Below are 56,952 nucleotides of genomic sequence, written 5' to 3' on the forward strand. Positions count from 1 at the left end.
GCCCGGCATGCAGGCGGCATTCGTCGATATCGGCATGGACAAGGCAGCCTTTTTGCACGCCTCCGATATCGTCCCTCACACCGAGTGTGTGGCGGTGAAGGAGAAGGAGCAGTTCCAGGTCGGTAACATCGCCGAGCTGGTGCGTCAGGGGCAGGACATCATGGTGCAGGTGGTGAAAGATCCGCTGGGTACCAAGGGTGCCCGTCTTACTACCGATATCACCTTGCCATCCCGCTATCTGGTCTTTATGCCGGGCAGCGCCCATGTCGGTGTCTCCCAGCGTATCGAGTCCGAAGCAGAGCGGGAGCGCCTCAAGCGCACTGTGGCCGGTTATGTGGACGAGCTGGGTGGCTACATCATCCGCACCGCTGCCGAAGGGGTTGGGGAGCAGGAGCTGGAGCAGGATGCCGCCTTCCTCAAACGGCTGTGGCGCAAGATCCTCGAGCGCAAACAGAAGTATCCACCCTGCAAGATCCTCTACGAGGATCCCAGTTTGGCATTTCGGGTAGTGCGTGACTTTGTCGGTGCCGAGCTCGACAAGATCCGAGTTGATTCCCGCCAGAGCTTCGATCAGCTCAAGCGCTTCACCGAAGAGTACGTGCCGGAGCTGGCCAGCAAGCTGGAGTACTACCCCGGCGAGTCGCCGATCTTCGATCTTTACGACGTGGAGAACGAGATCCAGCGGGCGCTGGAGCGCAAAGTGGAGCTGAAATCCGGCGGCTACCTCATCATCGACCAGACCGAAGCCATGACTACGGTGGATATCAACACCGGCGCCTTTGTCGGCCATCGCAATCTGGAAGAGACCATCTTCAATACCAACGTCGAGGCGACGGCGGCCATCGCCCGTCACCTGCGCCTGCGCAACCTTGGCGGCATCATCATCATCGACTTCATCGATATGCAGTCGGAAGATCACCGCCGTCGGGTGCTGCACAGTCTGGAGCAGGCGCTGTCAAAGGATCGTGCCAAGACCAACGTCAACGGCTTCTCCCAGCTCGGTCTGGTGGAGATGACCCGCAAGCGCACCCGCGAGAGTCTGGAGCATGTGCTCTGCTCCGAGTGCCCCGAGTGCAAAGGGCGCGGCCGGGTCAAGACGGTGGAGTCGGTCTGCTTCGAGATCCTGCGGGAGATCATCCGGGTCAATCGTGCCTACGATGCGGATCAGTTCACCGTCTACGCGGCCCCGGCCGTGGCCGACTACCTCCATGGCGAGGAGTCCCACAGTCTGGCGGAGCTGGAAGTGTTTATCGGCAAGCAGGTGCGGGTAGTGAGCGAACCCCTCTGTGGTCAGGAGCAGTTCGACGTGGTGATGATGTAATTGGTCTATCGCTGGCTGAGTCGGGGCTGGTTGGCCCTGGGGGTCCTGTTCGTACTGATGGCAATGCTGGTCACCCTGGTACGGGTCGGGGGCCCTTTGCTGAATCAGTATCGAGAGAGCCTTATCCACACTCTGCTCGGCGATTCGCAAATCAAGGTCAGCGTCGATCAAATTGGACTGAGCTGGACACAGTCAGGCCCGGCCCTCGAACTGCAACAGCTCGCCGTTGCCCCCGACTCCAAACGCTATACCGTCAAGCTCGGCAAGGCCTGGGTGCACCTCGACTTCTGGCGCACCATTAACGAGCTCAAGCCGGTGTTTGGCGAGCTGATTCTGAGCGATGGCGATATCACCATCGACTTGCGCCAACCGGCTGACGACAGCCCCTCCGGCGATCCCCAGCAGGGCGCCCTGCTGCGCTTTCTGCTGACCCAGCTCTCCACCTTCGATGTGCACAACACCCGCCTCAGCGTCACCACCTCCCTCGGTGATCTGCGCGCCCTCGACATCGCCCAACTGCGCTGGCAGAACCGTGGCAAGCGCCATCAGGGGGTCGGCAAGGCCTATCTCATCAACGGGGTGGGCGAGAGCACCCTCGATCTGATACTCGATGTAGATACGCCGCAAGATCGACTCGATCGCCTCAAGGGGCAGCTCTATCTGGGGGCCCGCCAGCTCGATATCACCCCGACCCTGGCCAGGATCCATGCTGGTGAACCCAGGGTTACCGGTCAGCTCGACTTCCAGCTCTGGAGCGAGTTTGACAGCGGCAAGCTGGGCAATACCCTGCTGGCGTTTGGCAACAACTACCTGATCTGGAAGGATCCCAAGAAAGGGGAGATGCACCGCTTTGGCCTCGATGGCGGCAAGATCCAGCTGCGTCGGGATGGCACCGACTGGCAACTGGCCAGCCACAACGTCACCTTCAAGCTGGACGGCAAACCCTGGTTGCAGAGCCGCTTGCAGCTGGAGCGGATCGGGGATCGGGTGCAGGGCTATGTGCCGCAGATCGATCTCGACCAGTTTGCTCAGCTGAGCCAGCTGGTCTCCGCGATTTATCCTGCCCAGAGCGAGCTGCTCAAGCAGACCAAACCCAATGGCAAGCTGACTGATTTGACCCTGCAGGCCGATGCCGGGTGGCAGGATCTCTCCCTCAGTGGCCGCTTCAGCAAGGTGCGCCTCAAGGCCTGGCAGGATATACCCGGGATGCAGGATCTCAACGGCGAGTTCTGGCTTACCCCGACCGGTGGTAGCGCCAGACTGGCGCTGGCGAACGACAAGGTGGATCCCGCCCGTCACTTCAAGATGCCGATCCCGGTCGACAACTTCTCGGCCCGCCTCGACTGGTGGCGCGAGGAACAGGGCTGGGTGCTCTACGGTCAGGATATCGCGCTGGATAACCCGGATCTGACCCTGGCCAGCCGTTTCCGCCTCGATCTGTTCGAGCACCCTTTCCTCGCCCTGACCGGTCGCATCGATGTGAAGAATGCGGGCCATGCGGATCGCTACTTCCCGCTGCAGGCGATGGACAAGGGGCTGGTGGATTACCTGAGCGGCGCCATCAAGGGGGGCAAGGCCAAGGGGGCCGACCTGCTCTGGTATGGGGAGTTTCGGGATTTCCCCTACGACAACGGCAAGGGCATCTTCCAGGTGGCGGTGCCGCTGGAGCAGGCCACCTACGAGTTCTTCCCCGGTTGGCAACCGCTTACCGACCTGCAGATCGATCTCTTGTTCCAGAATGCCGGTCTCGATATGCGCAGCCGATCCACCAAACTCGGCAAGGCGAGCTCCGACTCGGTGCATGCCTGGATCCCGGATCTCTCCCCCGGCGCCCACCTCTATGTGGATGCCAAGGTGCAGGGGGAGGGCAAGGCCATCAGCGACTACCTGCAGGACTCCCCGCTGGGCAGTTCGGTAGGTCAGGCGCTGCGAGAGATCGAGATCCGCGGCCCGATGGCCGGTTCGGTCAAGCTCGATATTCCTCTCGATGGCGAGAGCGAGGTCAAGGCGAGCGGCGATGCCACCTTCAGCAACAACAAGGTGCGGGTCGCCAGTCTGGACCTGCCGCTGGAGAAGGTGCAGGGGCGCCTCGAATATGACAACGAACAGACCCGTTTCAACAACCTCAAGGCGAGCCTGTGGAACCAGCCGCTGACCCTCGACTATCAGGGGCGCCAGCATCCGGATCACTATCAGGTCGACCTCGATTTCAAGGGGCAGTGGGATAGCCGCCGCCAGCCCGCCGCCATCTCTTCATTCGGCATTCTCAACGGCCGCAGTAACTGGGGCGGCAAGCTCGGGTTGACCCTGCCCGACAGCAAGCCATTTAGTTTCCAGCTGGCGCTCGACTCCAACCTGCAGGGGATGGGGCTGGATCTGCCGCTGCCGCTGGCCAAGAGCAGTGCCAGCCGGCTACCGCTCAAGGTGATCGCCCGTGGCCGGGATGGCAGCGCCGACATTCGTGCCGTACTGGGGGCTGATGTGGATATGCAGACCCGACTGGTCTACGGCGAAGGGGTACCTTATCTCAGCCGGGTGCGAGTTGATGTGGGCCAGCCGGGCGCCCGGGTAATGCGCGATGCCCCCATGCTGCTCGCCATCAACCAGCAGGAGGCCGATGTGGGCGGCTGGCTGGCGCGACTCAAGCAGTGGTTGCCAGCGCAGAACCAGACCGGCAATGCGGTGGTCGGCCCCGCCTTCCTGCCGCAGGAGTGGTGGGTGGATGGACAGCTGGCTCGCGCCTATATCGGCAGTGCCACCCTCAAGGCGGCGCGTTTCACCTTGGGGCCGACCAATCAGGCGACCGAAGTGATGATCGACAGCCCCGACGTGATGGGGGTGATCCGCCTGCCTGCAGTAGCCAATCGCCCGGTGGATGCCAAGTTTGCCCGCATATACTGGTCCGGCAAGAGTTCGGATCTCAGCCCGGATCCCGATGCGCAGCAGGACAACGCCATAATGGCCTCCATCCCCTGGTTGAAGGTGAGCTGTGTCGATTGCCGCTTTGGTGAGCTGCCGCTCGGCGAAGTGAAAGGGGAGCTGGTGCCCGGCGCCAACAAGGTGACACTCAAGGGGCTGGATATGCGGCTGGCGGGGAGTCAGCTCACCGGCAGCGTCGACTGGCTGGCCGATGGCAACCGGATGCAGACCCGTGCCCGTGGCAAGCTGACCAGCAACAACAGCGAGCTGCTGCTCAAGCGGCTCGGCTACACCTCGCCCATCGGCGATGCCCCCGGCTCCCTCGCTTTTGATCTGAACTGGCAGGATGTGCCCTATCGCCCGAGCCTGTCGACCTTGGGGGGAAGTGCCAACTATCAGCTGGAGGGCGGTACCCTGCGCGAGGTCAACGACAAGGGGGCGCGGCTGCTCTCCCTGCTCAGTCTCGACTCCCTGCTGCGCAAACTGCGGCTCGATTTTCGCGATGTGTTCGACAAGGGCTTCTACTTCGAATCCATGTCCGCCTCTGCCACCATCAAGCAGGGGCAAGTCAGCAACGATGATTTCTATATGAAGGGGGCGGCAGGCAACCTGCGCGGTGAGGGGATCGCCGATCTGGTGCACTGGCGGCTCGACTACGAGCTGAGCTTCTCTCCCAATCTGGGGGGCACCCTGCCGGTGGTAGCGGCCTTCTCCATCACGCCGGTCACGGGTCTCTATGTGCTGGCCCTCTCCAAACTGTTGGAGCCGGTAGTGGATGTGGTGACCCGTATCGATTTTCGCATCTCGGGCCCGCTCGACGCACCCAAGCTGATCGAGGCGGGACGAGATCGCGCGCGCATCAAGCTCAACCAGCAGCAGAAAGAGGCGGTAGATGCCGTTGCCCCCGGCCTGCCGACCCAAGAGGTGACCCCTTTCCTGCTGAGCCCCAAACACGCGGGGCCCGCTCAGCGCTAAACGAGCGGCCCGGCATCATCACAAGGAGTGAGCCATGATCCGACATATCCTGCTGATCGCCTTCAAGCCGGGCACCCAGCCTGCCCAGATAGATGCGGTCCGTACCGCCTTTCTCGCCATTCCCCATCAGGTCAGCGGCGTGACCGCCGTGGAGTGGGGTCGTGATGACAGCCCGGAGGGGCGAGCCGAGGGGTTTACCCACAGCGTGCTGATGACCTTCGCCGACGAAGCGGCCCGCCAGCGCTATCTGCCCCACCCGGATCACGATGCCCTCAAGGCCATCTTCCGTCCGGTGCTGGAGCGCATCATAGTGCTGGATTACACCCTGCAGGCAGGGGATCGGGTTGTGTCAGAGGGGCCGTTATGATGGTGGATGAGCACTGGGCTGCCATCCCGCCACTGCAGCGCGCACTGCTGGAATCGGTGATGCAACATGGCGCAGCCCATCCTGCGATTGATGCCGGGGTAGTGGTTGGGTCGCTCGCCAAGGGCAAGGCAGACCGGGTATCCGATGTCGATCTCTTGTTGCTGGCCGAGCCTGGCTTCCATAAGCAGGGAGACGAACTGGTGCGCACCATTGTGGGGGATCGGCCCATCTTTCACTGCTGGCAAGGAAGACATGAAGAGGTCTGTTCATACTGGCGCTTCATATTCCTCGACATGACCAGCATCGAGATCCACATCCTTGATCGGGGGGCTGAGTTCCCCCTTGCCAAACCTTATTTGCCACTGTTCGATAAAACTTCCTCCCTTGGTGCGCTTGAGGTTTCTGGCCCTGCCCCAAGCCATTGGGACTTTCCTGCCTATATGGCCGAAGGGGATGGCCTGGTTTGGGAGTTGTTCGATTGCCTCAAATGGGCGGAGCGTGGCCAGCGGGGATTGGTCAGGCATCATCTTCGCAAGCTGCTGGGCGAGATGGATAAAGACCCGAATATTGTGGATCGCGATTAATGCGGACAAGGAGAGCGTCATGTGGTTAGCCGCAATACAGCTGGTATCTGGCCGTCACTGGCAGGATAACCGGGAGCAGATCGCCGCCGAACTGGCGGCCTTGCCCAAAGAGCGGCCGCTGCTGGTGCTGCTGCCGGAGAACTTCGCCCTGTTTGGCGAACGGCAGGGTTATCTGGATGGGGCCGAGGCCATAGGTGAGGGCCCGATCCAGCAGCAACTGGCTGAATGGGCCCGCGATTATGGCATCTGGCTGGTGGCCGGGGCTATGCCGACAAAAATGCCGACCACCATCGCAGGTTCCGACCATATCCACACCAGCTCGCTGGTGTTTGACCCAAGCGGTGAGCTCAGGGGCCACTACCACAAGATCCACCTGTTCGACGTGGATGTGGCGGACAAGCACGGTCGCTACCGTGAGTCGGAGACCTTCAGCCCGGGGGAGGCGCCTGTGTTGGTGGACTCTCCCTTTGGTCCCCTCGGCCTCTCGATCTGTTATGATCTGCGCTTTCCCGAGCTCTACCGCCAGTTGGCCCGTGCTGGTGCCCGCGTGCTGCTGGTGCCTGCCGCCTTTACCGCCGTGACCGGCGAGGCGCACTGGGAGCCGTTGCTGCGGGCCCGCGCCATCGAAAACCAGTGCTACGTAGTCGCTGCCAATCAGGGCGGCACTCACGAGACGGGGCGCCAGACCTGGGGCCACAGCATGGTGGTCGACCCTTGGGGTCGGGTGCTGGCGAGCAAAGAGTCCAGGCGCGGCACAGTGCTGGCAAAGATGGAGCCCGGGCTTATCGATGAATTGAAACGCACCATGCCAGTGCTGAGGCATGCCCGGTTGCTGTGATCCCGGGGTGTTGATCGACGTAGGGTGCAACAAGCGAAGCGCATTGCACCTGTGCCGATCTTGGGGTTGGCGGCGCCATTCACGGCGCCCATTGCACCCTGCGAATACGAACTGAACACCGGGCCACACCGGATGAATTAACCGTTACGACATCTCACGTCGAGATTGGAGAAGAAGATTGAGTCTATTGAGCCAGGTTAGTGCCTCCCTGTTGGCCCCGAACGACCTCGACGAAGGGCGCCTGCAGCAGCTGCTCGGCAGCCTGATGAGCCATCAGGTGGAGTTCGGCGATCTCTATTTCCAGCGCAGCTGGCACGAGTCCTGGATGCTGGAAGATGGCATCGTCAAGGATGGCAGCTACAACATCGATCAGGGGGTCGGGGTGCGCGCCGTTAGCGGCGAGAAGACTGGCTTCGCCTACTCGGACGAGCTGAGCCTGCTGGCGCTGCAACAGTCGGTGACTGCCGCTCGCGGCATCGCCGCCGCAGGTGCTCACGGCAAGGTGAAGGCATGGGCCCGCACCGAAACGAACCTGCTCTATCCGGCCATGGATCCGCTGCAGACCCTCGACAAGCAGCAGAAGATCGCCCTGTTGGAGCAGATGGACAAGTTCGCCAGAAGTCTGGATCCCGCCATCAATCAGGTGATGGCCTCCATCAGCGGCGTCTATGAAGAGGTGTTGGTAGCTGCGACCGACGGTACCCTGGCTGCCGATATTCGCCCGCTGGTGCGGCTGTCAGTGACCGTCATCGCCGAGAAGGGCGATCGTCGCGAGCGCGGCAGTGCCGGTGGTGGTGGCCGTTTTGGTTACGACTGGTTCCTCGAACTGGACGGACTGGAAAGTCGGGCGTTTGGCTATGTGCGCGAAGCGGTGCGTCAGGCGCTGGTCAATCTCGACGCCATCGATGCGCCGGCCGGTACCATGCCGGTGGTGCTCGGCGCCGGCTGGCCCGGCGTGCTGCTGCACGAGGCGGTAGGTCATGGTCTGGAGGGGGATTTCAATCGCAAGGGATCTTCCGCATTTGCTGGTCGCATCGGCGAGCAGGTGGCCTCCAAGCACTGCACCATCGTCGATGATGGCACCCTGCCGGGTCGGCGCGGCTCCGTCTCCATTGATGACGAGGGGACACCGGGTGGCTACAACGTGCTGATCGAGAACGGTATCCTCAAGGGCTATCTGCAAGACAAGCAGAACGCCCGTCTGATGGGGGTACCACTCACCGGCAACGGCCGCCGCGAATCCTACGCCGCCATGCCGATGCCGCGCATGACCAACACCTATATGCTGGCGGGTCAGTACGATCCGGCCGAGATCATCGCCTCGGTGAAGAAGGGGATCTATGCCCCCAACTTCGGCGGCGGTCAGGTGGACATCACCTCCGGCAAGTTCGTCTTCTCCGCCTCCGAGGCCTACCTCATCGAGGATGGCAAGATCACCGCACCCATCAAGGGCGCAACCCTGATCGGCAACGGCCCCGAAGCGATGAGCCAGGTCTCCATGGTGGGCAGCGATCTTGCGCTGGATCGCGGGGTTGGCATCTGCGGCAAGGAGGGGCAGAGCGTGCCGGTCGGTGTCGGCCAGCCCACCCTCAAACTGGACCAGCTCACCGTGGGTGGTACTTCGTAGGTTTGGGTTAGCCGCGCAGCGGCGTAACCCGACGCATTCAAACCCCGGCTCTTGCCGGGGTTTTGCTATTCAGGGGATCGCAGACAACAAAAAGCCCCGGTCGTTGGACCGGGGCTGGCGGGCTATTCGGTATCAGTTGACGGATATGGCGCGGGCGTCGATGAAATAGCGAGCGTTACCCTGTTTGTCGATCTGGATTTTGGCAACCAGCTGCTCTTGATCTTTATATTCCCAGCGTTGCTCGATCTTGGCGAGGGATGGGCTCGCAATCCCAACCACGTTCAGGTACTCGTGAAACAGGCTATGGCTCCCTATTTCGGTCAGCATCTTGTCCATCTGCATACTCTCCTGAAGTTGAGTGGGTATTCATCAACAAACCTATCAGCGTCCATCTGAATAAAGTCTGTATGAAAAACAAACTAACTCATTTGTGTGTCAATAACATGATCAGGAACAAGATCAGTGCAGATCGTCAGGGACTTTTTGATACCGTTTTCAATCAGAGCCGGTGGGCTTTTGCGGCAACTGATCAAACGTGCCGGAAGCCTGCGGTAGCGCCGGTGCGGTTTGCACAGCCTGGCCGCCGTGGAAGACTGGATCCTGTGCCACTTCCTTGATGCCGTTGATGCAAAACTGCATACCCATGCAGACCAGCAGGAAGCCCATGATGCGGGTCATGGCATCGATGCCGGTGGCGCCCAGGATCTTGCAGACCGGATCCGCCAGCTTCAATACTCCCCAGCTGATCAGGCTCATCAGGGCAAACGCCGTTACCACACCGGCGTAGATGGTGAGGCGGTTGTACTCGTCAGGCAGCTCGGCAATCTGGGCTGCCCCGCTTATTACCAGCGCCATGGTACCTGGCCCACACATGCTGGGCATGGTGAGCGGTACGAAGGCAATGCTCTGGTTTATATCGACCCCGCTCTGCTGGCTGGGGGCGGGGAACAGCATGCGAAAGCCGATAAAGCCGATGATGAGGCCACCGGCCAGGCGCAAGCCCGGAATGGAGATCCCGAACAGATCCAGGATCGAGGATCCGATAAAGAAGGTGATGCAGAGGGTGCAGAACAGATAGATGGCGGCCAGATTGACCTGACGGCGCACGTGTTCGCGCGACATCCCCTTGCTCAGCCCCAGCAGCAGGGTGGCCGTGGTGGGCGGGTTGACCATGGGCAGCAGCGCCAGCAAGGTGAGTAATACGACCTGAAAGAGCATCTTGAGCCTCGGATAAAGAGTTGGACGTCATGGGGCGATGCGGGTGGCAGGCCCCAGAGGGAGGCATATCTTATGCTGGCGAAACTGAACATAAGCAGTACAAAAAAGCCCCGGCAGATACCGGGGCTTGTTGTTCGGGTCAGGCCGCTTGCGGCGCTTGCTGCTGCCGGATGGCCCGTTGCTGGAACCAGAGCCAGAGACCGATGGCGAAACCCAGCACCGACAGGCTCACCACATAGTGGGAGGGGGCCAGCATGTCGCTCTTCATCCAGAGGGTCACCGCCATCGGGGTGAGGCCACCGAAGATGGCGTAGGCCACATTGTAGGAGAACGACAGACCGGAGAAGCGCACCACCGGCGGGAAGGCGTTGACCATCACGTAAGGCACGGCGCCGACAATCCCGACCGCAAAGCCTGCCAGCATGTAGAGCGGTACCAGCTGGCTCGTACCGGCCGCCAGACCGTGATAGAAGGCGTAGCTGGAGCCCGCCAGCAGCAGGGAGCCGAACATGAAGGTGAGACCGCTGCCCAGCAGGTCGATCAGTCGGCCATAGACGATGCAGCCGAGGGTCAGGGCCACGATGGCCAGCGAGTTGGCGGTCAGGGCGTCAGCCGGGCTGATGCCATAGACCTTCTGCAGATAGGTGGGGGTCATCAGGATCACCACCACGATACCGGCGGAGAGCAGCCAGGTGAGCAGCATGGAGACCACCACGCTGCTCTTGTGGCTGCGCAGTACCGTCTTGAGGGGCAACTCGTCGGCCAGCGCCTTGTTGGCCTGCATTTCGGCGAAGACCGGGGTCTCGTGCAACCAGCGACGCAGGTACATGGCGACGATGCCGAAGATACCACCCAGCAGGAAGGGCACTCGCCAGCCCCACTCGCTCACTTCGGCCGGGGTCAGGCTCTTGTTGACCGCAGTGGCGATGAGGGAGCCAAGCAGGATGCCGGCCGTCAACCCCGCCGTGAGCGTGCCACAGGCGACCCCGACCCGACGGGCAGGGACGTGCTCGGCGACAAACACCCAGGCGCCGGGCACTTCACCGCCGATGGCGGCGCCTTGCAGGATCCGCAGTCCCAGCAGAGCGATGGGGGCGCCGATGCCGAGCACTGCATAGGTGGGCAACAGGCCGATCAACAGGGTCGGCAGCGCCATCATGATGATGCTGAGGGTGAACATCCGCTTGCGACCGATGAGATCGCCAAAGTGGGCCATGATGATGCCGCCAAGCGGGCGGGCCAGATAACCGGCGGCGAAGATGCCGAAGGTCTGGAACTGGCGCAGCCACTCGGGAATGTCGGCCGGGAAGAACAGCTCGCCGATGACCACGGCGAAGAAGACGAAGATGATGAAGTCGTAAAACTCCAGCGCGCCGCCGAGGGCAGCCAGACTCAGGGTTTTGTAATCCTGTCGATTGAGGGGGCGGGCGTGATCGTGCTGTTGTGTGGTCGTGGTCATATCCGTATGTTTCCCATCGGTTTTTTTAGTTATTGTCACCCCGTGCAAGGGGCATATACAGGTGATCGAGAGTATGCTGCCTGCCTCTTGTGTGTAAATCGCGCAATTCGCAACACTGTCTTGCATCTTTTTGGGGCAATCCGAATGCCCCGCTGGCGGAGGAATGATGGAAAAGAAACGGGTACTGCTCTCCTGGAGCAGCGGCAAGGATTGCGCATGGGCACTGCATCAGTTGCGGCAAGATCCCGCCATTGAAGTGGTGGGGCTGTTTACCACCCTCAATCAGGCATTCGAGCGGGTGGCGATGCACGGGGTGCGCAAGCAGCTGTTAACCGAGCAGGCCGCCTGCGTCGGGCTGCCTCTTATCACCATCGATCTGCCCTGGCCCTGCAGCAACGAGGATTACGCCCGCATCATGACCGGCTTTATCGCCGATGTGGTGGCACAGGGGATCCGCCATATGGCCTTTGGCGACTTGTTCCTAGAGGATGTGCGAGCCTACCGTGAAAAGCAGCTGGCAGGCACAGGCATCGAACCACTGTTCCCGCTCTGGGGCAGCAATACCCGTGAACTGGCGCCGCAGATGGTAGCCGCTGGGTTGAAGGCGCGGATCAGTGCTCTCGACCCGAACAAGCTGGATGCCAGCCTGGGTGGCCACGACTTTGACGAGGTGCTGCTGGCGGCGTTGCCGGCGGGGGTCGATCCGTGCGGCGAGAACGGCGAGTTTCACACCCTGGCCTATGATGGCCCCATGTTCTCTCGCCCGCTCGGCATTCGGGTCGGCGAGACAGTGCTGCGCGACGGCTTTGTCTTTACCGATCTGCTGCCAATCGAAGATTAATTATCGGGGGTCAAATGCTCCCTTTTGCAGGAGCATTCACAGATTTGAGAGGCGGGATGGGGGCACTATTGGCCCCCTCTTTTGATTCAAGATGACAACCTGCCTTATGAAACACATCTCTCGTCCGGCGCTGCTTGCCTCCTTGCTGGCTGCCGCCCTCTCTCTGCCTGCTGTGGCGGGTCAAGCCGCTACCGTTCAGCCGATCCCTGCCGGTGTCACCACCGTCACTCTGGCCCAGCAGGCGCCGATCCACTGGGTGTCGGTGGAGCAGATTGCCAAGAGTCTGGATGGATTGCCCCCGATGGCGGTCGGGTTTGATATCGACGATACCCTGCTCTTCTCCAGCCCGGGTTTTTATCGCGGCAAGCAGGAGTTCTCGCCCAACGACGATAGCTATCTGAAGAACCCCGCCTTCTGGGAGAAGATGAATAACGGCTGGGATGCGTTCAGCATGCCGAAAAAGGTGGGCAAGGCGCTCATCGCCATGCATCTCAAGCGCGGAGACCACATCTATTTCGTCACCGGCCGCTCGGCCACCAAGACCGAAACCGTGAGCCAGACCTTGCAGCAGACCATGAATATTCCGGCCGACCAGCTCAATCCGGTGATCTTCGCCGGTGATCAGCCGGGCCAGAACACCAAGGTGCAGTGGCTCAAGGATAAGCAGATGAAGCTGTTCTACGGCGACGCCGATGGGGATATCAAGGCGGCGCAGGAGGTCGGCATTCGCGGCATTCGTCTGCTGCGGGCCGCCAACTCCAGCTATCGGCCACTGCCGTTGGCAGGGGCGCTGGGGGAAGAGGTGACCATCAACTCCCAGTTCTGATCCGGAGCGGATCCATGCAACAAGGGCGGGGCCATTGGCACCCGCCCTTTTTGCATCCGGCATCCAGATCGGGTCACTCGTCTGCCCACGGCATTTCGGGCAGGCTGTCGAGGAACTCGCCGTAACGGGTCAGATTGAAGGGGCCCTGATCGGCCTCCATCGCCATCAGTTCGGCCCCGAGGGCGCAGGCGATATATTGCAGCGCCTCTTCTCGCGGGGTGCCCTTCATTACCAGCCGCATCAGGGTCGCCTTCACATGGGGCGGGTGACCGTCGTTGAGCTGGTTCTCCACCATCTCCAGCAGCGCGTCTTCATCAAAAAATTCCTGAGTGTCGTTCATGGGATATCCGCAACAGTGAATGTGGCGGCCAGTATAGCCTGAATGGGGCTAACACCTTGAACAGCCTGCGAATAAACAATCCGATGGGGAGGCCATTTGTTACCCATAATTAGGAGGAGTTTGCCAAGGCAAACAGGTTGGAACACAGATAACATGGATGGACACGCCTATGCCCACGATAGATTCCCTGCTGGCCGAGCCCAAGCTACTGCCCCAGATCCCGGAAGTGATGCGCGATTTGATCCAGACCTTCAATGAAAAGGATCCGGATCTGCTCAAGATCAGCAAGTTGATCAACAAGGACCCTGTCATCTCCGCCAAGTTGCTGCGCCTGGCCAACTCGGCCAAATTCGGCAGCAGTCGCCAGATCGGCACCGTCAATGAAGCCGCGGTGCGGCTTGGACTGGCGATGGTGCGCAACATGGTGCTGGCCTGCGGGCTCACCGAATCGGTCACTGCGGTGCCCGGCATTGACCTCAAACATTTCTGGGGCTGCGTCTTCAACGTGGCGGAGCTGGCGCGTCGTCTGGCGGTGAAGAAGGGGACGAAGGGAGATGAGGTCTTTACCTGCGCCCTGCTCTATGACCTTGGCCGACTGGTGATGCATGTGGGCCTGCCGGAAAACACCGTCCATCACATCCACGATCTGGAGTTGCACAAGGGGCGGGCCAAGGCGGAAGAGCTGGTGGTCGGCTTCAACTATGCCCAGGTCGGGGCGGCCATGGCACGCTACTGGAAGTTCCCCGAGACCATCAGCAATGCGGTGGAGTATCACTACAACCCCATGCTGGCCAAGGAGTTCTCCGCCGAGGCCGGGTTGATCCATCTGGCGATCGTACTGGCAGCACAATCCGATGTGGGGGAAGAGGCGCCACCCGAGTGGCCCCACAAGGTGGCAGACGCGCTGGAGCTGAGCTGGGCCGATTGCGCCGCCCAGTTCACTGCACTGCGCGAGCAGGGTAATGGCTATGCCGGGTTGCTGGCTGCCTGAGCCCGTTTATCCCATCTCATCAGGGGCCAACATGGCCCCTTTTTCATGGCCGATGGCGCCACAGGCTTGCCAGCCCGGGAGTGACGGGGCACTCTTTGCCCTTCACTTTCCGTTTGAGAGCCCTTGCCATGATTGCCTCCTCCCGCCTGATCCTGCGCGAAATGATCGCCACCGACGCCCCCTTCATCCTTGAGCTGCTCAATGACGGCGACTTTTATCGCTACATCGGCGATCGGGGCATTCGCACCCTCGAACAGGCGCAGGAGTATATCCAGCAGGGGCCGGCAGTCAGCTATGCCCGCTATGGTCACGGACTCTATCTGGTGGAGCGCAAGGAGGACGGTGCCAGCCTCGGTATCTGCGGTTTGATCAAGCGCGATACCCTGGAGCAGGTCGATATCGGTTACGCCTTCCTGCCGCAATATCGCGGTCAGGGCTACGCCATTGAAGCGGCGCAGGCCGCCCTTGCCGATGGCAAAAGCCGGTTGGGGATCGGGCAGGTAGTTGCCATCGTCACTCCGGGCAACGAGCGATCCATCGGCCTGCTGGCCAAGCTGGGGCTGGTGCGCAGTCGACTGGTCAAGTTGAGCGAAGATGCCGATGAGTGCCTGCTGCTGGAGCAGTGATCAAGGTCAGAGAGCTGAAAAGCGAATGGCGAGGTAGCTGTCAGGTTGAGTGACAAGCAAGAGCCCGGGTCTGGCGAAAGGCGTGAGAGAAGCAAAGAGGCCGCCGTGAGTTGCGGCCTGTCTGCATCGGGCGCTGCCGGAGGGCAGGCAGGATCAGTTGAGGTCTTCGATGGAGAACTCGCCAGCGATACCATCACAGGAGATGGCGAAACCGCCGCTGAAGCGGGTGCTGAACTGGATCAGAAACGCATCATTGTCGTGCTCTTGCACAGGCAGGTTGATGGGCTTGCTGCGACGCAGGGGCTTGTGTGTTTGTACTGCTTTCATCATGGTATTTCTCTATATAAATTAGGTGTTTGCTCCTTGTATTGGCAAATGTCAGGTCAATGGGCGCGGTCGATTGGGTGAACGACAAGCGCGCAGGAATACCCAGCCCGGTTAAGGGGCGTCTGCACTTTCAAGGAATATGCTGATGCATAAATCAAATTGGGTGGGCAGATCGGGTCTGCACCGTGAGAGCCGGGCAACGCAGGCAGACAGCCTGACGGTTCTCAAGGCGAGTAAATCAGAAGAAGGTTATGCGGGTACTGGCAGGATTCATCGTGAGGTGAAACATTGCAGGGTAAACATAAACAGGGCTGATTAACTAGCCGACGCGCATTCTCTCCTCGAAATGAATAAAAAGCAAACAATAATTTGCCGATGTTGAAGTCAGTACGCTTTTCCTCTGTGTAATCAAGGTGCTATCAGCAGCAAATATCCGCAGCTATCCGCCATAAAAAGAGGGCTCCCGACGGGAGCCCTCTCTCATTCTGCAATCAGCACAGTGGGCCGACTCAGTAGTCGCCACAGGCCTTCTTGGCAGCCGTGATCATCGGGGTGATGGTCATGCCTTGCACCACGATGGAGAACATCACCACCGAGTAGGTCATCACCAGGATGACCTGACGCAGGTCGACGCCATGTTCCGGGATCATCATGACGCCGGAGGGGAGTGCCAGTGCCATCGCCATCGCCAGACCACCGCGCAGGCCACCCCAGGTGAGGATCCGCACCGAGAAGGTGTTGTAATTGCGGAATCGGCGGAAAGCCACATAGGGCAGCGACACGCTGATAAAGCGGGCACCCAGGCAGAGCGGGACCGCAATGACCAGCAGGATCCAGTCACGCCAGGCGAGATCCAGCAGTACCAGCGCCAGACCGATCAGCAGGAACAGCAGAGCGTTGAGGAACTGGTCCATCAACTCCCAGAAGTGATCCAGGTGATGGCTGCTCTGCTCGGAGAAGCCGGAGTGACGGGTCCAGTTGCCGATCATGATGCCGGTGACCACCATGGCCAGTGCGCCGGAGACGCCGATCATGTTGGCAAAGGCGAAGCCGGCGGTCGGGATGCAGAGGGTCAGCAGCAGCTCCAATGAACCGTCGTCGGTGGCGCTGATCATCACGTGGGCGATGAGGCCCAGCACGGCGCCGAACAGGATGCCGCCGAGGGCTTCGTGCAGGAACAGACCGGCCACGCTACCGAAGGTGGGCTCGACACCGCCAAAGGCGACGGCAAACACGGTGGCGAAGATGACGAGGCCAACACCGTCGTTGAACAGGGATTCCCCTTCGATCTGGATGGCGATCTGGGGTGGCGCTTTCATCTTCTTGACGATGGCCAGTACGGCAATCGGGTCAGTGGGGGAGATCAGCGCGCCGAACAGCATGCAGTAGACCAGCGGCAACTCCCAGCCCAGCAGCTTGGCGATAAACCAGAAGCCGTAGCCGATGAGGAAGGTGGAGAGCAGGGTGGCAATGATGGCCAGAATGGTGATCTCCCACTTCTGGCTACGCAGCGCCTTGAGGTTGATGCCAAGGCCACCGGCGAACAGCAGGAAGCCCAGAATCCCCTTCAGCAGGAAGTTCTGGAAGTCGATGCTCTCCATGGTCTTGACGGCAAGAGGTTCCAGGTTGAACCAGCCCAGTTTGCCAAACAGCACCAGCAGTGCGGAGATCAGCATGGAGCCCGCAGTAATGGCGATGGTGGTCTGGATCTTCACAACATACTGGTTGGCAAAGGCGATAAAAATCGCCAACGCTGCCAGAAAACAGAGTGTGTAGTAGACGCTCATAGTTATTTTTTTCTCGTTGGTAGACAGCAAGCACGTATCCCTATGCAGGACGGGCATAGGTTACTCTCGGGCCCTATGTTACTCATTACCCATAAATGAGTATATGGTGGCGCATTTGGACTGATAGACGGCTAGATTTCCATTTTATTTGTTTGCTGTTAGGATGCTGTTTACGCAGTTGCATGGATGTAAGAGGAACACGCGGTGTCGAACGTAATGTCGAGCAGAGAGCCGAGCAAGCAGTCGGACGTAACAAAGAAGCTGGAAGCCTGCCTCAGGGAGCGGATCCTGATCATCGACGGGGCCATGGGCACCATGATCCAGGGCTACAAGCTGGGGGAAGCGGATTATCGGGGTGAGCGGTTTGCCGACTGGCATACCGACATCAAGGGCAACAACGATCTGCTGGTGCTGACCCGTCCGGCGGTGATCCGCGAGATCCACGAGCAGTATTGCGCTGCCGGGGCCGACATTCTCGAGACCAACACCTTCAACGCCACTCGCATCGCCATGGCCGATTACGAGATGGAAGAGTTTTCCGCCGAGATCAACCGTGAAGCCGCCCGTCTGGCCCGTGCCGTGGCCGACGAGTGGACGGCAAAAGATCCCGCCAAGCCGCGCTTCGTGGCTGGGGTGTTGGGCCCCACCAACCGCACCGCCTCCATCTCGCCGGATGTGAACGATCCCGGCAAGCGCAACGTCACCTATGACCAGCTGGTGGCCGCCTACACCGAATCGACCCACGCCCTGATCGAGGGCGGCGCTGACATCATTCTGATCGAGACCATCTTCGATACCCTCAACGCCAAGGCTGCCGCCTTCGCGGTGGAAGGGGTGTTCGAGGCGCTGGGCTACAGCCTGCCGGTGATGATCTCCGGCACCATTACCGATGCCTCAGGCCGAACCCTCTCCGGCCAGACCACCGAAGCCTTCTACCACTCGCTGCGCCACGTAAAACCGGTGTCGTTCGGCCTCAACTGTGCATTGGGGCCCGATGAGCTGCGCCAGTATGTGGAGGAGTTGTCTCGCATCAGCGAATCCTGCGTCAGCGCCCACCCCAACGCCGGTCTGCCCAATGCGTTCGGCGAGTACGACCTCGATGCCGTCGAGATGGCAGAGCATATCCGCGAGTGGGCCCAGAGCGGCTTCCTCAACCTGGTCGGCGGTTGCTGCGGCACCACCCCGACCCATATTCGCGCCATGGCGGACGCCGTGGCGGGTATCAAGCCGCGCGTGCTGCCCGAGCTGCCTGTGGCCTGCCGCCTGTCGGGCCTCGAGCCGCTGATCATCACCCCTGAATCCATGTTCGTGAACGTGGGGGAGCGCACCAACGTTACCGGTTCGGCCAAGTTCAAGCGGCTGATCAAGGAGGGGCTCTACGACGAGGCGCTCGATGTTGCCAAGCAGCAGGTGGAGAACGGCGCCCAGATCATCGATATCAACATGGACGAGGGGATGCTGGACGCCGAAGCGGCCATGGTGCGCTTCCTCAACCTCATCGCCGGTGAGCCGGATATCGCCCGGGTGCCTGTGATGATCGACTCCTCCAAGTGGGAGGTGCTGGAGGCGGGCCTCAAGTGCGTGCAGGGCAAGCCGGTGGTCAATTCCATCTCCATGAAAGAGGGGGAGGAGAAGTTTATCCAGCAGGCCAGATTGCTGCGCCGCTACGGTGCCGCCGTCATCGTGATGGCGTTCGATGAGGTGGGGCAGGCCGACACCCGCGCCCGCAAGTTCGAGATCTGCCAGCGTGCCTACCGGATCCTGGTGGATCAGGTCGGTTTTCCGCCGGAAGACATCATCTTCGACCCCAATATCTTCGCGGTGGCGACCGGCATCGACGAGCACAACAACTACGCGGTGGACTTCATCGAGGCGGTGAAGGACATCAAGACGCACCTGCCCCACGCCATGATCTCCGGCGGCGTCTCCAACGTCTCGTTTTCGTTTCGCGGCAACGAGCCGGTGCGCGAAGCCATTCACGCCGTCTTCCTCTACCACGCCATCAGGAACGGTATGGACATGGGGATCGTCAACGCCGGCCAGCTCGCCATCTATGAAGACATTCCGGCGGAGCTGAAAGAGAAGGTCGAGGCGGTGGTGCTCAACCTAAATGACAACGCTACCGAAGAGCTGCTGGCCATCGCTGAGAAGTATCGCGGTGCCGGTGCCCAGGCTGAGGATCCGCGGGATCAGGAGTGGCGCAGCTGGCCGGTGGGCAAGCGGCTGGAGCACGCGCTGGTCAAGGGGATCACCGACTTTATCGAAGAGGATACCGAAGAGGCACGCGCTGGTGCCGAGAAGCCGCTGCACGTCATCGAAGGGCCGCTGATGGATGGCATGAACGTGGTGGGCGACCTGTTCGGAGCGGGCAAGATGTTCCTGCCGCAGGTGGTGAAATCGGCGCGGGTGATGAAGCGGGCAGTGGCCTATCTGCAGCCCTATATCGAGGCGGAAAAGTCGGGCGGCTCCAGCAACGGCAAAATCGTGCTGGCCACCGTGAAGGGGGACGTGCACGACATCGGCAAGAACATCGTCGGGGTGGTGCTGCAGTGCAACAACTTCGAGATTGTCGACCTCGGGGTCATGGTCTCCTGCGAGACCATTCTCAAGACTGCGCGGGAGGTCGGCGCTGATATCATCGGGTTGTCGGGTCTCATCACCCCGTCGCTGGACGAGATGGTGCACGTGGCCAAGGAGATGGAGCGTCAGGGCTTCAAGCTGCCGCTGCTGATCGGCGGTGCCACCACCTCCAAGGCCCACACTGCGGTGAAGATCGAGCAGAACTACTCGGAGCCTGTGGTCTATGTCTCCAATGCCTCCCGCGCGGTGGGGGTGGCCCAGAGCCTGCTCAGCCCGGATCTGAAGGAGGCATTTGTCGCCCGTATCGACAAGGAGTACGAGATCGCCCGGGATCAGCATGCCCGCAAGCAGCCGCGCTCCCGCCCGGTCAGTCTGGCCCATGCTCGCGCCAACCGACACCAGCTGGATTGGGTTGGCTACCAGCCCCCCAAGCCCCGCGAGCTCGGGGTGCAGAAGTTCGAAGATGTGGCCATTTCGGTGCTGCGCCCCTACATCGACTGGACGCCGTTCTTCCTCAGCTGGGAGCTGGCGGGCAAGTATCCGCGCATCCTCGAGGACGAGATCATTGGCGAGGAGGCGACCAAGCTGTTTGCCGACGCCAACGCCATGCTGGATCAACTGGAAAAGGATCAGAGTGTGCGCTGCGCCGGGGTGATCGGCCTGTTCCCAGCCAACGCGGTAGGGGACAGCATCGAGGTCTACAGCGACGAGTCGCGCACCGAGGTCATCAAGGTGCTGCATCACCTGCGCCAGCAGAGCGAGAAGCAGGGCTTCCCCAACTACTGTCTGGCGGACTATGTGGCGCCGAAAGAGAGCGGCAAGCCCGACTGGATCGGCGCCTTCGCGGTGACCGGCGGTATCGGTGAGGAGGCCATCGCCAAGGCCTACAAGGCGCAGCACGATGACTACAACGCCATCCTTATTCAGGCGGTGTGCGACCGTCTGGCCGAAGCCTTTGCCGAGTATCTGCACGAGCAGGTGCGCAAGGTTCATTGGGGTTATGCTCCCGACGAGGCCCTCAGCAACGAGGAGCTGATCCGCGAAAACTATCAGGGCATCCGCCCGGCCCCCGGTTATCCGGCCTGCCCGGAGCACACCGAGAAGGGGAGCATCTGGGAGCTGCTGCAGGTGGAGCAGGCCATCGGCATGCAGCTCACCGAATCCTACGCCATGTGGCCGGGGGCGGCGGTGTCGGGCTGGTACTTCTCCCATCCCGAGAGCAAATACTTCGCGGTGGCGCAGATCCAGCAAGATCAGGTGGAAGATTACGCCGTTCGCAAGGGGATGACGCTGGCCGAGGCCGAGCGCTGGTTGGGGCCAAACTTGAACTGATTTCCGCGTGACATCGGTTGATCTTTAACGAGAAACGGCGGCATCCTTGCTCGGGTTGAACAACCTGCACAGAGCCGCCGTTTAACCTGTTGGCCACAGTGATGTGGTAGCGTGCGGTTTGGTGTGGTTTGTCTTGTTGTCAGGATAAACAATTGGCGTTGTCTTGGCGCTGTGGCACCTTATACTCTCCCGCCCCATCCTGCCCAGGCACAGCCTTCTAGCGGAATTGTCATGAAGATCGCCATTTTATCCCGTGAGCCGAAAAACTACTCCACCCGCCGTCTGGTCGAGGTGGCACAGGCGCGCGGTCATCAGGTAGAGGTGCTCGACACCCTGCGCTGCTATATGAACATCGCTTCCCACAACCCCTCCATTCACTACGAGGGTGGGGAGCTGGGAAGCTATGACGCCGTGATCCCCCGGATCGGGGCCAGCATTACCGCCTACGGCACCGCCGTGCTGCGCCAGTTCGAGATGATGAACACCATGGCCCTCAACAGCTCGGTGGCCATCAGCCGTTCCCGCGACAAGCTGCGGGCGATGCAGCTGCTCTCCCGCCACGGCATCGGCCTGCCCATCACCGGCTATGCCCACAGCACCCACGACGTACCCGACCTCATCACCATGGTGGGCGGGGCGCCGCTGGTGGTGAAGCTGCTGGAGGGAACCCAGGGGATAGGCGTGGTGCTCTGCGAGACTCAGAAGGCCGCCGAGAGCGTGATCGAGGCTTTCATCCAGACCAACAACAACATTCTGGTGCAGGAGTATATCCGCGAGGCCAACGGCGCCGACATCCGCTGTCTGGTGGTCAACGGCAAGGTGGTGGCGGCGATGCGCCGTCAGGCCCAGCCCGGCGAGTTTCGCTCCAACCTGCATCGTGGCGGCACCGCCGAGGCGATCAGGATCACTCCGGAAGAGCGCGCAACCGCCGTACAGGCCGCCAAGATCATGGGGCTGGATGTGGCGGGGGTGGATATCCTGCGTAGCGCCCGTGGCCCGCTGGTGCTGGAGGTCAACTCCTCCCCCGGCCTGCAAGGGGTGGAAGCCGCCTCCGGCAAGGATGTCGCCGGCAAGATCATCGAGTTCCTCGAACTCAAGGCGAGCCGCAAGAACAAACCGGCGGAGTGAGCCTCAGGCTTGCATCTGTCAGATAGCAACAGGGCGCCCTCGGGCGCCTTGTTGCTATCTGGCTGGTGGGTTGGCGGTAGCACTGCGCCCTCACCCTAACCCTCTCCCAAAGGGAGAGGGAACTGTTCGGCAGTGATCATCGCCAGCCGGGCGCTAAATACGCCATCCTCGAGCCGGGTGTCGATCTGCCAACCGAGTTTCTCGCAGATGCGCTGGATGATGGTGAGGCCACAGCCGTAGCCGAGGATCTGATCCGGCGCCGCCGCCGTCGGGTTGCTGATGGTGAGCACCGGGCCACACAGCTCGATGTCGATGTGTCCCTCGGCATAGCTCAGGGCATTTTTCAGCAGGTTGCCGAGGGCGATGGCGAGCAGGGAGAGAGGGGCGTTTACTTCGCTGCTCTCGTCCAGATTAAGCCGGATATCGAGCGCCTCCCGCTGCAACAGTGGGGCTAGGCGGGCCAGCTCCTGACGGATCAGCGGGGTGACCTGTTGCAGCGGTCGCTCCACAGCCTCCTTGCGGCCCAGTAGCAGGAATGTCTCGGTGAGCAGCGCCATCTCGTCGGCGGCGGCGCGGATGCGGGGGGTGGCGCGGGCCGCTGGCGCGGGCAGATCCGTCACCTTGCCAAGCAGGGCGGCCGAGCCCTGGATCACCATGTTGGGGGTGCGTAGCTCGTGGCTGGCGAAGCGGCTGAACTCCTGCTCGCGGGCGAACACTGCGCTCACCTCCTGCTTGCCAGCCAGCAGCGCCAGCTCGATATCCCGCAGCTCCTGCCAGGGGGCGTCGGGTTCGAAATCCGCCTGATCCGGGGTGAGGTGGGCGACCCTCTGTTGCAGCCGTTGCAGCGGCCCCGTGATATGGCGCACCAGCCAGATGCCGAAGCCGAGGCAGCCCAGCAGCAGGGTCACCCCGATCAGCCGGGTCGCCAGATGCAGCTTGTCTTCGTAGGGGTCGAGGTAGTCGTCAGCGTCGTCGTTGAACACCAGATAGAGCAGTCCCTCGCCGGAGGGGTGACGGGCCACCAGAAAGTGTTTGTCCTCCTTGCCCAGCTGGTGCTCGAAAAAGCCGGGGGTCTGGTAGGGCTTCAGCCATTTCGGCAGGCGGCCCGCCTCGGTCCAGTAGCTGGAGAACTGTCTGGGGCTCGGAGCCGCCGCAGCCGGGCCGAGTCGCAGCCAGTCATCGCTGTAGCGGGTTACTTCGGCTTCCAGCCAGTGGCGCAGGCTCAGCTCCTCCATCTTGTCCTCGGCCACCAGCATCAAGCCGGAGAGCAGGATCAGCAGCACCACCCCGGCGCCGCCGAGAGCCATGATCAGGCGGCGGCGCAGGCTCGGCAGGCTCATGCGCTCACCAGTCGATAGCCCTGACCGTGCAGGGTCTCCAGCATGGGAGTGGGGAAGGGCTTGTCCAGCGCGTTGCGCAGGGCGTAGATATGGCTGCGCAAGGCATCGGAGTCGGGCTCCTCATCCCCCCAGACGGTGTCGAGCACCTCCTGACGGCTGACGATGGCGGGGGCGCGGCGGGCCAGCAGGGCGAGGATCCGGAACGGGATCTTGCCGAGCTTGAGGGGCTCACCGGCACGGGTGGCGCGGCCGCTGGCGACATCGACCGTCAGATCGCCAAAGCTGATGGCCCCCACATCGCCGCGCGGGCCACGCAGGCTGAGGGCTTGCAGTCGCACCTCCAGCTCCTCCATGGCGAACGGCTTGACCAGATAGTCATCCCCTCCAGCCTTGAAGCCCGCCAGCTTGTCTTCCAGGCTGTCGCGGGCGGTGAGAAACAGCACGGGAGTGGCAATCCCCTGCTCGCGCAGGCGCGCCACCGTGCTGAGGCCATCGAGGCGCGGCATCATCACATCCATGATGATGACGTCAAAACGCTGCTCCTCCAGCAGTTGCAGCGCCGCCTGACCGTGATAGGCACAATCAAGGCGGTGACCGGCCAGCTCCAGATAATCCATGATGGTTTCCGCCACCTGAGGATTGTCTTCCACTACCAAAATCTTCATGCTTTGCTCTCCTGGTTGGCGAGCGTTTCACGCTCTTTTCACACCGGATTCGGCATCCTGTTTGCCAGTGTAACCCCGAGGATCCCTGATGAAGAAGTCTCTCTGCGCCCTCCTGCTGCTGATTTTGTTGCCACTTGGCACCGCACAGGCGACCGAATTCAAACTGACCGGCCGCACCACCTGGCAGCTTGGCCAGTTGATGGTCAACGGCATGCCGTTCGTGATCGACGACCAGACCCGCTTCAAGGATTGGCTCAACGAGGATGATCTCGGCGGTACCTGGGTCGAGATGAAGGGGGTGGTGGAGAACGGCGTGCGCTATGTGCGCAAGGTCGAAGCCCTCGACGAAGATGACAAGGACGAGATGGATCTGGAGGGGCCAGTCGAAGGGGGGCGGATCTGGGGCTACACCACTTCGGATAACAGTCTGGCGCCGTTTGAAGGGCGCTGGCTGGAACTGGAGTGCAAGTTTGACGGCATGCGCCTGAGCCGCTGCCGCGAGGATGACTGATCCGATCTCTGCGTTCCGATTAGAAATGCTCCCGAATGAAGCCCATGCTTGTCCAGCATGGGCTTTTTGTTCAGGGACGAACGAAGATGGAACAATCGAGAAAGTGGTGTGCATGGATGCTGGGAATGCCGCTCTGGGCGGCGCAGGCGGGAGCCGACGAATTGTGGCTGGTGGAGCTGGAGCACAGCGACGGCATCCGCCTGCAATTTCAGGGGGCCGAGGTGGAACAGGGCAGTGCCGCCATCTGGCGGCAGGGGGAGATTTGGCCGCAGCCACTCAAGCCCGGCGACCAGCTCGCCCTGCTGGTGGCCGATGGCGTTGCCACCCGGATTGAGCTGCTGGCCGCCAGAGCCCCGCTGGCCAATCTGCCCTGGCAGCGGGCGCAAGATCGCCTGCAATCCTTCGATGATCGGCAGCTCACGCTGGCAACCCTGGGCACTGTGCCACTCAATCCGCAGGTGCGCTGGGTCAACGGTTCGGCCGCCGATCTGCATGCCGGGAGCGAGCTGGTATTGATCCGTTCGGCGGATGGAATATTGCAGGGAATTGAAGTGATCAATCCGGAAGAGTAATTCAGCATCTTCTTATTTAATATAGCTTCACCATATTGTGGCAGCCATTAAATAATGGCTGCCACAATATTTATGATTTACTCCTCAATAAAGTCATCGCTCTAATTATTTTCCTGTATCACTATTATTTTGTTTGTCATGGATGTTTTTTGGTGGTTTATTTTATTTGTGTCAGGTTTTGTCGGAGTCCATACCTGTCAAATGAAAAAGGATATTTCTACACAATAACAATTATCGTATGTCTGAAAGAGGGATAAATGATGAATAGAATAATTACCGCCAATCTGGCGTTTTTTGCGTCTTCATTGATGCTCGCTCAGGTGCAGGCGGCTGAACCTGTCTACCCTGATCAGGTCAAGTGGGCGGGCCTTGGCACGGGCGTCTGTGCCAGTGGTTACCGTCCTCTGACCCGTGATGAAGCCATGAGTATCAAGGGTAATCTGGTCAGCCGCATGGGGCAGTGGCAGATCACCGGGCTGGCTGATCGCTGGGTGATTATGGGGCCAGGATATAATGGCGAAATCAAACAGGGCACTGCCGGAGAAACCTGGTGCTATCCCAATTCACCGGTTTCCGGAGAAATACCAACACTCTCTGACTGGAATATTCCGGCGGGTGATGAGGTCGATGTGCAATGGCGGCTTGTCCACGACAATGATTATTTTATCAAGCCAGTCAGTTATCTCGCCCATTATTTGGGATACGCCTGGGTGGGTGGAAATCATAGCCCCTATGTCGGGGAAGATATGGATGTTACCCGGGTTGGCGATGGCTGGCTGATAAAGGGAAATAATGACGGCGGCTGCTCCGGATATCGTTGCGGGGAGAAGAGCTCTATCAAGGTAAGCAACTTCTCATATACCCTGGAACCCGACTCCTTCAGCCATGGTCAGGTCACCGAGAGCGGCAAGCAGCTGGTCAAGACCATCACGGCCAATGCGACCAACTACACGGATCTGCCCCAGCAGGTGGTGGTGACCCTGAAGTACGACAAGGCCACCAACTGGTCGAAAACCGATACCTACAGCCTGAGCGAGAAGGTGACCACCAAGAACAAGTTTCAGTGGCCGTTGGTAGGTGAAACCGAACTGGCCATCGAGATCGCGGCGAGCCAGAGCTGGGCTTCCCAACACGGGGGCTCGACCACCGAGACTGTCTCGGTTGAAGCGCGCCCCACGGTACCGCCTCACTCCAGCCTGCCGGTGCGGGTTGCCCTCTACAAGTCCAACATCTCCTACCCCTACGAGTTCAAAGCCGAGGTCAATTATGACCTGACCATGAAGGGCTTCCTGCGTTGGGGCGGCAATGCCTGGTATACCCATCCTGAGAATCGCCCCACCTGGGAGCACACCTTTGCCGTCGGCCCGTTCCGCGACAAGGCCAGCAGCATCCGTTACCAGTGGGACAAGCGCTATATCCCGGGTGAAGTGAAGTGGTGGGACTGGAACTGGACCATCAGCGAGTATGGCTTGTCGACCATGCAGAGCAATCTTGGTCGCGTGCTGCGCCCGATCCGCTCGGCAGTGACCGGTGATTTCTATGCCGAGAGCCAGTTTGCCGGTGACATCGAGATTGGTCAGCCCCAGACCCGTTCAGCGGCCTCTGCCCAGTTGCGTAACGCCTCTGCTGAAGGTGTGGCTCTGACCGGTGTGGATCTGGACAGCGAGGCCCTTGCCAACGAAGGGTTTGGCAATGTATCCCTGACCATAGTTCCGGTTCAATAACCTCCCTCGCAGGCCCCTTTCATAGGGGCCTGTTTCTGCTCTGCGCAAGACGATGCACTTGCCCAGCGCCCCTCGATTTTCCCTCTTTTTCTCCTCTTGTCCCTGCATGATTACAACAGGAAGCTATGGCTTGCCAAGGTGATGCCAACGCAGGTTTGACCTGTACTTGGGGTGGCCCCGTGAGCGAGGCATCGTTCACTCATTTGTTGAAAGAGGCGTGTTGGCCAGATTGTTAACGGCTTGTGCTTTAAATTTTCCCCCTTATACTGGCGCCATCTTGTCGGAGTGCTGACCGTCGAACGACGCGAAGCTGAGACCGTTAATTCGGGATCCGTGGAACCTGATCAGGTTAAAACCTGCGAAGGGAACAAGGGTAACTTGCGGGTTACCGCGCCGGAGGAGGAACAAGCCTCTTCCGCTCATCGAAGGGATCACCCTTGATGGGTCAGGGCGCACAGGAGGGAGTCTGTCCCGTCCGGTTGTCCAGCACGTGGGGCGCCTTTCCCACAGCGTGCAGAGAGCGGGAAGCGGCAGAACAGCAGCGCGGAGATCTATCCCGCGCGCACTCCCTCCTGACATAAACACCCCGCCGCAAGTTCATCTTCTCCTCGAACTCCAGACAAGCAAATACCCATAACTTCAACCAGTTAATGTGAGTTTTGCTATGTCTACTTCAGTATCTGATACCGCCAAATCCAGCCGCCGCGAGCAGCGCTCCAGCGCTCAGGCCTTTATCGACAGCCTCAAGGGGATGGCTCATCCCAACTCCCGTCGCATTTTTATCGAAGGCTCCCGCCCCGATATTCGTGTTCCCCTGCGGGAGATCCAGCTGGCCGACACCTTCGTCGGCGGCACCAAGGAAAGTCCCAAGTTCGAACCCAACGAACCGATCCCGGTCTACGACACTTCTGGCCGTTACGGGGAGGAGGGGGTCGCCATCGACGTGCGCCGTGGCCTGCCGCGCCTGCGGGAAAACTGGGTGCTGGAGCGGGATGATACCGACGAACTGCCGGGGCTCAGCTCCACCTTCACTCAGGAGAGGCTGGCCGATGAGGGGCTGGATCACCTGCGCTTCGAACATCTGCCAAAGCCGCGCCGCGCCAAGCCGGGTCGCCGGGTCACCCAGCTCCACTACGCCCGTGCCGGTATCGTCACTCCCGAGATGGAATTTATCGCCATTCGCGAGAACATGGGGCGCGAGCGGGTGCGCTCCGAACTGCTGCGCACCCAGCATCCGGGCCGCGATTTTGGTGCCCGTTTGCCCCAGAACATCACCCCCGAGTTTGTGCGCGATGAGGTGGCCGCCGGTCGCGCCATCATCCCCAGCAACATCAACCACCCGGAAGCGGAGCCGATGATCATCGGCCGCAATTTTCTGGTGAAGATCAACGCCAACATCGGCAACTCGGCGGTCACCTCCAGCATCGAAGAGGAGGTGGAGAAGCTGGTCTGGTCGACCCGCTGGGGCGCCGACACCGTGATGGATCTCTCCACCGGTCGCTATATCCACGAGACCCGCGAGTGGATCCTGCGCAACAGCCCGGTGCCCATCGGTACCGTGCCCATCTATCAGGCGCTGGAGAAGACCAACGGCATCGCCGAAGACCTCACCTGGGAGCTGTTCCGCGACACCCTGCTGGAGCAGGCCGAGCAGGGGGTGGACTACTTCACCATCCACGCCGGCGTCCTGCTGCGCTTTGTGCCGATGACCGCCAAGCGCCTCACCGGCATCGTCTCGCGCGGCGGTAGCATCATGGCCAAGTGGTGCCTCTCCCACCACAAGGAGAACTTCCTCTACCAGCACTTCCGCGAGATCTGCGAGATCTGCGCCGCCTATGACGTGGCCCTGTCGCTGGGCGACGGTCTGCGCCCCGGCTCCGTCTATGACGCCAACGACGAGGCTCAGTTCGCCGAGCTGCGCACCCTGGGCGAGCTGACCAAGATCGCGTGGGAGTACGACGTGCAGGTGATGATCGAGGGGCCGGGCCATGTGCCGATGCACATGATCGAGCGCAACATGACCGAGCAGCTGGAGCACTGCCACGAGGCGCCGTTCTATACCCTGGGCCCGCTCACCACCGACATCGCGCCGGGTTACGATCACTTCACCTCCGGCATCGGCGCCGCCATGATCGGCTGGTATGGCTGCGCCATGCTCTGCTACGTCACCCCCAAGGAACATCTGGGCCTGCCCAACAAGGAGGACGTGAAGCAGGGGCTGATTACCTACAAGATCGCCGCTCACGCCGCCGATCTGGCCAAGGGGCACCCGGGCGCCCAGATCCGCGACAACGCCATGTCCAAGGCGCGCTTCGAGTTCCGCTGGGAGGATCAGTTCAATCTGGCGCTCGACCCCGACACCGCCCGCGCCTACCACGACGAAACCCTGCCCCAGGAGTCCGGCAAGGTGGCCCACTTCTGCTCCATGTGCGGGCCCAAGTTCTGCTCCATGAAGATCACTCAGGACGTGCGCGCCTACACCGCCGAACTGAATGCGGCGAAGCTTGAGGCCGTTGAGATCAAGCTGGTCGGTATGGATGGTCAGCAGGAGCAGGTAGTGGCTCAGGTGGAGAGGGGCATGGCTCGTAAGGAGCCCGAGACCTTCAAGCCGGCCGAGGTGGTACGCGGCATGGAGCGGATGGCCGAGACCTTCAAGGAGACCGGCGGCGAGATCTACCATCAGGCGGCGGCGCTGAAACAGGCCGCAGGGGAGGAGGCGTGAGCAGCGCAAGCGGGGCTGTCAGCCCCGCCGACCTGTCGCCTGTGACGGACTCGCTACCTGTGGTCTGGACCATCGCCGGTTCAGACTCCGGCGGTGGCGCCGGTATTCAGGCCGACTTGCACACATTGCACGACCTTGGCGTGCACGGCTGCTCGGTTATCTCCGCCATCACCGCCCAGAACTCGGTGGCGGTGAAGATGGTCGACCCCGTGCTGATGCAGACCTTCACCGCCCAGATCGACGCCCTTAGCGTCGATCTGCCGCCTGCCGCCATCAAGATCGGCCTGCTGCCGACCCGGCTTCACGTCGAGGTGCTGGCCCGCCGACTGGCAGCCATCGAGGCCCCCTTCGTGGTCTACGATCCGGTGGCCATCGCCAGCACCGGCACCCCGATGGCGGAGCCCAATATGCTGGCGGCGGTGCGCGAGCAGCTGTTGCCGCGCCTCTCCTTGATCACCCCCAACGGCCCCGAGCTGGAAGCCCTGACTGGGCTGCCGGTCAGCAGCCCCGCGCTGGTGCGCCTCGCCGCCCGCCGCCTGCGCGAACTCGGCGCCCGCGCCGTGCTGGTGAAGGGGGGTCATCTTGAGTGGAGCGGGGAGCTGTGTCTGGACTACTACCAGGATGAGACCCGCGAATTCTGGCTCGCCGCACCGCGCCTGAATACCCGCCACGGCCACGGCACCGGCTGCTGCTACGCCAGCGCCATTGCTGCCGTGGTGGCGCAGGATTATCCGGTGGAAGACGCCATCACCCTCGCTCGCGCCTACTTGCAACAGGGGTTGGCGGCGGCGCAGGGAGTGGGGGCAGGCCCGGGGCCCATCGCCCATCTCGGCTGGCCCGCCGATCTTGCTCATTTCCCCCGTGCCGTACTGGCAGGGTCTGCCCTCGACCGTCGTTTCGGACTTTATGAGACAAGCAGCGCCCGCCTGCCGGATGGCCCCTTTGCGCCGACCGAACACAACCTTGGCCTCTATCCGGTGGTCGATTCGGTCAAGTGGCTGCGCCGCCTGCTGGGGCAGGGGGTCAAGACCATCCAGCTGCGGATCAAGGATCTGCCCGCCGCTCAGGTAGCACCGGCCATTCGCGATGCGGTTGAGCTTGGTCGCCGCCATGGGGCGCGACTCTTTATCAACGACTACTGGCAGCAGGCCATCGAGGCGGGTGCCTGGGGCGTGCATCTGGGGCAGGAGGATATGGAGACCGCCGATCTCGCCGCCATTCAGGCGGCCGGGCTGCGCCTTGGCATCTCCACCCACGGCTACTTCGAGCTGATGCGGGCCCGCGAGCTGGCCCCCTCCTATATGGCGCTGGGTCATATCTTCCCGACCAATACCAAGGCGATGCCTTCGCGCCCGCAGGGGCTGCTGCGGCTGCACCGCTACCGCGCCCTGATGGCGGAGTGGCCGACGGTGGCCATTGGCGGCATCAGCGAGGAGCGGGTGGCGGCGGTCAAGGAGAGTGGGGTCGGCAGTATCGCGCTGGTCTCGGCCATCACTGCCAGCGACGACTGGCAGGGGGTGACCGAACGGCTGCTTGCCGCCGTGGGGGCGGGGGATGAGCCGCGTTCGGCCACTGTTATACGGGAGGCTGAACATGCGCTCTGATGCCGCTTCTCTTAGTGACAAAGAGTATCTGAGATACGGCCGCCAGCTGATGCTGGCGGAAGTGGGGGAGGCGGGTCAGGCGCGGCTGAAAGATAAGTCTGTGCTGATCGTGGGCTTGGGAGGGATCGGCTCGCCGCTCGCCCTCTATCTCGCCGGGGCCGGGGTGGGCACCTTGTGGCTGGCCGATGGCGACACGGTGGACTCCAGCAACTTGCCGCGCCAGATCCTGTTCGATAGCGAGGCGGTCAACCACTCCAAGGCGGAGCTGGCCCGCGAGCGCTTGGCCGCCCACAACCCGCTGGTGGAGCTGATCGCCATCAACCAGCGGCTCGATGCCGCCAGCCTGCCGGAGTTTGTGGCCGAGGTAGATCTGGTGATCGACTGCTGCGACAACCTCGCCACCCGGCAAGCCATCAACGCCGCCTGCGTGGCTCAGGGCAAGCCCTGGATCTCCGCCGCCGCAGTGGGTTGGCAGGGGCAGCTGATGGTGCGCACCAGCAGTGAGCACGCCTGCTACGCCTGCCTCTATCCGCTGGATACCAAGGTGAGTCAGAGCTGCGAGACCAGCGGCGTCACCGGCCCGCTGGTCGGGGTGATGGGCTCTTTGCAGGCGCTGGAGGCACTGAAACTGCTGCTCGGGATGCCAAGCCCGGTCGCCGGCACACTGCGCCGCTTCGATGCTTTGACCCATCAGTGGCAGACCCTCACTCTGGCCCCCGATCCCGATTGCCCGGTTTGCGGACAGCGCCGATGCCCGACACACGATAAGGAGATCACCCCATGACCTTGACCATTCGACTCAACGATAAAGCCCAGCCGCTGGCGGCAGGGCAGAGCGTGGCCGACCTGCTGGCGGCGCAAGACGTTAATCCACAGGGCGTAGCGGTGGCCCTTAACGGCGCCGTGTTGCCCCGAGGCCGCTGGGCCGAGACCCGTCTCAATGACGGGGACGAACTTCACCTCTTTACCGCCATTGCGGGAGGCTGACATGCTGACAATTGCCGATCACACCTTCTCATCGCGCCTCTTTACCGGCACCGGCAAGTTTGCCCGCCCGGAACTGATGGCCGCCGCCATCGAGGCGAGTGGCTCCCAACTGGTCACCATGTCCATCAAGCGGCTCGAACCGGGCAAGGCCCACGACGATATCCTGAGCCCCTTGCTGCAACTCGGGGTCAAGCTGCTGCCCAACACCTCAGGCGCCAAGACCGCCGCCGAGGCGGTGTTTGCCGCCCACCTCGCCCGCGAGGCGCTGGGGACGAACTGGTTGAAGCTGGAGATCCACCCCGATCCTCGTTACCTCTTGCCCGATCCCATCGAGACGCTGAAAGCCGCCGAGCAGCTGGTGAAAGAGGGCTTTGTGGTGCTGCCCTACTGCGGCGCCGACCCCGTGCTCTGCAAACGGCTGGAAGAGGTGGGCTGCGCCGCCGTGATGCCGCTCGGCGCCCCCATCGGTTCCAATCAGGGGCTGGTGACCCGGGAGTTTCTCTCCATCATCGTCGAGCAGGCCAATGTGCCGGTGGTGGTGGATGCGGGGATCGGTGCGCCGAGCCACGCGGCCGCCGCCTTTGAGCTGGGCGCCGATGCTGTGCTGGTCAACACCGCCATCGCGGTGAGCGGCGACCCGGTCGCCATGGGCCGCGCCTTTGCGCTGGCTTGTGAGGCAGGCCGTAGCGCCTATGAGGCTGGCCTTGGCGCCCGCGCCCTGCAGGCGCAAGCCTCCAGCCCGCTCACCGATTTTCTGGGGGCGTTATGAGTCATGAAACAGGGGCGACCATGAACATCTCCCCCTTGCCCCAAGGGCAGCCAGAGGTTTGCCCCCCTCTCCCTCTGGGAGAGGGGCTGGGGGTGAGGGCGCCGGGGGGGGGGGGCTAAGGAGCCTTCCTTTCTCGACCGCTGGTACGAACTTGATTGGGACGATATCGGCATGCAGATCCGCGCCAAAACGGCCGCCGATGTTGCACGGGCGCTGGGTTCACCCCGCCGCACTCTGGGCGATTTTATGGCGCTGATCTCCCCAGCCGCCGAAGCCTATCTGCCGCAGATGGCAGCCGAGGCCGAGCGGCTGACTCGCCAGCGCTTTGGCAACACCATCGGCTTCTATGTGCCGCTCTATCTGTCGAACCTCTGCGCCAACGACTGCACCTACTGCGGTTTCTCCATGAGCAACCGCCTCAAGCGCAAGACCTTGAATAGCGACGAGATTGAGCGCGAGTGTCTGGCCATCAAGGCGCGCGGTTTTGACAGCGTGCTGCTGGTGACCGGCGAGCACGAGCACAAGGTGGGGCTCGCCTATTTTCGCGAGGTGATGCCCATCATCCGCCGCCACTTCAGCACCGTGGGGATGGAGGTGCAGCCCCTCTCGCAGGCCGAATATGCCGAACTGAAGAGCCTCGGCCTTGACGCCGTCATGGTCTATCAGGAGACCTACCACGCCCCCACCTACGCCCGCCACCATCTGCGCGGCAACAAGCGGGACATCGCATGGCGCCTCGCCACGCCGGATCGGCTCGGCCGCGCCGGTATCGATAAAATCGGGCTGGGGGCGCTGATCGGTCTTTCTTCGGACTGGCGCGCCGACAGCTACTTTGTCGCCGAGCATCTGAGCTGGCTTGAGCGACACCACTGGCAGAGCCGCTACTCGCTCTCCTTCCCGCGCCTGCGCCCCTGCACCGGCGGGCTGGAGCCTGCCGTAGTCATGTCAGATCGCCAGCTGGCCCAGCTTATCTGCGCCTGGCGCCTCTTCTCGCCCACGCTGGACTTGTCCCTCTCCACCCGCGAGTCCGCCACCTTTCGCAACGGCGCGGTGCGCCTTGGCATCACCCAGATGTCTGCCGAGTCGCGCACCCAGCCGGGTGGCTATGCCGAGGGGGATAAAGAGGAGCTGGAGCAGTTCGCCATCCACGACGACCGCCCGGTCGGTGAAGTCGCCGCCGCTGTGCGGCAGGCGGGGTTGCAGCCGGTGTTCAAGGACTGGGAACCCTTCTTGGGCCGATAGGGGCGGCCACGCCCCCCTTTGCCGGTGGCATCCCGGCGTCCAGCCAGACTCCCTGCCTGTGGCGAGCAGGCACGGCCTTACCGTGCAATCGTAGGGTCGATTAGCCGGTAGGCGTAATCGTCCGGGGGGATAGTCGATGGCACGGCTACGCCGTGCAGGACGCGAGGCTGCTGGCCTCGAAGGGGTTTCGCCCGCCCTTCGGGCCGGGGCGAGTGACTTTGGAAAGACCCAAAGTCACCAAAGGTCTTCTCCCCCGCTTATTCGCCCGACTGCGTCGGGTTCCTTCGGCTCACCCGCTTGTCCGACGGCACGCGCCGACGGGCCATCCATGGCCCGGCGCCGCTCGCTCGACATCCTGTCTCGCGGCCTGGACAAGCGGGCTCGCCTCAGCGAATAAGAGGGGGGAACCAAACAAGATTTTGCCTGTGTAAAAGCACCATGCTTGCTCTGTCAGTAATGGGGCTGACCAAATGAACGATGTTCTACTGATACAATTTAAAATAGTATCAAGCAGCATTTCTGCGATACCAATGAACTGCTCTATCAGAAAGGATGTCGGGATCGCTATCCACTTCGGTTTCTATATTTAGTGTTTTTAAATACCAACAAAACTTATCAATTTCCAAATTAACTTGGTCGCGTTTTTCCACCTTAAGGTCATTGTTTGGTGATAATATGAAAATAGCCCCGCCCTTATATTCTGTATAGCTTTTTAAAGCTAATGAGATATCTCTTTGCGCATCATACAAATGGCACTTGGCTAAGTTTTCATCAGAGTATGCTGCCGATGCTATTGTACCAAGAGAGCTTTTAGCTCTGTATGGAAGATAAATAGTCTGCGACTGTTGTCCCAGCGGTACTCTTTTTGATGGTGAAGGATCTCGCATTTCAAAATATTCTTCGAAATTAAGGTGCTGCTTGAAATATCCATCCATTAAATTATAAAGTTTGTCTCTAGAGATCGGGGTGTATGCACGCTCTCTTTTCTTTGTTATTTTTATTGATAACGGTACAACATTTGAGAATAAAGATGAAACGATATCGTCTACAGACTCACCTTGGGCATAACCATTATTCTTGAATGTTAAGTTTTGGTACTTTTTTGATAAAAAGTCATCTCCCGAAAGGATAATTTCTCTTGCCACATCACAAGCAAGCTTAAGATGAAAAATCATACTGTGAGAGTATAAGCAAGAGATCCTATCAAAATATTCTAGAGTTTGTACAAATGCCCCGCCTAAATTATCCTTAAAACATACGCCAATATTAAGCATTTCACCTGTAGCAATATCTGGTGACCATTGGATAGTGAACCATTCACCTCTGATAATTGGCTGGTGAGAATGCTCATTTAATATTGAATCAAAATTAATCATGCGACCCCCACAAGTACACCAAGCCTTCTACTTAATCTTTCGTTCGAGAAAATAGCCCGTTGTTTCAAAAAAACCAACAGACTGTCTCTTGCTTGTGGGTTCAAAAGTTGATCACACCAATAGATTACTTCAGCCAATACAATGTCTAATGCTTCAGTTTGCCCATTAGCACCCCTTATTATATCCATCTTTTGAGGTAGTGTAGGAATGGAGCGGAAGACTCGTTCTAATTTATTGACTGGATTGATAGTTATAGATAAATCCTCAGGAGACCACGCAAGATCCACAGGCATATTGCTATGGTCAATCAGAGTGACCTGGCTATTTGAATCAATAATCAAGTTTCCTAAATTTCTATCTTGATTTGCAACCCACTCATCAAATGCGATCGTTTTGTGCAAACTCTCCCAGTCATCAAGAATTTTCCTAAGACTTTCAAATTTAATCATATCGCCAATGCTGTAATAACTGGATGGGGATTGCCCAGTAATCTTGGAGGTGACAAATGCAATTGGTGAGATGGCGAAGTCAATCGATTCAATAATTCCATCAGGTAATATCAGTATGCCCGCTTTTGGCGCTACAGGAAGATCGCTTGATTTGGTAAGCAGGTATCCGAGGACTTCATTAAAAACACCAATGCTTTCCTCACGAGTGAATATTTTGACATATGATTGTCTCTGTACTCCGTCAGGCCAATCAATAAGGCATAAAAGAGTCACAGCCATTTGACCTTCACTGGGTCTGCCTAGCACCGATTTGAAACTTGCCTGGCTGAGTATTTCAATTGAAGATTGCATTCAATTATCCATAACGCCAAAAAATGATGGCTCACATTCTAGAGTAAAATGGTAATTGAATGCACTGTTTATTTAACCAGCAGTTATTGATGCAAAGCATTCTGGCTACCCTATCATTTTGACTGACGGTGTAGTTGGCGGCTTGGCTTGATGAGTCGAAGAGTGAAGGTCAGCATGACTATGGCCGTTCATCTCAGAAATGTACCTTGTGACAGTAGCCAGTCTGTGTGGATAAGAGAATAAACATGCGCATCCATAGGCAGGCCATGTAGGAAGATACGGTTCCTTTCTCGACATTCAAAGGTGGCCCCTGCTGCGATAGCAACAGCTTCGCTGGCGCTGTTGCCAACTTCCATCACGATCTCAAGCCGAAATAGGCCCAACTGCTGAAAGCCAAAGTCACGGAGCAGGGCGACCGCCTGTCGGGCGATGCCGCAGCCTTGCCGGGATTGCCGCACCCAATAGCCGATATTGCCGTAGCGGTGATGGGGCGACAGCTGGTTGATACCTGCGCCACCCAAAAGCTGGCCGGTGGTGGCGCAGAAGATGCCCATGTCAAAGGCACGTCCCGCCGCACGATCCTGATCGCAGCTGGCAAACCACTCCAGCGCGCTCTCCCGGGTAAATGAAGGGGAGCACCAGCTCATCCATTGGCCGACCGTCTCGATGGATTCGTGGGCCGCGTGGACAAACTCGTCGGCATCGGCCGGTTCGAACGGGCGGATCACGATATTGGCATTGGCAAGGGGCTGGAATGTCATCACTTGTCCTGCTTTTTCAGAAAGTAACTGATATGCCCCGGCGGCATATCGGGCAGCTGGCCAAAGACCTCGTAACCCTGCTTCTGATAGAAGGGGAGGGCCTGAAAACTGGTGGTTTCCAGATGGTAGTTGGTGATGCCCTTGCTTTGGGCGTACTGCTCCATGGCGCCAAGCAGGCGGCCGCCCCAGCCATCGCGACGGATACTTTCATCGATCCAGAGCCAGTCGACATGCAGCCAGCCCCACTTGATGTCGGCGATGATGCCGCCGTGTACCTTGCCCTCTTCATCCTTGATAAAGCTGGCGATCCGCTCGCGCAGATGGGTACCGGCGTGTTCCTTGTTGTAGCCCGAGAGACCAATGCGCAGGGCTTCGATCTCATCGTCCTGAGGCGGTTGGGGTGGGGTGAGTTGCATAGTGCTTCCTGCTTGAGTGTGATGATCTCTGTCGGGTTGCGACGTGTTGTGCGCCGGGCTTACCGCTGCGTTACTGTTGATGTTTTACCGACACTACCCTAACGGAATCGGGTGGAGCCGTGCCAGCTTTTTCGTGGGCCCAGGTTCGCCAGTCTCTGTCGCCCTGTGGTGGTGGGCGTATCGACCCCGCCGGGGTTTGTCCCTAGCATAAGGAGGATGCGGGGCAGGGGCTCCGCCATGCGGGCATGTGTTGATGCCCGTTTACGGATTTCTGGCGGAGAGAAAAGATGAAGCTGCGTTCCTTGTTGATGGTGGGGGCCCTGCTGCTGGGCGGTTGTGCGGTCAATCCCTACGGTGGTACTCAGGCTCCTGTCAGTGAACCCGATCAGCCAGTGAGCCAGCCGGACAAGCCGGTGACCAAACCGGATAGCGGGGACGTTCAGCCCAAGCCGGTGGCGCCGACCGGACTGGCGCAGGCCATGGCCGATCTCTTTGTGCAGGCCCCCGAGGTGCGGGAGCTGGCGCAAACCGGTCAGCCGGTGCTGCTGCTCACCCCGCCCCAGAACGGCACCGGCGAGCCGGTGGACACCCGCGCCATGGCGGCGGCCATGAGCAAGCTCATCCAGAGCAAGAGCGGTTTTCACTTTGTCGACCAAGGGCTGGTGGCGGCCATCACCGGCCAGCTGGAGTATCAGCAGGGCAGGATGAACCCGGCCTCCCTGGTGCGGCTTGGCCGCCAGACCGGCGCCGGCTACATGCTCTACGGGGATCTGGTGACAGAGGGGAGCCGTTATCGGTTGTCGATGACCCTGATGGAGCTGCGCAGCGGCGAGCTGATCTGGAGCGGTAGTCGCTCCGCCAGCCACTGAGCGGTCTGCGACCAATCAAAAAGAGGGTTGAGTGCCTGTGCGCTCAACCCTCTTCTCATTTCTGGCCCTATGCCTGATGGGGCTTGTCTCTAGCGGATTGCCGCTTCCAGCGCGGCTATCTCGCCGCCGCTGATAAGCGGCAGGTTACGGCTGATCTGCTCCACCGGCCAGTCCCACCAGGCGATGGCGTTGAGACGAGCTATGGTGTCGTCGTCGAAGCGGTAGCGGATCATCCTGGCGGGATTGCCGCCGACCACGGCGTAGGCGGGCACGTCACCGGTGACCACGGAGCGGGCGGCGATAATGGCGCCGTTGCCGACCTTTACCCCCGGCATGATCAGAGCCTCATAGCCAATCCAGACATCGTTGCCGATGACGGTATCCCCCTTGTAGGGGAGGCTGCCCGGGGCGGGGGTGGCGCTCTCCCAGCCGTTGCCAAAGATAAAAAAGGGGTAGGTGGAGAAGCCGGAGGTCTGGTGGTTGGCGCCGTTCATGATGAACTTCACCCCGCGGGCGATGGCGCAGAACTTGCCGATGATGAGCTTGTCGCCGATGAAGGGAAAGTGGTAGAGAACGTTGCGCTCGAAGCCCGCCGAATCCTCCGGGTCGTCGTAATAGGTGTAGTCACCCACCTCGATATTGGGCCCCTTGATGGTGTTCTTGATAAAACACACCTGGGGGAAGCCATTCATGGGGTGGGGATTGGCGGGATCGGGTCCGTGCATCCGGGCTCCTTGGGTTGGCCGGGCTAGAGCGCCGGGAAGTAGCAGGCGCTCATGTCGATGGGGTGATCGGGGCAGCCTGGCAGATAGAATTGCCAGCCCGCATCGGAGAAGGCGCGCAGTTCAGTTTCGACAAACTTGATGGCGAGGCTCAGGGCCTGCAGGCTGTCGATGCCGTAGATAAAGGTTTTGTCGCTCAGCCCCGCCAGCTTCACCTTGCAGCGCCAGTCACCGCTGGCGGACTTGGGATCCGGCTCGGGGGCCTTGATGGCGATCTTGAGGGTGAGCTGTTCCCCTTCGGTACTGATAGCGTCGAAGCGGGCGGTAACGATGGCGTTTTTCATCTGGCGATTCCTTTTCCGTGGTACAGCCCCTGCGGTTGCGGGGGGGCTGGCGTTCCTGATGGCTGATGAGGTGAAAACTGGACTCGTGACGGCCAGCGTAAATGAACTTGTGAGTTGAAACAATGAGATATCATTGAGCGAGGGAGGGGCCATCCGCCACTGCGAACGGTCGCAAGTCAGAGCGGCGGTGGGCGCAGGCAGTCCTTGCTGGCCGAGACGTCTGCATGCTGCTAGATGTAAAGGATTGTTGGCTGTGGCCGCAGATTTTTCTCCGTTGCCGATGAGGGCGAGTGAGTCCTTTTAAGGCAGAATATCTCCCCCCTGTTTGACCCTAACGTACAGGAGTCTCCGTGGCGCTTTCGGTAACCCAGCTTTATGAAGTGATGGCCCAACTGCCAGATCCCATCTTCATCCTCAGTGAAGATGGTTATTACGTGGAATATATCGGCGGCATGGAGCAGCAATCCTATCACGATGGCAATCCGCTGGCGGGCAAGCAACTGGCCGATGTGCTGCCACCCGAGATGGCCATGTGGGTCAAGGCACAGGTTGCCGAGTCACTGGCGAGCGGTCAGGTGCGGGTGGTGGAGTATGAGCTCTCAGCAGCCGAGGTGGGGGGATCAATGCCGCCGTCGGGCCGCAGGGGGTACAACGCTTCGAGGGCAAGATTGCGCCGCTGCCCTCCCTCTATGACGGCAAGCGGGCGGTGGCCTGGGTGACTCGCAATATTACCCGCCAGTACGAGTTGCAGCAGCGACTGCAGCGCCAGAGCGAGACCGATCAGCTGACCGGTCTCTACAACCGCCGCTTCTTCTTCGAGCACTGCCAGCGGCTGCGGACAGGGGAGGCGCCCTGTGGCCTTATCATGCTCGACATCGATCACTTCAAGCAGATCAACGATCACTACGGCCATCAGCAGGGAGATCGGGCCTTGCAGCGATTCAGTGGCTGCATCGATGCCCTGTTGCGGGCGGACGATCTCTTTGTGCGCAGCGGCGGCGAGGAGTTTCTTATCCTGTTGCCACGGATCGATGAGGCCGGTTTGCTGCAGATGGCGGAGCAGATCCGTGCTGCTGTCGAAGCATTGCCTGCCGATCCGGTCGCCATCACGGTCAGTCTGGGCACAACCCTGGTGCAGCCGGAGGAGGAGATCAATCAGGCGCTGGCCCGGGCCGACGAGTGGCTCTATCAGGCCAAGCGGGCAGGGCGCAACCGGGTGGCACACTGCCCGGCACGCTGAGCTGATTGGTCCTGTTATTGGCAGACATCACCTTTCCTTTTGCCATAAATAAATTGGCTGACATCACTGTCAATTAGTCGAAAAGTTGGCCGAATTATTTCACTCATATTCCACAGGTTAAGGTGTTAATATTATCGGCCTGATCGCTGGTCTTATTTATGTTGTTGGGCAACAGCATGAGGTTTTATCGGTATGTTATCAAACAGGCGTGAATCTGGTTTTGGGTGACGAATGTGATACATCCTGTTGTCTTTTGAAACATTCCGATTCAAACAGTCATGAATTATTAACCTTGACCCGGATAGCGATTTCAACGATGGTAGCGTGGCAGCTCCGTTTCTCTCCGGTGGCCCTGTTGGCCGCTGGCGACGTTGTTTTTTCATGTGCAGGGCGATATGCAACGACATATCTCCAGCCTGTTATTCGGGCTAATAAAAATAATGATGACAGATTAATAAGGTATATATTGCAATGAGTGTTTCTATTGCTGAAAAGAGTAACCCTGTTTCAAAATTGAAATGGGAGAAAAGCGATTCGGTATGGACCATGGGCCTATATGCCACTGCTGTCGGTGCCGGTACGTTATTTCTCCCTATTACTGTTGGCAGTAATTCTCCGGTTATTTTGCTATTTATTTTATTGCTGGCTTTTCCGCTCTCTTATTATTCCCACCGGGCATTGAGCCGCTTTGTGCTCTCCAGCTCCCACAAGGAGGGGGATATCACCCATGTGGTGGAGGAGCACTTCGGTGCCAAGGCGGGCAAGCTGTTGATGCTGGTCTATCTGATGGCCTTCTACCCCATCATTCTGGTCTACAGCATCTCCATCACCAATGCGATCCAGAGCTTTGTAGTCCACCAGCTGGGGTATGCCGAGCTGCCGCGCGGCTTGCTGGTGCTGGGGGTGATGCTGGGCCTGCATCTGGTGCTGCTGGCCGGCAAACAGATCGTGGTGTCGGCCATCAGCGTGCTGGCGCTACCGATGGTCGCCTTTCTGATTGGCCTCTCCATCTATCTGCTGCCCCAGTGGAGCCTCTCCTATTTCAGCGAGAGTCAGGCGGTGGACTGGCGTGATCCGGCGTTCTGGAAATCCCTCTGGCTGATCGTGCCGGTGATGGTGTTCTCCTTCAGCCATGCGCCCATTATTTCTTCCTTCAGCGCGGCGCAGAAAAAGCGTTGTCAGGAGAGTGCCGACCTGCGCGCCAAGCGGATCATCAAGTGCAGCAGCATGCTGATTTGCGGCAGCGTGCTCTTTTTCGTGGTGAGCTGCGTGATGAGTCTGAGTCAGGCGGAGATGGCGCTGGCCCGCACCGACAATATCTCCGTGCTGTCGGCGTTGGCGAACAAGTTCTCCAACCCGCTGATCGCCTATGTGGGGCCACTCATCGCCATTCTGGCCATGTCCAAATCCTTCCTAGGCACCTCCATGGGGGTGAGCGAGGGGACGGTGAGCATGGTGAGCGGTGCCTGTCAGGGGCTGGGGCTCTCCCTCAAGGAGTCGACCATCGCCCGGGTGTCATCGGTGATCCTGTTTATGGTGACCGCCGTCATTACCTATCTGAACCCCAACGTGCTCGACATCATCGAGCGCATCAGTGGCCCGCTGATCGCGGTGATCCTGTTTCTGCTGCCGGCCTGCTCCATCTATCGCTTGCCCGTACTCAAGCGTTATCGCGGGCCGAGTACCCTTTTTGTGTTGGTGATGGGGCTGCTTGCCATCTCGGCCCTTATCTACGATCTGCTTTGACCGAGCGGTATCCCGCACAAATCAAAAAGGGCGACCATCTGGTCGCCCTTTTTCTGTGCATCGGGTTTAGCCGAGCAGGCCGCTGGCGCTCTGGCCCGCCATCAGCAAGCCGATGGCCAGCACGCTGAACCAGACCAGGGTTGCGCTTACCAGCAGATAGCCGCTGGCGACGAACAGACCGTCCCGCTGCAACATGCCGGTGGCCAGCAGCAGGATGGCCCAGGCAGGCATGGCGTTGGTGAACGGGATGGCGCCCAGGGGCAGCATCAGCAGCAGGGCGGCCAGCATGATCAGCAGGCCGTTGCAGCGGTTGACCGTGCTGCTGCCGGTCAGCACCAGCAGGCGCGGGCGGATAACGCGATCGACCCGGGCCAGCAGATCCGCCCCCTTGTGCAGGGTCGGCTTGAGCTGGTCGGCGGCGAAGCGGCGCTCCATCAGCATGGCGGGCAGCCAGGGCACCCGGTTGAGGGTGATGCCTATACCGATAAAAAGGATCAGCAGGCCAAACGGGGTGCTGACACCGGGGATGGAGACCGGCAACAGAAAGGGGACGGTGAGCAGCACGCAAAACAGCAGCATGCCCTGTTCGCCCACCAGCTCCAGCATCTGGCGCAGGCTGATGTGGCTTTCGTCGATGGCGTGCGCGGTGGCCCGCAGGGTATCCGCGAGGGTGGTTTGGGGGTCGTGAAGTTGCGCGGCAACCATTCCCTGATGTCCTTCTGAGTGGTGATGACTGGTCCCTATGACCCGCTTTGGCGCCAGCATACGTGGCAGAGGTTAACCGTCGATGAATGGTGGCGGGGAGTACGGCAAGGCCACAATGGTACTGCTTTGCCGCGCCATCGATGAGTGTGATCCCCCCCATGAAAGTGATCCGGTACAGCCGCCGTTTAGGATGGGCCTAGGACGCCTCTGGTATGCTTTCTGCACAATCACACAGGGAGCAGGGGATGATGATGAAGAGAGCCGGGATAGTGATGATGGGGCTGTTGCTGCCACTGGGTCAGGCCTGGAGTAGTGAGGCAGCAACCACATCCGGTTGGCAGGTGACGCCGTTTTTCGGCTACAGCTCAGCCATCGACTTCGAGAAGAGTGACGAGGTGGTGCAGCCGGTCTCGCGCTCGGCCTCGCTCGATTCACTGCAGGGGCAGGGCTCTGGCAGTTGGGGTCTCTTTATCAGCAAGGAGGTGGATGATCCGGGCATGATCGAGCTGCTCTACAGCCATCAGTCCACCACCCTCTCTCCCGACCAGCCGGATCGCCTGACGGTGGACATCCTGCACTTTGCCGGTGCTCTGACCCTCTCTGACAACCTGATGGCGCCCTATATCGGCGCCGGGATCGGGGTGACCCGCTTTGCCGCTTACGACAGCGAGGTGACCCCTTCCATGTCGCTGGCGCTCGGGGTGCAACCGCGCCTCGCCGAGCATCTGGCGCTGCGGGCCGAGGTGCGCGGTTATGGCTCGCTGGTTAACGACAACAACCAGTTTCTCTGCAACCCGGAGCAGTGCGTGTTCAAGGTACGCGGGGAGCTGGTGACCCAGTGGCAGGCCAATCTCGGTCTTACCTTCCGCTTTTAGGCGGGGGGATTTCCCCCCATAAAACAGGGGCCCCTGGGCCCCTGTTTCAGCAGCAATGTTCCGCAGTGACCGGCAATCAACCGGCAGCTCTTCACGCCTCTTTATTAGTCGGCGTCGCCCATACCGCGCAGTTTCTACCCGCCTCCTTGGCGCCATAAAGCGCCTGATCCACCCGTTTGAACAGCGAGACGGCCGGCTCCCCGGGCTCGCGGATCCCCATCCCCAGACTGACCGTCATGGTATGGGTCGGGTCGGGGGCTATGGTGCGGGTCGCAGTGAGCAGGGTGTTGGTCAGTTGCTGCAAATCGGCTTCGTGAGCGACGGGCAGCAGCAGGGCAAACTCTTCACCACCGACACGGGCCGCCAGCGCACCCGGTGGGCAGTGCTGTTGCAACAGCTCGCCAAACTGCTGCAGCACCCGATCCCCGATATCGTGGCCGTAGTTGTCATTGATCCGCTTGAAGTGATCCAGGTCCAGCAGGATGAGGGCATGGCAAACCCCTTGCTCCAGAAACAGCTGCTGATGAAAGTAGCGCCGGTTTGGCAGCTTGGTCAGATCGTCAAACAGCGCCTGCTCTCTGAGCCGGGTATTGATATGAAAGAGGTGGTGCATGGTGCTCAGGATGCCGATGCTGCTGAGCAGGATGCCGCTGGAGCGCAGCAGATCCTCGGCATAGATGGCGAGCCAGAGCGGCTGCGCCACCAGCTCATCCATGATGTCGGCGGTGGCCCCCATGATCCACAGCATCAGACCGCAGGAGAGCATGCGGTAGGTGTGGGTGGGCAGGTGGGCGCACTGCACCACCCAGAACAGGAACAGCATGGTGAGCCAGTTGATCACCTCGAAGCCAAAGCTGACGGCGTAAAAGCGCTCGTAGGGGAAGTGGGGCAGCAGCAACAGATGAAGGGTCATGATGGCCAGCATCAATCCCCCCAGCAACAAGATGTGGGAACGATGCTCCCGATCGAGCTGATGGTAGTGGGAGAGGCTGATATCGAGACGATCAAACTGCATGGTGTTCCTCGGATTGTGCCCGCCATCACGTTGCAAACAAGGCACTGCGTAATGGTATGCCGTAGTCGGATAACAGAAACGGCTGGTCTGCCAGTGTAAACGAGTTGGCCCGCAGCGCGCGATATCGAGGGCTTCAGCTTGTGGGCTGGTTCAGGATTTGCGCATTTGTGGTGCGCCGGCCATGCCCTGCCCTGTGACAGGGCGGTTCAGTACCGGTTAGCGCAGAGCGTGCGCCATTTTGGTGCGTTAGCGATGGCTGAGATAGTTAATTTAATGATTTTTAAGGATTTAAAATTATGGCCCACTTTATGCTTTTTACATGTCAGACGGTCTCTTACGCTCATCGGCGGCAGACGCAGTGATGAGGAAGTGGCAAGAGGCATCCCCGTGCCGGGCGCGGGTGTGATTCTGGCGGGTTGCAGCAACACCTTGCGGTTCGCCACAGATTCAATCAGGGAAACGGAGCCGGTCTTGTACCGGTACGACAGGGAAGGAGAGTGCTCTATGGTCAAAAAATGGATGATGGCGGGTCTGACGATGTTGCCTGCCTTGCTGGTTACCCCAAGTTGGGCCGAAGAGGTCGCTCAGGTACAGGCGGCGGTGGCTCCGGTTGCCGCCATGACAATCAACAAGGGTGACAACACCTGGATGCTGCTCTCGGCGGCGCTGGTGATCCTAATGTCGATCCCCGGTCTGGCCCTCTTCTACGGTGGTCTGGTACGGGCCAAAAACATGCTGAGCGTGCTGATGCAGGTCTTTACCCTGTTCTGCCTCATCTGCGTGCTCTGGGTGATCTACGGTTATTCGCTGGCCTTTACCGAGGGGGGGAATTTCTACGGCTCCTTCAGCAAGGTGCTGCTCAAGGGGGTAACCCCTGACTCCATCGCCGCCACCTTCAGCAAGGGTGTCGGGATCAGCGAGCTGATCTATGTGGTGTTCCAGGGGGCCTTTGCCGCCATCACCTGCGGCCTTATCGTGGGGGCGTTTGCCGAGCGCATCAAGTTTGCCGCCGTGCTGCTCTTCTCGGTGATCTGGTTCACCTTCGCCTATATCCCGCTGGCTCATATGGTGTGGTATTGGGCGGGTCCGGATGCCTATACCAGCGCCGAAGCCGCAGCAACCGCGACCGCAACTGCCGGGTATCTGTTCCAGCATGGTGCGCTGGACTTTGCAGGCGGCACAGTGGTGCACATCAACGCCGCTGTGGCGGGTCTGGTGGGTGCCTATCTGGTGGGCAAGCGTCTGGGCTACGGTCGTGATCCCATGACCCCGCACAGCCTGACCATGACCATGATCGGTGCCTCCCTGCTCTGGTTCGGCTGGTTCGGTTTCAACGCGGGCTCCGCGCTGGAAGCCAACGGGGTGGCTGCGCTCGCCTTTATCAACACCTGGGTGGCGCCGGCTGCGGCAGCTCTGTCATGGACGCTGGCCGAGTGGGTGATGAAGGGGCGCCCCTCCCTGCTGGGGGCGGCGTCCGGTGCGGTATCCGGTCTGGTGATGATCACTCCGGCTGCCGGGTTTGTCGGTGTCGGTGGCGCGCTGGTGATGGGTCTTGTCAGTGGTGTGGCGGGTCTGTGGGGCGTCCACGGTCTCAAGCGTCTGCTGGGGGCCGATGACAGCCTGGATGTGTTCGGCTTGCACGGGGTATGCGGCATTCTCGGTGCCCTGCTGACCGGCGTCTTTGCCAGCCCGGATCTGGGCGGCACCGGGGTGTGGGACTATGTCACCAATCAGGTTGCCGAGGGCTACTCCATCCTGACTCAGGTGAAGATCCAGGCTATCGGGGTCGGTGTCACCCTGCTCTGGTCCGGTGCCGTGGCGGCGATTGCCTTCAAGGCGGTCGACATGCTGATCGGGCTGAGGGTCAATGGCGATGCCGAGCGGGAAGGGCTGGATGTCACCTCCCACGGCGAGAAGGCTTACAGCATGTAATCCCGAACGTCAGACAACAAAAAACCGCCGGAATCGGCGGTTTTTTTATGGCTCGAGGGTGGCGAAACCTTGGTTCACACGCTTAATTCACGACGGCCACGTTGATGCTGCCATTGCCCTGGGTCATGCGTACACGGGCGCCCGGGGTGAAGGTGGGGCTGGCTTTCTGCACGACCACGATGGCTTCGCCGTTCTCTTTCTTGATCTCCAGCTCGACGCCGTCGACCTGATTCATCTTGTTGCCGATGGCGTTGCCTGCCGCTGCACCGGCGATGGCGCCGCCTGCGGCTGCGATGTCGCGTCCGGTGCCGCCACCCACAGTGCTGCCCAGCAGGCCACCGACTACGGCGCCGCCAATGGTGCCAATCAGGGAGTTCTCATCGGCCTGGATCTTCACCGGGCGGGTGGAGATGATGGTGCCATAGCTGACGGTCTGCACCTGTTTGGCGCGGTCTTTGGTGTAAACATCGCCAGAGTAAACGTCACTGTTGGCGCATCCGGTGATGGTGGTTGCTGCCAGCAGGGCAATAAGGGTCATACGCTTCAACATGGTGGGCCTCCTGGGCTGCACGTAATTTGAACAATCCGGTTGATGAGTGAACTTTACTCCAACCCCGTCACACATGAAATCGGCAAAATGTAACCAATTATGCGTTCTGTAACCGGTTTTGTCCTTGAATCGCAGCTGTACCTGAGAGGGTTTTAACCAGCAGCAGACGGTCTTCTCCGGGGCCGAAATAGTCGGCTACTTCCGCCTGCAATGTGTAACCGAGCCGGTAGTAGAGGCGCTGGGCCGGATTGGCCGGATCGACCGTGAGCCGCAGTTCGCTGATCTGCAGCGCCTGCTGGTTGGCCTCCATCTGGCGCATCATTCGCTCGGCCAGACCAAAACCGCGCGCCTCGGGCAGCACCGCCAGCGAGAGCACCCAGCCTTGCGACCGCTCCTGACCGAATCCCCCCAGCACATAACCCACCAGCTGCCCCTCGTATTCGGCCACCAGCAACAACTCGGGCCACAAATCCATCGCCTGACGGAAGAAGAAGGCGGGATAGACATCTTCGCCAAACACCTTGGCATCGATCTGCCAGATGGCGTGCATGTCATTGTGGGTGGCGGGGCGTAGCAGGGGCGGGTTGTGGTGCATCAGGACTCCATCGGCAGCAAAGGATCGGCAACGCCGCTGACCTTGGGGTCAACGGCAGAAAAGGAGTCATAGGGTAGTGGTCATCCCCTGCCGGATGCAAGGGATTGGCGGCTATGGCGGCAGCGGTCTGCTGTGGGGCAGTTTGGGGGCCTTGCGCAAGCTATCGAGCAGATGGCGGAGGGTGAGCCAGGGGTGGCGCAGCAACATGCGCGGGCCGCTCCACTTCATCACCTGCTGGATCTGTTTGCGCATCGCCGGTGCGTAACAGTGGATATTGCAGTTGGCGCAGGTGGGTTTGTGGCCGTGGCCATAACGGCAGCGACGAAGGCGCTGATGGGCGAAATCCCGCAACTGGCGACAGTGGCGGCAATGGGGATCCTGATGATGGTGCTGGCAGTAGAGGCGGATCATGGCGCTGACCGTCTGCTGCTCGCGCATGAGTCTGGGATGGTCACTCGCCTTTTTGCTGGCTGCGGCGTGTGAGCCCCGGGCTGGGCTGGCATGATGACTTTTCATGGCCGCCATTGTCCTGACCTGCTCGCTTGGGGTGTTGATACAGGTCAAAAGGGGGGGATAAAAAACAGGGCCCGCAGGCCCTGTGTCATCAGATGAGGCTGGTTGCCTGCTCCAGCCAGGCGAGATCCTCGCCCTCGAGCAGCGGGCTCAGGCGGCGGAACACCTCGACGTGGTATTCGTTGATCCAGCGGAATTCGGCCGGGCTCAGCAGGCTGCGATCGATCAGGCGGGTATCGAACGGCACGTATGTCAGGCGCTCGAAGCCGAGCATCGGCAGCTCGCCAACCTGTTCCAGCTCGGTCACCACTACCAGGTTTTCGCAGCGGATGCCGAAGCCATCTTCGCGGTAGTAGCCCGGCTCGTTGGAGAGCACCATGCCCGGTTGCAGGGCGACCATGCTCCCTTTCGGCGCGATGCGCTGGGGCCCTTCGTGGACACTCAGGAAGTGGCCGACGCCGTGACCGGTGCCGTGGTCGTAGTTGTAACCGGCCTGCCACAGTGGCATGCGGGCCAGCACGTCGAGCTGGATACCGGCGGTGCCGCGCGGGAAGCGGGCCTGATCCAGCGCGATATGACCCTGCAGCACCCGGGTAAACATCGCTTTCTGCTCGTCGCTCACCTCACCCACCTTGATGGTGCGGGTGATGTCGGTGGTGCCATCCATATACTGGGCGCCGGAGTCCAGCAGATAGAGGCTGTCCTGGCCAAACGCGCGCGGGGTGCCGTTGGTGTGGTGGTAGTGGCACATAGCGGCGTTGGGGCCGAGCGCGGAGATGGTATCGAAGCTCGGCTCGACGTAGTGCTCCTGCTCGCGGCGGAACGCTTCCACCTGATCGGCCAGAGTGCCTTCATCCACCCCCTCGAACTCGCCGGAGGCGATCAGCCGATCCAGCCAGGCGAGGAAGCGGGTCATGGCCACGCCATCGCGCAAATGGGCTGCACGCATGCCGGTCAGCTCGATCTCGTTCTTGCACGCTTTCGGCAGCATGGTGGGGTCTTGCCCTGCCACCAGAATGGCGCCCGCCTCCTCCATGACGAGCTGGGTCCAGGCGTTGGCGCTGTCCGGATCGGCCAGCACCTTCTGCTGATCTTCACCGATGCGCTGCAACACGTCGCCCAGCTTGTCGATGGGGTAGACGGAGACATCCTGTCCCACGTGCTGGGTGAAGGCGAAGCAGTCAATCTTGTCGGTATCGACGAAGAAATCCATGCTGGTGTTGGCGTAGAGCACCGCAAAGCCCAGCACCACCGGCAGCCGGTCGATGTCGCGGCCGCGCAGGTTGAGCAGCCAGTTGATGGGCTCGGCCTGGGTCAGCAGCACCGCATCCAGCCCGCGTTTGCGCAGATCGCTGGCCAGCTGTTCACGTTTGGACTGGCTGGACTGGCCCGCCAGTTCCTCGCTGTAGAGGATGACCGGGCTCTTGGTCGGCTCCGGGCGATCGCTCCAGTTCAGGTCGATGGGGTTCTGCTCGACGCGGATCAGCTCGATACCGCGATCGGCCAGCACGGCCTTGGCATGCTTGTACCAGGTCAGGCTGTGCAGGCGGGCATCAAAGCCAACCCGGGAGCCTGACGGCAGTTGCTCGGCCAGCCACTGCACATGAGGATTTTCAATGAGGTGGAGGAATTCGAACAGTTCGGCGGGGGTTTGCATCCGCGCCTGCACCGTATAGCGACCATCGACAAAGAGGGCTGCCCGCTGTGCCATGATGATGGCGACCCCGGCAGAGCCGTTGAAACCGGTGATCCAGTCAAGCCGCTCGGCATAGGCGGGGATGTACTCGCCGAGGTGCTCATCATCGTGGGGGACGATAAAGGCGTCCAACTCCTGCATGGCCAGCTCGGCCCTGACTTGGGCGACGCGGGTTTCAATTATCTCGAAATTATTCATGTCGTTAGTGCCAGATGGTTGCTATATGAGTGTTCAGTTTTTATGGCCGCTGGCCAGGATCCGCTTGATCGACTGACCTGCCGCTTCGATATGCTGCCTGAGCAGCACCACCGCCTCGTGCTTGCGCCGGGCGCGGCACAGTTCCAGCAATTGGGCGTGTTCACGCTCCGCCTTGTCCACCCCGTCGCTGGCAAACAGCAGCTCGAAGCGGACATAGCGGTCACAGCTCAGATTGATCTGGGCGATCAGTTCAAGTGCCTGGGGGCGACCGGCTGCCTGATAGAGGGTGGCGTGAAAGCTGTGGTTCAACTCGGCCCAATGTTCGATCTGGGTGCCTGACTCCAGGGCGTGATCAAACTGGGCGAGGATCGCCTCCGCTTGCGCGAAGGTGGCTTCCGTCATCTTGTCGACGGCGTGAAACAGGGTATCGGCTTCCAGCAGCGCTCGCAAATAAAAGAGCTCTTCGATGGCCGAGGCGTCCAGCATGGTGACCACGGCGCCGCGATGGGCTTCGAACTTCACCAGCCCCTGCGCTTCCAGCTGCATCAGGGCTTCGCGCACCGGAATGCGGCTCACCGCCAGCTCTTTGGCAATGGCGTCCTGACGCAAGGGGGCGCCGGCGGGGAACTCCCCACGGAGGATCCGGCCACGGAGGTTTTCCATCACCATCTGGGTTCGGGTCTTGTAGGGTGGGGTCATGGTCGGGTCACGATTGGGCGTTACAAAATTGTATATTGTATAAAGTTTGGCTGAATCTACCCCGTCAGGGCTGGCAAGGCAAGGTTTAGGGGGCTGTTGCTGCGTGGTTGGCGGCGTTCGGGGCTCCACAAAAACAAAAATGCCGGTCAGCGTGGCTGACCGGCATGATGTCACTGATACGAAGCGAGCCTGTTACAGCTGCGGGCCTGCAGCAACCAGACGCTTGCCCTCTTCATTGTCGGTGAAGCGCTCGAAGTTCTTGATGAAACGCCCTGCCAGATCGACGGCCTTGGCATCCCACTCGGCCTTGTTGGCGTAAGTGTCGCGCGGGTCGAGGATCGCCGGGTTCACATCGTGCAGCGCGGTCGGGATCTCCAGATTGAAGATCGGCAGCACCTTGGTCTCGGCCTTCTCGATGGAGCCATCCAGGATGGCGTCGATGATGGCGCGGGTATCCTTGATGGAGATGCGCTTGCCGGTGCCATTCCAGCCGGTGTTGACCAGATAGGCTTCTGCACCTGCCGCTTCCATCCGTTTCACCAGCTCCTGGCCGTACTTGGTCGGATGCAGGGAGAGGAAGGCTGCGCCGAAGCAGGAGGAGAAGGTCGGGGTCGGCTCTGTGATGCCGCGCTCGGTACCGGCCAGTTTGGCGGTGAAGCCAGAGAGGAAGTGGTACTTGGTCTGCTCCTTGGTCAGCTTGGAGACCGGAGGCAGCACACCGAAGGCGTCGGCAGTCAGGAAGATCACCTTGGTGGCGTGACCTGCCTTGGAGACCGGCTTGACGATGTTGTCGATGTGATAGATGGGGTAGGAGACGCGGGTGTTCTCGGTCTTGGAGCCATCATCGAAGTCGATGGTGCCATCGGCAGCAACGGTCACGTTCTCCAGCAGCGCATCGCGGCGGATGGCGTGGTAGATATCCGGCTCGGCCTCTTCGGAGAGCTTGATGGTCTTGGCGTAGCAGCCACCTTCGAAGTTGAACACGCCGTGGTCATCCCAGCCGTGCTCGTCATCGCCGATCAGCTGACGCTTGGGATCGGTGGAGAGGGTGGTCTTGCCGGTGCCGGAGAGGCCGAAGAAGATGGCCACGTCGCCGTCCTGACCCACGTTGGCGGAGCAGTGCATGGAGGCAATGCCGCGCAGGGGCAGGAAGTAGTTCATCATGGAGAACATGCCCTTCTTCATCTCGCCACCGTACCAGGTGCCACCGATGAGCTGCATCTTCTCGGTCATGTTGAAGGCAACAAAGTTCTCGGAGTTGAGACCCTGCTCCTTCCAGTTCGGGTTGGTGCACTTGGCACCGTTCATCACCACGAAGTCAGGCTTGAAGGTTTTCAGCTCTTCATCACTCGGGCGGATGAACATGTTTTTCACGAAGTGTGCCTGCCAGGCCACCTCGGTGATGATGCGCACGGCCAGGCGGGTATCCGGGTTGGCACCGCAGAAACCGTCGACTACAAACAGGCGCTTGCCGGAGAGCTGTTTGGTGACCAGCCCTTTCAGATGTGACCACACTTCCGGGGTAATCGCTTTGTTATCGTTTTTACCCTGGTCAGACCACCATACAGTATCCTGGGTAGTGGCATCTTTGACGATATATTTATCTTTCGGGGAGCGACCGGTGAAGATACCGGTGTTGACGTTGACTGCGCCCAGCTCGGTCACCACACCGCGCTCGAACCCTTCCAGGTCAGGGCGTGTCTCTTCCGCGAAAAGCTGCTCGTAAGAGGGGTTGCGAACGATTTCTTGGCTGTTTTTGATGCCGTACTGGTCCAGTCCTAATTGTTGGGCCAGGGTGGGTTCTGCCACGATTGTCATTGTATTCTCCTGGGTTCAGAGGTTGGTAGGGTTCTATCTGACGGTCATCCTATCACTTAGGTGGTAGAGTTTAGCGATCGCCATCAAACTTTATAAAATAGGGTATTTTTTTGTTATTAAAGTTAAAGGCGGGTTTTGCCCGCCTTTAATTAGTGTAACTGGTTTGCATCATTGCCGGGAGCCCTGCTGAACAGGGTTTCGACATCGATCCCATTAAATTGGTACTGGGCGCCGCAATAATCACAGTGCATGTCGATCTTGCCGAGCTCCTGCACCATCTCCATGACCTCTTCCTTTTCTATCTGCAACAGGGCCCCTTCGCAGCGCTCGCGGGAGCAGGTGCAGCGGAACTCGACCGCCTGCGGATCGAACACCCGCACCTTGTCCTGATGGTAGAGACGGTAGAGGATCTCTTCTGCCTGCAGGCCGAACAGCTCTTCATCCTTGATGGTGCTGGTGAGCTGGGTCAGGTGATCGAAGTCGTTGCTGTGATCCTCGCTCTGGGCGGGCAGCTCCTGCAGCATGATGCCGGCAGCGCGCGGCGCACCTTCGTGGTAGCCGGTGCGGATCCACAGCTTGGTGGCCAGCTGTTCGGAGCGGGCGAAGTAGTGCTCCAGGCAGCCCGCCAGAGTATCGGCGTCCAGCGCGATGATGCCCTGATAGCGCTCGCCCTGCTCCGGGGTGATGGTGATGATCAGCTGGCCGTTGCCAATCAGGCTCTGCAGCTTGCCATCGCTCGGCAGCTCGCCTTCATAGCGGGCAACGCCGCGCAGCTGCTGGTTGTTGTCACCGTTGATCACGGCCAGACGCACCGGGCCATCGCCCTGCAGTTGCACTGTGATAGAGCCTTCAAACTTGAGGGTGGCGGTCAGCAGGCTGGTGGCGACCAGCAGCTCGCCCAGCAGTTTTTGCACCTGCACCGGGTAGTTCTGGGCTTCCACTACGTGGCGGTAGGTGTGATCCAGCTGGACCAGCTCGCCACGCACTTCGTACTCTTCAAACAGATAGCGATACAGCAGATCTTGGTTGCTCATCATGTATTCCTGGCTTTTCGGTGAGGTAAATCGGGCGGGCTGGGGTTGATGCCAGCCCGGTATCAAATCGGGGTCGGTCAGTACTGTTTGACCTTGAGCAACTGGCGTCGCTCCTGCTTGTCGGGGCGGCGCTCGGGGCTGGGGGCAAACTGGCTGTTGAAGCGGCGCGCCTCGCTGTTCTCGGCCCGTTTTTTCAGGCTCTCGACGGTCTCTTCATAGAGCTGCTGGGCCAGCGGAGCCGATTTGCGCTGCTCGCTCAAGGCCAGCACCCGCACTTCGCGTTCATCCTGCCCCTGCCAGAAGCGGATCAATGCACCCACTTCGACCTGCTTGCCCGGTTTGCTGCGCTGACCATTGTAGTGCACCTTGCCCCCGTCGATCTGATCCCGCGCCACGGAGCGGGTCTTGTAGAAACGGGCTGCCCACAACCACTTGTCGAGACGAACCTCGAGGGCACTTTCTGCATGATTGGGCATGAACAGGCTCCATAACGGGGAAAAGAGGTGGTCGATTATACCAGAGCACGGGGGCGGGATAGAAACCGGGCAGCCGCCGCGCGGGGCGCAAACCATGTCAAGGTGATGCAACATATGGGCAGTTTGCTGATTCACAAGGGAAAGCCGCTGCTTTATCGGGTATTCATGGGGTCTGGGAAGGGCCTTCATACCGCGCATATAAAGCTGCCGCCCCGGTTGGGGGCGGCAGCGTTCACATCCGTTGACCACTGCTTAGTCAGAAGTGATCGTGCTGATCCGGCTTCTTCTGGTCGTGGGGGCCTTCACTGTGGGCGATGGCGGTGCGGATCAGATCAACTCCGGCGCGGATGATCAGCACTCCCATGTTGACCAGCTTGACGCAAACCCACATGAAAGTGATGAGCAGGATCAGCTTGAGCACGGTCTGGAACGCTTCCAGGAAGTTCTGCTCCAGCTGGGCGGTCAGGCCGTTGGCGCTGGTCATCAGCCAGGTGTAGACCTCGCGCACGAACGGGATGCGGCTTGGCATCTCCAGTACATCCAGTGCGGCAGGGAGCGCCTGGAAGATGACGATGCTGCCGAACAGGATCAAAATGACACCGATGGCGATGCCGAGGAAAAAGCCGAACTGTCTCATGGAGGGCTCCAGCGTTTGCTGCATGAAATTGAAGATAGCCGCCAATAGTAGGGAGTGCCCTGCTTCATCGCAATCTTCCGTGTACCGCCAGCGCGGCGGGAACGGCGGCGATCCGGCCGTTACCGTTGCCCAAATATCTGATTTCTGGGAGGCTTGTCGCCATTGTGCATAGGGAAAGCAAATTGATGTCGAGAACCCTCTTTTTACTCTTGCTGGCGCTGTTTGCCTCTCTGCCAGCCCTGAGTGCCGAACCGGCGGCACCGACGGCAGCGGCCTGCGCCATCCGCCATCAGGATCAACTGCTGCTGGTGCAGGATCGCATCTCCTCCCGCTACAGCCTGAGCGGTGGCTATATCGATGGCGGCGAGAGCCCGCAGCAGGCGGCGCTGCGCGAACTCTATGAAGAGACCGGCTTGCAGGGGGAGGTGGTGCAGGAGCTGGGTCGCTGGCAGCGGGCGCTTATCTTCGCTTGTCGCACGCTGGAACCCATCATCGCCCAGCAAGATTCCGATTTTGTCTCGCTGCTGAAGGCCCCCAATCTGGGGGGAGAGATCCTTAACGCCCAGCTGATCGCCATCGACCTGCTTCCCCGCGAGCAGCGCCGTTTCCCGGATCAGCTCGACTGGCTGCAATCCCGGCTTGATCAGGTGCCCGAGAGCGAGGTGCACTGGCAGGCCGATTTCGTGGCGCAGGGCAATGCGCTGCATCAGGCCGAGATCCCGCTGATGCTGCACCTGCAACAGTGGCTGGGGCCCGATGTCTGGTGGCTGTCGGTCAGCAATCTGTTTGGTTCAGGCGGCTTTCAGCTTGCCCTGATACCTTTGCTGCTCCCGCTGCTGGGGTGGCCACGGTTGCGTCAGCTGCTGTTCGCCATGCTCTGGCTCGGGCTGCTGGTGCAGGCGAGCAAGGAGGGGATCGGCTGGCCGCGCCCCTTCCATCTGCAACCTGAACTGGCGACTCACAGCGCCCAGGGCTTTGGCATGCCGAGCGGTCACACCGCCTCGGCCCTGCTGTTCTGGGGCGCACTGCTTGGCTGGCTCTGGCCTGCCCGGCGCGGGCTGGCCTACTCGCTGGCGCTGCTGCTGGCCCTCACCACCGGTCTGGCGCGGGTCTGGCTCGGGGGGCACTTTATCTCCGATGTGGCGGCGGGGCTGCTGATTGGCGCCTTGCTGCTGGCCGCTCGCCCCTGCTGGCGTGCCGACAGGTATTCGGCGGCTTGGCTGCTGCTGATTGCGTCTGCACTGGCGCTCGGGGGGCTGACCCAATCGGCCCATCTGGCCGGTATCGGGCTGGTAGCGCTGGGCCTCTGGCTCGGGGGAAAGGCTGCCCTCGTTCGTGCTGGTTATCCCCCGTTGCTTACAGGGGGCGTCGTGCTGGCGGGCGGCTTGCTGATCGGTGCCGGCCTGTGGCTGTTGCCGCTGCTAACCAGTAGCTCGTTGATCATACTGCTCGGACAGTTTGTGCTCTTTTTCGGGCTGGGGCTCTGGTTGAGCGTCGGTCTCTGGTGGATACTCTCTCTCTTGAAACAAGACTCACGACCCAGGGGCGGACGCCCTGCAAGGGGAACTCTATGAATATGAAAAAAGTGGATTTGGCCAAGATAACCTTGGGGGTGCTGTTTCTCAGCCTCCTGATCATCTCCTGCTTTATGGTGCTGCGCCCCTTCCTGCCCGCACTGGTGTGGGCCACCATGATCACCATCGCTACCTGGCC

At 60.5% G+C, this 56,952-nt stretch carries 52 protein-coding genes, 1 pseudogene and 1 riboswitch (2 of these 54 running past the window's edge); of the genes and pseudogenes, 28 read left to right on the plus strand and 25 right to left on the minus strand.

The annotated features are described in order from the left end of the window. The 6 genes from rng to tldD all read left to right on the plus strand — a co-directional run. Positions 1-1,321, plus strand: partial view of a ribonuclease G gene (gene rng, locus ACTG2G_RS13020; RefSeq protein ID WP_005340056.1) — the 3' portion only. The gene continues 149 nt to the left of window position 1, outside the view; only the last 1,321 of its 1,470 coding nucleotides appear in the window; the start codon falls outside the window, past its left edge; it ends in the stop codon at positions 1,319-1,321. Further along, positions 1,322-5,215, plus strand: a complete 3,894-nt coding sequence (locus ACTG2G_RS13025; RefSeq protein WP_429204679.1) for a YhdP family protein — start codon at positions 1,322-1,324, stop codon at positions 5,213-5,215. Positions 5,216-5,249: 34 nt separating this feature from the next. After that, complete coding sequence (locus ACTG2G_RS13030; protein ID WP_058056309.1) at positions 5,250-5,582, plus strand: Dabb family protein; 333 nt, start codon at positions 5,250-5,252, stop codon at positions 5,580-5,582. Then, positions 5,579-6,166 carry a nucleotidyltransferase domain-containing protein gene (locus tag ACTG2G_RS13035; RefSeq protein ID WP_323925083.1) on the plus strand — a complete coding sequence of 196 codons (588 nt, stop codon included), beginning with the start codon at positions 5,579-5,581 and terminating at the stop codon, positions 6,164-6,166. The genes ACTG2G_RS13030 and ACTG2G_RS13035 overlap by 4 nt, the downstream gene beginning before the upstream one ends. Before the next feature lie 19 nt (positions 6,167-6,185). Next, complete coding sequence (locus ACTG2G_RS13040) at positions 6,186-7,004, plus strand: carbon-nitrogen hydrolase family protein (protein ID WP_429204681.1); 819 nt, start codon at positions 6,186-6,188, stop codon at positions 7,002-7,004. Positions 7,005-7,182: 178 nt separating this feature from the next. Beyond that, on the plus strand, positions 7,183-8,631 hold the full coding sequence (gene tldD, locus ACTG2G_RS13045; protein ID WP_421386560.1) for a metalloprotease TldD: 1,449 nt from the start codon (positions 7,183-7,185) through the stop codon (positions 8,629-8,631). Positions 8,632-8,763: 132 nt separating this feature from the next. Here tldD and ACTG2G_RS13050 read toward each other — a convergent pair whose 3' ends face one another. The 3 genes from ACTG2G_RS13050 to ACTG2G_RS13060 form a co-directional block, all read right to left on the minus strand. Further along, positions 8,764-8,967 carry a hypothetical protein gene (locus ACTG2G_RS13050; RefSeq protein ID WP_005340062.1) on the minus strand — a complete coding sequence of 68 codons (204 nt, stop codon included), beginning with the start codon at positions 8,965-8,967 and terminating at the stop codon, positions 8,764-8,766. Positions 8,968-9,126: 159 nt separating this feature from the next. Continuing rightward, a complete protein-coding gene (locus ACTG2G_RS13055; protein WP_421386561.1) occupies positions 9,127-9,849 on the minus strand; it encodes a MarC family NAAT transporter in 723 nt (240 codons plus the stop codon). A 139-nt stretch (positions 9,850-9,988) separates the two neighbouring features. Then, entirely contained in the window at positions 9,989-11,308 is a 1,320-nt protein-coding gene (locus ACTG2G_RS13060; protein ID WP_236294147.1) for an MFS transporter, read from the minus strand. Between the two features lie 166 nt (positions 11,309-11,474). Here ACTG2G_RS13060 and ACTG2G_RS13065 point away from each other — a divergent pair, with 166 nt between their 5' ends. Both ACTG2G_RS13065 and aphA read left to right on the plus strand, forming a co-directional pair. After that, a complete protein-coding gene (locus ACTG2G_RS13065) occupies positions 11,475-12,149 on the plus strand; it encodes an adenine nucleotide alpha hydrolase (protein ID WP_194494937.1) in 675 nt (224 codons plus the stop codon). Positions 12,150-12,255: 106 nt separating this feature from the next. Further along, complete coding sequence (gene aphA, locus ACTG2G_RS13070; RefSeq protein WP_439985510.1) at positions 12,256-12,975, plus strand: acid phosphatase AphA; 720 nt, start codon at positions 12,256-12,258, stop codon at positions 12,973-12,975. A 73-nt stretch (positions 12,976-13,048) separates the two neighbouring features. Here the strand turns inward: aphA and ACTG2G_RS13075 are convergent, their stop codons facing one another. Next, a complete protein-coding gene (locus ACTG2G_RS13075) occupies positions 13,049-13,315 on the minus strand; it encodes a hypothetical protein (RefSeq protein ID WP_005340078.1) in 267 nt (88 codons plus the stop codon). A gap of 169 nt (positions 13,316-13,484) precedes the next feature. Here ACTG2G_RS13075 and ACTG2G_RS13080 point away from each other — a divergent pair, with 169 nt between their 5' ends. Together ACTG2G_RS13080 and ACTG2G_RS13085 are read left to right on the plus strand one after the other, a co-directional pair. Then, a complete protein-coding gene (locus tag ACTG2G_RS13080) occupies positions 13,485-14,306 on the plus strand; it encodes an HDOD domain-containing protein (protein WP_439985511.1) in 822 nt (273 codons plus the stop codon). Between the two features lie 128 nt (positions 14,307-14,434). Beyond that, a complete protein-coding gene (locus ACTG2G_RS13085) occupies positions 14,435-14,932 on the plus strand; it encodes a GNAT family N-acetyltransferase (RefSeq protein WP_069529746.1) in 498 nt (165 codons plus the stop codon). 153 nt (positions 14,933-15,085) lie between these two features. On the opposite strand, the gene ACTG2G_RS13090 is transcribed toward ACTG2G_RS13085, so the two are convergent. Next, entirely contained in the window at positions 15,086-15,262 is a 177-nt protein-coding gene (locus ACTG2G_RS13090; RefSeq protein ID WP_005340085.1) for a hypothetical protein, read from the minus strand. A gap of 506 nt (positions 15,263-15,768) precedes the next feature. Then, complete coding sequence (locus ACTG2G_RS13095) at positions 15,769-17,046, minus strand: cation:proton antiporter (RefSeq protein WP_021231596.1); 1,278 nt, start codon at positions 17,044-17,046, stop codon at positions 15,769-15,771. 216 nt (positions 17,047-17,262) lie between these two features. On the opposite strand from ACTG2G_RS13095, the gene metH reads away from it, so the two are divergent. Both metH and rimK read left to right on the plus strand, forming a co-directional pair. Further along, positions 17,263-20,958: a methionine synthase gene (metH, locus tag ACTG2G_RS13100; RefSeq protein ID WP_439985897.1), complete on the plus strand. Its 3,696-nt coding sequence runs from the start codon at positions 17,263-17,265 to the stop codon at positions 20,956-20,958. Between the two features lie 231 nt (positions 20,959-21,189). Then, entirely contained in the window at positions 21,190-22,086 is an 897-nt protein-coding gene (gene rimK, locus ACTG2G_RS13105; RefSeq protein WP_270657089.1) for a 30S ribosomal protein S6--L-glutamate ligase, read from the plus strand. Positions 22,087-22,181: 95 nt separating this feature from the next. Here rimK and ACTG2G_RS13110 read toward each other — a convergent pair whose 3' ends face one another. Then, positions 22,182-23,426, minus strand: coding sequence for a sensor histidine kinase (locus ACTG2G_RS13110; protein WP_439985512.1), 1,245 nt, complete (start codon positions 23,424-23,426; stop codon positions 22,182-22,184). Continuing rightward, on the minus strand, positions 23,423-24,091 hold the full coding sequence (locus ACTG2G_RS13115; protein ID WP_005340090.1) for a response regulator transcription factor: 669 nt from the start codon (positions 24,089-24,091) through the stop codon (positions 23,423-23,425). Before ACTG2G_RS13115 ends, ACTG2G_RS13110 begins: the two co-directional genes overlap by 4 nt. An 88-nt stretch (positions 24,092-24,179) precedes the next feature. On the opposite strand from ACTG2G_RS13115, the gene ACTG2G_RS13120 reads away from it, so the two are divergent. The 9 genes from ACTG2G_RS13120 (at position 24,180) to thiH (ending at position 34,222) form a co-directional block, all read left to right on the plus strand. Next, positions 24,180-24,602, plus strand: coding sequence for a hypothetical protein (locus ACTG2G_RS13120; protein ID WP_005340092.1), 423 nt, complete (start codon positions 24,180-24,182; stop codon positions 24,600-24,602). Between the two features lie 86 nt (positions 24,603-24,688). Next, positions 24,689-25,174, plus strand: coding sequence for a hypothetical protein (locus ACTG2G_RS13125; RefSeq protein WP_376897352.1), 486 nt, complete (start codon positions 24,689-24,691; stop codon positions 25,172-25,174). A 260-nt stretch (positions 25,175-25,434) separates the two neighbouring features. Beyond that, positions 25,435-26,898, plus strand: coding sequence for an aerolysin AerA (gene aerA / locus ACTG2G_RS13130; RefSeq protein ID WP_439985898.1), 1,464 nt, complete (start codon positions 25,435-25,437; stop codon positions 26,896-26,898). Between the two features lie 271 nt (positions 26,899-27,169). After that, positions 27,170-27,282, plus strand: a riboswitch (TPP riboswitch). A gap of 280 nt (positions 27,283-27,562) precedes the next feature. Next, positions 27,563-29,620, plus strand: coding sequence for a phosphomethylpyrimidine synthase ThiC (gene thiC / locus ACTG2G_RS13135; protein WP_439985513.1), 2,058 nt, complete (start codon positions 27,563-27,565; stop codon positions 29,618-29,620). Then, a complete protein-coding gene (gene thiE, locus ACTG2G_RS13140; protein ID WP_439985514.1) occupies positions 29,617-31,224 on the plus strand; it encodes a thiamine phosphate synthase in 1,608 nt (535 codons plus the stop codon). Before thiC ends, thiE begins: the two co-directional genes overlap by 4 nt. After that, positions 31,214-32,008: a HesA/MoeB/ThiF family protein gene (locus tag ACTG2G_RS13145; protein WP_159158076.1), complete on the plus strand. Its 795-nt coding sequence runs from the start codon at positions 31,214-31,216 to the stop codon at positions 32,006-32,008. Before thiE ends, ACTG2G_RS13145 begins: the two co-directional genes overlap by 11 nt. Next, positions 32,005-32,211, plus strand: a complete 207-nt coding sequence (gene thiS, locus ACTG2G_RS13150) for a sulfur carrier protein ThiS (protein WP_005357774.1) — start codon at positions 32,005-32,007, stop codon at positions 32,209-32,211. The genes ACTG2G_RS13145 and thiS overlap by 4 nt, the downstream gene beginning before the upstream one ends. Position 32,212: 1 nt before the next feature. Next, positions 32,213-32,980, plus strand: coding sequence for a thiazole synthase (locus tag ACTG2G_RS13155; RefSeq protein ID WP_439985515.1), 768 nt, complete (start codon positions 32,213-32,215; stop codon positions 32,978-32,980). 171 nt (positions 32,981-33,151) lie between these two features. Next, entirely contained in the window at positions 33,152-34,222 is a 1,071-nt protein-coding gene (gene thiH / locus ACTG2G_RS13160) for a 2-iminoacetate synthase ThiH (protein ID WP_439985516.1), read from the plus strand. Between the two features lie 506 nt (positions 34,223-34,728). On the opposite strand, the gene ACTG2G_RS13165 is transcribed toward thiH, so the two are convergent. The 4 genes from ACTG2G_RS13165 to ACTG2G_RS13180 form a co-directional block, all read right to left on the minus strand. After that, on the minus strand, positions 34,729-35,598 hold the full coding sequence (locus tag ACTG2G_RS13165; protein WP_421172694.1) for a hypothetical protein: 870 nt from the start codon (positions 35,596-35,598) through the stop codon (positions 34,729-34,731). Then, entirely contained in the window at positions 35,595-36,398 is an 804-nt protein-coding gene (locus ACTG2G_RS13170; protein ID WP_421172695.1) for a hypothetical protein, read from the minus strand. Before ACTG2G_RS13170 ends, ACTG2G_RS13165 begins: the two co-directional genes overlap by 4 nt. 188 nt (positions 36,399-36,586) lie before the next feature. Further along, complete coding sequence (locus ACTG2G_RS13175) at positions 36,587-37,159, minus strand: GNAT family N-acetyltransferase (RefSeq protein ID WP_439985517.1); 573 nt, start codon at positions 37,157-37,159, stop codon at positions 36,587-36,589. After that, entirely contained in the window at positions 37,159-37,575 is a 417-nt protein-coding gene (locus ACTG2G_RS13180; protein WP_106844167.1) for a GNAT family N-acetyltransferase, read from the minus strand. The genes ACTG2G_RS13175 and ACTG2G_RS13180 overlap by 1 nt, the downstream gene beginning before the upstream one ends. Positions 37,576-37,862: 287 nt before the next feature. Between ACTG2G_RS13180 and ACTG2G_RS13185 the strand changes: the two genes are divergently transcribed. Further along, positions 37,863-38,444 (plus strand): penicillin-binding protein activator LpoB, encoded by a 582-nt coding sequence (locus ACTG2G_RS13185; RefSeq protein ID WP_439985518.1) that lies wholly within the window; start codon positions 37,863-37,865, stop codon positions 38,442-38,444. An 89-nt stretch (positions 38,445-38,533) separates the two neighbouring features. On the opposite strand, the gene ACTG2G_RS13190 is transcribed toward ACTG2G_RS13185, so the two are convergent. Continuing rightward, on the minus strand, positions 38,534-39,169 hold the full coding sequence (locus ACTG2G_RS13190; protein ID WP_439985519.1) for a Vat family streptogramin A O-acetyltransferase: 636 nt from the start codon (positions 39,167-39,169) through the stop codon (positions 38,534-38,536). Positions 39,170-39,192: 23 nt separating this feature from the next. Further along, positions 39,193-39,510, minus strand: a complete 318-nt coding sequence (locus ACTG2G_RS13195; RefSeq protein WP_058056329.1) for a DUF6968 family protein — start codon at positions 39,508-39,510, stop codon at positions 39,193-39,195. 350 nt (positions 39,511-39,860) lie between these two features. Here ACTG2G_RS13195 and ACTG2G_RS13200 point away from each other — a divergent pair. Then, positions 39,861-40,750: pseudogene (locus tag ACTG2G_RS13200) on the plus strand (diguanylate cyclase). A 471-nt stretch (positions 40,751-41,221) separates the two neighbouring features. Continuing rightward, complete coding sequence (locus tag ACTG2G_RS13205) at positions 41,222-42,496, plus strand: amino acid permease (protein WP_043822608.1); 1,275 nt, start codon at positions 41,222-41,224, stop codon at positions 42,494-42,496. Positions 42,497-42,562: 66 nt separating this feature from the next. On the opposite strand, the gene ACTG2G_RS13210 is transcribed toward ACTG2G_RS13205, so the two are convergent. Then, on the minus strand, positions 42,563-43,201 hold the full coding sequence (locus ACTG2G_RS13210; protein WP_181363563.1) for an exopolysaccharide biosynthesis protein: 639 nt from the start codon (positions 43,199-43,201) through the stop codon (positions 42,563-42,565). 251 nt (positions 43,202-43,452) lie between these two features. Here ACTG2G_RS13210 and ACTG2G_RS13215 point away from each other — a divergent pair, with 251 nt between their 5' ends. After that, positions 43,453-44,076, plus strand: a complete 624-nt coding sequence (locus ACTG2G_RS13215) for an outer membrane beta-barrel protein (protein WP_266134616.1) — start codon at positions 43,453-43,455, stop codon at positions 44,074-44,076. Between the two features lie 91 nt (positions 44,077-44,167). Here ACTG2G_RS13215 and ACTG2G_RS13220 read toward each other — a convergent pair whose 3' ends face one another. Further along, positions 44,168-45,091 carry a GGDEF domain-containing protein gene (locus tag ACTG2G_RS13220; RefSeq protein ID WP_216979592.1) on the minus strand — a complete coding sequence of 308 codons (924 nt, stop codon included), beginning with the start codon at positions 45,089-45,091 and terminating at the stop codon, positions 44,168-44,170. Between the two features lie 504 nt (positions 45,092-45,595). Between ACTG2G_RS13220 and amt the strand changes: the two genes are divergently transcribed. Further along, complete coding sequence (gene amt / locus ACTG2G_RS13225; RefSeq protein WP_103252255.1) at positions 45,596-47,023, plus strand: ammonium transporter; 1,428 nt, start codon at positions 45,596-45,598, stop codon at positions 47,021-47,023. Between the two features lie 82 nt (positions 47,024-47,105). Here the strand turns inward: amt and ACTG2G_RS13230 are convergent, their stop codons facing one another. The 9 genes from ACTG2G_RS13230 to ACTG2G_RS13270 form a co-directional block, all read right to left on the minus strand. Beyond that, positions 47,106-47,573, minus strand: a complete 468-nt coding sequence (locus tag ACTG2G_RS13230) for a glycine zipper 2TM domain-containing protein (RefSeq protein ID WP_005340126.1) — start codon at positions 47,571-47,573, stop codon at positions 47,106-47,108. A 97-nt stretch (positions 47,574-47,670) separates the two neighbouring features. Continuing rightward, positions 47,671-48,168, minus strand: a complete 498-nt coding sequence (locus tag ACTG2G_RS13235) for a GNAT family N-acetyltransferase (protein ID WP_005356536.1) — start codon at positions 48,166-48,168, stop codon at positions 47,671-47,673. 111 nt (positions 48,169-48,279) lie between these two features. Next, a complete protein-coding gene (locus ACTG2G_RS13240) occupies positions 48,280-48,684 on the minus strand; it encodes a nitrous oxide-stimulated promoter family protein (protein ID WP_421386583.1) in 405 nt (134 codons plus the stop codon). An 88-nt stretch (positions 48,685-48,772) separates the two neighbouring features. Then, the gene (locus ACTG2G_RS13245) at positions 48,773-50,575 is read right to left on the minus strand and encodes an aminopeptidase P family protein (RefSeq protein ID WP_421311203.1); all 1,803 of its coding nucleotides are present in this window, start codon (positions 50,573-50,575) and stop codon (positions 48,773-48,775) included. Positions 50,576-50,608: 33 nt separating this feature from the next. Further along, positions 50,609-51,274, minus strand: a complete 666-nt coding sequence (locus ACTG2G_RS13250; RefSeq protein ID WP_005340138.1) for a GntR family transcriptional regulator — start codon at positions 51,272-51,274, stop codon at positions 50,609-50,611. Between the two features lie 192 nt (positions 51,275-51,466). Then, positions 51,467-53,092: a phosphoenolpyruvate carboxykinase (ATP) gene (gene pckA / locus ACTG2G_RS13255; RefSeq protein WP_139405192.1), complete on the minus strand. Its 1,626-nt coding sequence runs from the start codon at positions 53,090-53,092 to the stop codon at positions 51,467-51,469. A 149-nt stretch (positions 53,093-53,241) separates the two neighbouring features. Next, positions 53,242-54,126, minus strand: a complete 885-nt coding sequence (gene hslO / locus ACTG2G_RS13260) for an Hsp33 family molecular chaperone HslO (RefSeq protein WP_005340140.1) — start codon at positions 54,124-54,126, stop codon at positions 53,242-53,244. A 77-nt stretch (positions 54,127-54,203) separates the two neighbouring features. Beyond that, a complete protein-coding gene (hslR, locus tag ACTG2G_RS13265) occupies positions 54,204-54,602 on the minus strand; it encodes a ribosome-associated heat shock protein Hsp15 (RefSeq protein WP_421386587.1) in 399 nt (132 codons plus the stop codon). 256 nt (positions 54,603-54,858) lie between these two features. Beyond that, positions 54,859-55,239 (minus strand): hypothetical protein, encoded by a 381-nt coding sequence (locus ACTG2G_RS13270; protein WP_005340143.1) that lies wholly within the window; start codon positions 55,237-55,239, stop codon positions 54,859-54,861. A gap of 185 nt (positions 55,240-55,424) precedes the next feature. On the opposite strand from ACTG2G_RS13270, the gene ACTG2G_RS13275 reads away from it, so the two are divergent. After that, the gene (locus ACTG2G_RS13275) at positions 55,425-56,813 is read left to right on the plus strand and encodes a bifunctional NUDIX hydrolase/phosphatase PAP2 family protein (protein WP_439985520.1); all 1,389 of its coding nucleotides are present in this window, start codon (positions 55,425-55,427) and stop codon (positions 56,811-56,813) included. After that, positions 56,810-56,952: the 5' end (the start) of an AI-2E family transporter YdiK gene (gene ydiK, locus ACTG2G_RS13280; RefSeq protein WP_421386591.1), read on the plus strand. Its footprint extends 949 nt past the window's final position; 143 of the gene's 1,092 nt are visible here — the first part of the coding sequence; it begins with the start codon at positions 56,810-56,812; the stop codon falls past the right edge of the window. Before ACTG2G_RS13275 ends, ydiK begins: the two co-directional genes overlap by 4 nt.

Source organism: Aeromonas sp. 55A, assembly GCF_051919665.1.
GTDB lineage: Bacteria > Pseudomonadota > Gammaproteobacteria > Enterobacterales > Aeromonadaceae > Aeromonas > Aeromonas veronii.

Coding starts and splice junctions, on each gene's coding strand:
- ACTG2G_RS13030 (WP_058056309.1), top strand. CDS start 5,250: ATGATCCGACATATCCTGCTGATCGCCTTCAAGCCGGGCACCCAGCCT.
- ACTG2G_RS13035 (WP_323925083.1), top strand. CDS start 5,579: ATGATGGTGGATGAGCACTGGGCTGCCATCCCGCCACTGCAGCGCGCA.
- ACTG2G_RS13040 (WP_429204681.1), top strand. CDS start 6,186: ATGTGGTTAGCCGCAATACAGCTGGTATCTGGCCGTCACTGGCAGGAT.
- ACTG2G_RS13050 (WP_005340062.1), bottom strand. CDS start 8,967: ATGGACAAGATGCTGACCGAAATAGGGAGCCATAGCCTGTTTCACGAG.
- ACTG2G_RS13055 (WP_421386561.1), bottom strand. CDS start 9,849: ATGCTCTTTCAGGTCGTATTACTCACCTTGCTGGCGCTGCTGCCCATG.
- ACTG2G_RS13060 (WP_236294147.1), bottom strand. CDS start 11,308: ATGACCACGACCACACAACAGCACGATCACGCCCGCCCCCTCAATCGA.
- ACTG2G_RS13065 (WP_194494937.1), top strand. CDS start 11,475: ATGGAAAAGAAACGGGTACTGCTCTCCTGGAGCAGCGGCAAGGATTGC.
- aphA (WP_439985510.1), top strand. CDS start 12,256: ATGAAACACATCTCTCGTCCGGCGCTGCTTGCCTCCTTGCTGGCTGCC.
- ACTG2G_RS13075 (WP_005340078.1), bottom strand. CDS start 13,315: ATGAACGACACTCAGGAATTTTTTGATGAAGACGCGCTGCTGGAGATG.
- ACTG2G_RS13080 (WP_439985511.1), top strand. CDS start 13,485: ATGCCCACGATAGATTCCCTGCTGGCCGAGCCCAAGCTACTGCCCCAG.
- ACTG2G_RS13085 (WP_069529746.1), top strand. CDS start 14,435: ATGATTGCCTCCTCCCGCCTGATCCTGCGCGAAATGATCGCCACCGAC.
- ACTG2G_RS13090 (WP_005340085.1), bottom strand. CDS start 15,262: ATGATGAAAGCAGTACAAACACACAAGCCCCTGCGTCGCAGCAAGCCC.
- ACTG2G_RS13095 (WP_021231596.1), bottom strand. CDS start 17,046: ATGAGCGTCTACTACACACTCTGTTTTCTGGCAGCGTTGGCGATTTTT.
- metH (WP_439985897.1), top strand. CDS start 17,263: ATGTCGAGCAGAGAGCCGAGCAAGCAGTCGGACGTAACAAAGAAGCTG.
- rimK (WP_270657089.1), top strand. CDS start 21,190: ATGAAGATCGCCATTTTATCCCGTGAGCCGAAAAACTACTCCACCCGC.
- ACTG2G_RS13110 (WP_439985512.1), bottom strand. CDS start 23,426: ATGAGCCTGCCGAGCCTGCGCCGCCGCCTGATCATGGCTCTCGGCGGC.
- ACTG2G_RS13115 (WP_005340090.1), bottom strand. CDS start 24,091: ATGAAGATTTTGGTAGTGGAAGACAATCCTCAGGTGGCGGAAACCATC.
- ACTG2G_RS13120 (WP_005340092.1), top strand. CDS start 24,180: ATGAAGAAGTCTCTCTGCGCCCTCCTGCTGCTGATTTTGTTGCCACTT.
- ACTG2G_RS13125 (WP_376897352.1), top strand. CDS start 24,689: ATGGAACAATCGAGAAAGTGGTGTGCATGGATGCTGGGAATGCCGCTC.
- aerA (WP_439985898.1), top strand. CDS start 25,435: ATGAATAGAATAATTACCGCCAATCTGGCGTTTTTTGCGTCTTCATTG.
- thiC (WP_439985513.1), top strand. CDS start 27,563: ATGTCTACTTCAGTATCTGATACCGCCAAATCCAGCCGCCGCGAGCAG.
- ACTG2G_RS13145 (WP_159158076.1), top strand. CDS start 31,214: ATGCGCTCTGATGCCGCTTCTCTTAGTGACAAAGAGTATCTGAGATAC.
- thiS (WP_005357774.1), top strand. CDS start 32,005: ATGACCTTGACCATTCGACTCAACGATAAAGCCCAGCCGCTGGCGGCA.
- ACTG2G_RS13155 (WP_439985515.1), top strand. CDS start 32,213: ATGCTGACAATTGCCGATCACACCTTCTCATCGCGCCTCTTTACCGGC.
- thiH (WP_439985516.1), top strand. CDS start 33,152: ATGCAGATCCGCGCCAAAACGGCCGCCGATGTTGCACGGGCGCTGGGT.
- ACTG2G_RS13165 (WP_421172694.1), bottom strand. CDS start 35,598: ATGATTAATTTTGATTCAATATTAAATGAGCATTCTCACCAGCCAATT.
- ACTG2G_RS13170 (WP_421172695.1), bottom strand. CDS start 36,398: ATGCAATCTTCAATTGAAATACTCAGCCAGGCAAGTTTCAAATCGGTG.
- ACTG2G_RS13175 (WP_439985517.1), bottom strand. CDS start 37,159: ATGACATTCCAGCCCCTTGCCAATGCCAATATCGTGATCCGCCCGTTC.
- ACTG2G_RS13180 (WP_106844167.1), bottom strand. CDS start 37,575: ATGCAACTCACCCCACCCCAACCGCCTCAGGACGATGAGATCGAAGCC.
- ACTG2G_RS13185 (WP_439985518.1), top strand. CDS start 37,863: ATGAAGCTGCGTTCCTTGTTGATGGTGGGGGCCCTGCTGCTGGGCGGT.
- ACTG2G_RS13190 (WP_439985519.1), bottom strand. CDS start 39,169: ATGCACGGACCCGATCCCGCCAATCCCCACCCCATGAATGGCTTCCCC.
- ACTG2G_RS13195 (WP_058056329.1), bottom strand. CDS start 39,510: ATGAAAAACGCCATCGTTACCGCCCGCTTCGACGCTATCAGTACCGAA.
- ACTG2G_RS13205 (WP_043822608.1), top strand. CDS start 41,222: ATGAGTGTTTCTATTGCTGAAAAGAGTAACCCTGTTTCAAAATTGAAA.
- ACTG2G_RS13210 (WP_181363563.1), bottom strand. CDS start 43,201: ATGGTTGCCGCGCAACTTCACGACCCCCAAACCACCCTCGCGGATACC.
- ACTG2G_RS13215 (WP_266134616.1), top strand. CDS start 43,453: ATGAAGAGAGCCGGGATAGTGATGATGGGGCTGTTGCTGCCACTGGGT.
- ACTG2G_RS13220 (WP_216979592.1), bottom strand. CDS start 45,091: ATGCAGTTTGATCGTCTCGATATCAGCCTCTCCCACTACCATCAGCTC.
- amt (WP_103252255.1), top strand. CDS start 45,596: ATGGTCAAAAAATGGATGATGGCGGGTCTGACGATGTTGCCTGCCTTG.
- ACTG2G_RS13230 (WP_005340126.1), bottom strand. CDS start 47,573: ATGTTGAAGCGTATGACCCTTATTGCCCTGCTGGCAGCAACCACCATC.
- ACTG2G_RS13235 (WP_005356536.1), bottom strand. CDS start 48,168: ATGCACCACAACCCGCCCCTGCTACGCCCCGCCACCCACAATGACATG.
- ACTG2G_RS13240 (WP_421386583.1), bottom strand. CDS start 48,684: ATGAAAAGTCATCATGCCAGCCCAGCCCGGGGCTCACACGCCGCAGCC.
- ACTG2G_RS13245 (WP_421311203.1), bottom strand. CDS start 50,575: ATGAATAATTTCGAGATAATTGAAACCCGCGTCGCCCAAGTCAGGGCC.
- ACTG2G_RS13250 (WP_005340138.1), bottom strand. CDS start 51,274: ATGACCCCACCCTACAAGACCCGAACCCAGATGGTGATGGAAAACCTC.
- pckA (WP_139405192.1), bottom strand. CDS start 53,092: ATGACAATCGTGGCAGAACCCACCCTGGCCCAACAATTAGGACTGGAC.
- hslO (WP_005340140.1), bottom strand. CDS start 54,126: ATGAGCAACCAAGATCTGCTGTATCGCTATCTGTTTGAAGAGTACGAA.
- hslR (WP_421386587.1), bottom strand. CDS start 54,602: ATGCCCAATCATGCAGAAAGTGCCCTCGAGGTTCGTCTCGACAAGTGG.
- ACTG2G_RS13270 (WP_005340143.1), bottom strand. CDS start 55,239: ATGAGACAGTTCGGCTTTTTCCTCGGCATCGCCATCGGTGTCATTTTG.
- ACTG2G_RS13275 (WP_439985520.1), top strand. CDS start 55,425: ATGTCGAGAACCCTCTTTTTACTCTTGCTGGCGCTGTTTGCCTCTCTG.